Origin of the sequence: Pedobacter sp. SYSU D00535, from assembly GCF_017355855.1 — a bacterium.
GTDB lineage: Bacteria > Bacteroidota > Bacteroidia > Sphingobacteriales > Sphingobacteriaceae > Desertivirga.
In genome coordinates, this window is the sequence record NZ_JAFEWD010000002.1 from 515258 (window position 1) to 570733 (window position 55476).

Annotated in this window: 57 protein-coding genes (2 of these 57 only partly in view); 26 read left to right on the top strand and 31 right to left on the bottom strand. The window is 43.3% G+C overall.

Features of this window, described 5'->3' with window-relative positions; all coding sequences use genetic code 11:
- The 3 genes from J4N23_RS06785 to J4N23_RS06795 all read right to left on the bottom strand — a co-directional run.
- Positions 1 to 276, bottom strand: partial view of a DEAD/DEAH box helicase gene (locus J4N23_RS06785; protein WP_207426265.1) — the start only. Its footprint begins 966 nt before the window's first position; only the first 276 of its 1242 coding nucleotides appear in the window; the start codon lies at positions 274 to 276; its stop codon lies off the left edge, out of view.
- Positions 277 to 521: 245 nt separating this feature from the next.
- On the bottom strand, positions 522 to 677 hold the full coding sequence (locus J4N23_RS06790; RefSeq protein ID WP_207426266.1) for a hypothetical protein: 156 nt from the start codon (positions 675 to 677) through the stop codon (positions 522 to 524).
- Positions 678 to 923: 246 nt separating this feature from the next.
- The gene (locus J4N23_RS06795) at positions 924 to 1214 is read right to left on the bottom strand and encodes a hypothetical protein (protein WP_207426267.1); all 291 of its coding nucleotides are present in this window, start codon (positions 1212 to 1214) and stop codon (positions 924 to 926) included.
- Positions 1215 to 1969: 755 nt separating this feature from the next.
- Here J4N23_RS06795 and J4N23_RS06800 point away from each other — a divergent pair.
- Together J4N23_RS06800 and J4N23_RS06805 are read left to right on the top strand one after the other, a co-directional pair.
- Positions 1970 to 2188: a hypothetical protein gene (locus tag J4N23_RS06800; RefSeq protein WP_207426268.1), complete on the top strand. Its 219-nt coding sequence runs from the start codon at positions 1970 to 1972 to the stop codon at positions 2186 to 2188.
- 71 nt (positions 2189 to 2259) lie between these two features.
- On the top strand, positions 2260 to 2943 hold the full coding sequence (locus J4N23_RS06805; RefSeq protein ID WP_207426269.1) for a class I SAM-dependent methyltransferase: 684 nt from the start codon (positions 2260 to 2262) through the stop codon (positions 2941 to 2943).
- A 31-nt stretch (positions 2944 to 2974) separates the two neighbouring features.
- Here J4N23_RS06805 and J4N23_RS06810 read toward each other — a convergent pair whose 3' ends face one another.
- On the bottom strand, positions 2975 to 3499 hold the full coding sequence (locus J4N23_RS06810) for a hypothetical protein (protein ID WP_207426270.1): 525 nt from the start codon (positions 3497 to 3499) through the stop codon (positions 2975 to 2977).
- Between the two features lie 435 nt (positions 3500 to 3934).
- On the opposite strand from J4N23_RS06810, the gene J4N23_RS06815 reads away from it, so the two are divergent.
- Complete coding sequence (locus J4N23_RS06815; protein ID WP_207426271.1) at positions 3935 to 4321, top strand: response regulator; 387 nt, start codon at positions 3935 to 3937, stop codon at positions 4319 to 4321.
- A gap of 44 nt (positions 4322 to 4365) precedes the next feature.
- Positions 4366 to 4647, top strand: coding sequence for a DUF202 domain-containing protein (locus J4N23_RS21220; protein ID WP_207426272.1), 282 nt, complete (start codon positions 4366 to 4368; stop codon positions 4645 to 4647).
- On the opposite strand, the gene J4N23_RS06825 is transcribed toward J4N23_RS21220, so the two are convergent.
- The 4 genes from J4N23_RS06825 to J4N23_RS06840 all read right to left on the bottom strand — a co-directional run bounded on the left by J4N23_RS06825 (position 4644) and on the right by J4N23_RS06840 (position 7204).
- Positions 4644 to 5507, bottom strand: coding sequence for a fumarylacetoacetate hydrolase family protein (locus J4N23_RS06825; protein WP_207426273.1), 864 nt, complete (start codon positions 5505 to 5507; stop codon positions 4644 to 4646). The two genes, J4N23_RS21220 and J4N23_RS06825, sit on opposite strands and share 4 nt — an antisense overlap.
- Positions 5508 to 5578: 71 nt before the next feature.
- Positions 5579 to 6262 (bottom strand): bifunctional 2-polyprenyl-6-hydroxyphenol methylase/3-demethylubiquinol 3-O-methyltransferase UbiG, encoded by a 684-nt coding sequence (locus tag J4N23_RS06830; protein ID WP_207426274.1) that lies wholly within the window; start codon positions 6260 to 6262, stop codon positions 5579 to 5581.
- Between the two features lie 81 nt (positions 6263 to 6343).
- A complete protein-coding gene (locus J4N23_RS06835; protein WP_207426275.1) occupies positions 6344 to 6583 on the bottom strand; it encodes a DUF3072 domain-containing protein in 240 nt (79 codons plus the stop codon).
- A gap of 99 nt (positions 6584 to 6682) precedes the next feature.
- The gene (locus tag J4N23_RS06840) at positions 6683 to 7204 is read right to left on the bottom strand and encodes a DUF4142 domain-containing protein (protein ID WP_207426276.1); all 522 of its coding nucleotides are present in this window, start codon (positions 7202 to 7204) and stop codon (positions 6683 to 6685) included.
- A 192-nt stretch (positions 7205 to 7396) separates the two neighbouring features.
- On the opposite strand from J4N23_RS06840, the gene J4N23_RS06845 reads away from it, so the two are divergent.
- Positions 7397 to 9856: a PIG-L family deacetylase gene (locus J4N23_RS06845; RefSeq protein ID WP_207426277.1), complete on the top strand. Its 2460-nt coding sequence runs from the start codon at positions 7397 to 7399 to the stop codon at positions 9854 to 9856.
- Positions 9857 to 9964: 108 nt separating this feature from the next.
- Complete coding sequence (locus J4N23_RS06850; protein WP_207426278.1) at positions 9965 to 11671, top strand: sodium:solute symporter; 1707 nt, start codon at positions 9965 to 9967, stop codon at positions 11669 to 11671.
- A gap of 12 nt (positions 11672 to 11683) precedes the next feature.
- Here the strand turns inward: J4N23_RS06850 and J4N23_RS06855 are convergent, their stop codons facing one another.
- The gene (locus tag J4N23_RS06855) at positions 11684 to 12526 is read right to left on the bottom strand and encodes a DUF2911 domain-containing protein (protein WP_207426279.1); all 843 of its coding nucleotides are present in this window, start codon (positions 12524 to 12526) and stop codon (positions 11684 to 11686) included.
- Positions 12527 to 12907: 381 nt separating this feature from the next.
- Between J4N23_RS06855 and J4N23_RS06860 the strand changes: the two genes are divergently transcribed.
- The 3 genes from J4N23_RS06860 (at position 12908) to J4N23_RS06870 (ending at position 16276) form a co-directional block, all read left to right on the top strand.
- Positions 12908 to 14338 (top strand): SUMF1/EgtB/PvdO family nonheme iron enzyme, encoded by a 1431-nt coding sequence (locus J4N23_RS06860; protein ID WP_207426280.1) that lies wholly within the window; start codon positions 12908 to 12910, stop codon positions 14336 to 14338.
- A 19-nt stretch (positions 14339 to 14357) separates the two neighbouring features.
- Entirely contained in the window at positions 14358 to 15218 is an 861-nt protein-coding gene (gene gldN / locus J4N23_RS06865) for a gliding motility protein GldN (RefSeq protein WP_207426281.1), read from the top strand.
- A gap of 89 nt (positions 15219 to 15307) precedes the next feature.
- Positions 15308 to 16276 carry a YafY family protein gene (locus tag J4N23_RS06870; RefSeq protein WP_207426282.1) on the top strand — a complete coding sequence of 323 codons (969 nt, stop codon included), beginning with the start codon at positions 15308 to 15310 and terminating at the stop codon, positions 16274 to 16276.
- Here the strand turns inward: J4N23_RS06870 and J4N23_RS06875 are convergent.
- Positions 16273 to 16434 (bottom strand): hypothetical protein, encoded by a 162-nt coding sequence (locus tag J4N23_RS06875; RefSeq protein WP_207426283.1) that lies wholly within the window; start codon positions 16432 to 16434, stop codon positions 16273 to 16275. The genes J4N23_RS06870 and J4N23_RS06875 overlap by 4 nt on opposite strands.
- A 50-nt stretch (positions 16435 to 16484) precedes the next feature.
- A complete protein-coding gene (locus J4N23_RS06880; RefSeq protein WP_207426436.1) occupies positions 16485 to 17714 on the bottom strand; it encodes a DEAD/DEAH box helicase in 1230 nt (409 codons plus the stop codon).
- A gap of 139 nt (positions 17715 to 17853) precedes the next feature.
- Between J4N23_RS06880 and proB the strand changes: the two genes are divergently transcribed.
- From proB to J4N23_RS06915, 7 genes are all read left to right on the top strand, one after another.
- Positions 17854 to 18939 (top strand): glutamate 5-kinase, encoded by a 1086-nt coding sequence (gene proB, locus J4N23_RS06885; RefSeq protein ID WP_207426284.1) that lies wholly within the window; start codon positions 17854 to 17856, stop codon positions 18937 to 18939.
- A 2-nt stretch (positions 18940 to 18941) separates the two neighbouring features.
- Positions 18942 to 20189, top strand: a complete 1248-nt coding sequence (locus tag J4N23_RS06890) for a glutamate-5-semialdehyde dehydrogenase (RefSeq protein WP_207426285.1) — start codon at positions 18942 to 18944, stop codon at positions 20187 to 20189.
- A gap of 150 nt (positions 20190 to 20339) precedes the next feature.
- A complete protein-coding gene (locus J4N23_RS06895; protein ID WP_207426286.1) occupies positions 20340 to 21467 on the top strand; it encodes a polysaccharide lyase family 1 protein in 1128 nt (375 codons plus the stop codon).
- A gap of 255 nt (positions 21468 to 21722) precedes the next feature.
- Positions 21723 to 22562 (top strand): histone deacetylase, encoded by an 840-nt coding sequence (locus J4N23_RS06900; RefSeq protein WP_207426437.1) that lies wholly within the window; start codon positions 21723 to 21725, stop codon positions 22560 to 22562.
- Between the two features lie 95 nt (positions 22563 to 22657).
- Positions 22658 to 22840, top strand: a complete 183-nt coding sequence (locus J4N23_RS06905; RefSeq protein WP_207426287.1) for a hypothetical protein — start codon at positions 22658 to 22660, stop codon at positions 22838 to 22840.
- Positions 22841 to 22915: 75 nt separating this feature from the next.
- On the top strand, positions 22916 to 25150 hold the full coding sequence (locus J4N23_RS06910; protein WP_207426288.1) for a Tex family protein: 2235 nt from the start codon (positions 22916 to 22918) through the stop codon (positions 25148 to 25150).
- A gap of 56 nt (positions 25151 to 25206) precedes the next feature.
- A complete protein-coding gene (locus J4N23_RS06915) occupies positions 25207 to 25449 on the top strand; it encodes a hypothetical protein (RefSeq protein WP_207426289.1) in 243 nt (80 codons plus the stop codon).
- A gap of 72 nt (positions 25450 to 25521) precedes the next feature.
- Here J4N23_RS06915 and J4N23_RS06920 read toward each other — a convergent pair whose 3' ends face one another.
- Positions 25522 to 26505 (bottom strand): cytochrome C, encoded by a 984-nt coding sequence (locus tag J4N23_RS06920; RefSeq protein WP_207426290.1) that lies wholly within the window; start codon positions 26503 to 26505, stop codon positions 25522 to 25524.
- Between the two features lie 204 nt (positions 26506 to 26709).
- Here J4N23_RS06920 and J4N23_RS06925 point away from each other — a divergent pair, with 204 nt between their 5' ends.
- Positions 26710 to 28119 (top strand): arylsulfatase, encoded by a 1410-nt coding sequence (locus tag J4N23_RS06925; RefSeq protein WP_207426291.1) that lies wholly within the window; start codon positions 26710 to 26712, stop codon positions 28117 to 28119.
- Between the two features lie 41 nt (positions 28120 to 28160).
- Here the strand turns inward: J4N23_RS06925 and J4N23_RS06930 are convergent, their stop codons facing one another.
- The 3 genes from J4N23_RS06930 to J4N23_RS06940 all read right to left on the bottom strand — a co-directional run bounded on the left by J4N23_RS06930 (position 28161) and on the right by J4N23_RS06940 (position 31014).
- Positions 28161 to 28391: a hypothetical protein gene (locus J4N23_RS06930; protein ID WP_207426292.1), complete on the bottom strand. Its 231-nt coding sequence runs from the start codon at positions 28389 to 28391 to the stop codon at positions 28161 to 28163.
- An 82-nt stretch (positions 28392 to 28473) separates the two neighbouring features.
- On the bottom strand, positions 28474 to 29820 hold the full coding sequence (locus tag J4N23_RS06935) for a serine hydrolase (protein ID WP_207426293.1): 1347 nt from the start codon (positions 29818 to 29820) through the stop codon (positions 28474 to 28476).
- 42 nt (positions 29821 to 29862) lie between these two features.
- Positions 29863 to 31014: an MFS transporter gene (locus J4N23_RS06940; RefSeq protein WP_207426294.1), complete on the bottom strand. Its 1152-nt coding sequence runs from the start codon at positions 31012 to 31014 to the stop codon at positions 29863 to 29865.
- Between the two features lie 148 nt (positions 31015 to 31162).
- On the opposite strand from J4N23_RS06940, the gene J4N23_RS06945 reads away from it, so the two are divergent.
- Positions 31163 to 31960: a GAF domain-containing protein gene (locus tag J4N23_RS06945; protein ID WP_207426295.1), complete on the top strand. Its 798-nt coding sequence runs from the start codon at positions 31163 to 31165 to the stop codon at positions 31958 to 31960.
- A 45-nt stretch (positions 31961 to 32005) separates the two neighbouring features.
- On the opposite strand, the gene J4N23_RS06950 is transcribed toward J4N23_RS06945, so the two are convergent.
- Complete coding sequence (locus J4N23_RS06950) at positions 32006 to 33445, bottom strand: M48 family metalloprotease (protein WP_207426296.1); 1440 nt, start codon at positions 33443 to 33445, stop codon at positions 32006 to 32008.
- A 266-nt stretch (positions 33446 to 33711) separates the two neighbouring features.
- Between J4N23_RS06950 and J4N23_RS06955 the strand changes: the two genes are divergently transcribed.
- The gene (locus J4N23_RS06955; RefSeq protein ID WP_207426297.1) at positions 33712 to 34470 is read left to right on the top strand and encodes a hypothetical protein; all 759 of its coding nucleotides are present in this window, start codon (positions 33712 to 33714) and stop codon (positions 34468 to 34470) included.
- On the opposite strand, the gene J4N23_RS06960 is transcribed toward J4N23_RS06955, so the two are convergent.
- The 4 genes from J4N23_RS06960 to J4N23_RS06975 all read right to left on the bottom strand — a co-directional run bounded on the left by J4N23_RS06960 (position 34471) and on the right by J4N23_RS06975 (position 38068).
- Entirely contained in the window at positions 34471 to 34791 is a 321-nt protein-coding gene (locus tag J4N23_RS06960; RefSeq protein WP_207426298.1) for a 2Fe-2S iron-sulfur cluster-binding protein, read from the bottom strand.
- A gap of 2 nt (positions 34792 to 34793) precedes the next feature.
- Positions 34794 to 35810, bottom strand: coding sequence for an NAD(P)/FAD-dependent oxidoreductase (locus tag J4N23_RS06965; protein ID WP_370527239.1), 1017 nt, complete (start codon positions 35808 to 35810; stop codon positions 34794 to 34796).
- 59 nt (positions 35811 to 35869) lie between these two features.
- Positions 35870 to 36769: a LysR substrate-binding domain-containing protein gene (locus J4N23_RS06970; RefSeq protein WP_242689141.1), complete on the bottom strand. Its 900-nt coding sequence runs from the start codon at positions 36767 to 36769 to the stop codon at positions 35870 to 35872.
- Positions 36770 to 36937: 168 nt separating this feature from the next.
- Positions 36938 to 38068, bottom strand: a complete 1131-nt coding sequence (locus J4N23_RS06975; RefSeq protein ID WP_207426300.1) for an alpha/beta hydrolase — start codon at positions 38066 to 38068, stop codon at positions 36938 to 36940.
- A 123-nt stretch (positions 38069 to 38191) separates the two neighbouring features.
- Between J4N23_RS06975 and J4N23_RS06980 the strand changes: the two genes are divergently transcribed.
- The gene (locus tag J4N23_RS06980; RefSeq protein ID WP_207426301.1) at positions 38192 to 38392 is read left to right on the top strand and encodes a DUF551 domain-containing protein; all 201 of its coding nucleotides are present in this window, start codon (positions 38192 to 38194) and stop codon (positions 38390 to 38392) included.
- A 35-nt stretch (positions 38393 to 38427) separates the two neighbouring features.
- Here J4N23_RS06980 and J4N23_RS06985 read toward each other — a convergent pair whose 3' ends face one another.
- A complete protein-coding gene (locus J4N23_RS06985; protein ID WP_207426302.1) occupies positions 38428 to 39852 on the bottom strand; it encodes an MATE family efflux transporter in 1425 nt (474 codons plus the stop codon).
- Between the two features lie 513 nt (positions 39853 to 40365).
- Between J4N23_RS06985 and alaS the strand changes: the two genes are divergently transcribed.
- Both alaS and J4N23_RS06995 read left to right on the top strand, forming a co-directional pair.
- The gene (gene alaS, locus J4N23_RS06990; protein WP_207426303.1) at positions 40366 to 42996 is read left to right on the top strand and encodes an alanine--tRNA ligase; all 2631 of its coding nucleotides are present in this window, start codon (positions 40366 to 40368) and stop codon (positions 42994 to 42996) included.
- A 278-nt stretch (positions 42997 to 43274) separates the two neighbouring features.
- Complete coding sequence (locus J4N23_RS06995) at positions 43275 to 43799, top strand: sterol desaturase family protein (RefSeq protein ID WP_242689142.1); 525 nt, start codon at positions 43275 to 43277, stop codon at positions 43797 to 43799.
- On the opposite strand, the gene J4N23_RS07000 is transcribed toward J4N23_RS06995, so the two are convergent.
- Both J4N23_RS07000 and J4N23_RS07005 read right to left on the bottom strand, forming a co-directional pair.
- Positions 43780 to 45672 (bottom strand): OmpA family protein, encoded by a 1893-nt coding sequence (locus tag J4N23_RS07000; protein WP_207426305.1) that lies wholly within the window; start codon positions 45670 to 45672, stop codon positions 43780 to 43782. The two genes, J4N23_RS06995 and J4N23_RS07000, sit on opposite strands and share 20 nt — an antisense overlap.
- A 30-nt stretch (positions 45673 to 45702) precedes the next feature.
- Complete coding sequence (locus J4N23_RS07005) at positions 45703 to 46326, bottom strand: 7-carboxy-7-deazaguanine synthase QueE (protein ID WP_207426306.1); 624 nt, start codon at positions 46324 to 46326, stop codon at positions 45703 to 45705.
- A 118-nt stretch (positions 46327 to 46444) separates the two neighbouring features.
- Here J4N23_RS07005 and J4N23_RS07010 point away from each other — a divergent pair, with 118 nt between their 5' ends.
- A complete protein-coding gene (locus J4N23_RS07010; protein WP_207426307.1) occupies positions 46445 to 46798 on the top strand; it encodes a Rieske 2Fe-2S domain-containing protein in 354 nt (117 codons plus the stop codon).
- The gene (locus J4N23_RS07015; RefSeq protein ID WP_207426308.1) at positions 46795 to 47232 is read left to right on the top strand and encodes a hypothetical protein; all 438 of its coding nucleotides are present in this window, start codon (positions 46795 to 46797) and stop codon (positions 47230 to 47232) included. The genes J4N23_RS07010 and J4N23_RS07015 overlap by 4 nt, the downstream gene beginning before the upstream one ends.
- Positions 47233 to 47292: 60 nt before the next feature.
- On the opposite strand, the gene J4N23_RS07020 is transcribed toward J4N23_RS07015, so the two are convergent.
- Together J4N23_RS07020 and lepA are read right to left on the bottom strand one after the other, a co-directional pair.
- Complete coding sequence (locus tag J4N23_RS07020; protein WP_207426309.1) at positions 47293 to 48174, bottom strand: bifunctional 5,10-methylenetetrahydrofolate dehydrogenase/5,10-methenyltetrahydrofolate cyclohydrolase; 882 nt, start codon at positions 48172 to 48174, stop codon at positions 47293 to 47295.
- 43 nt (positions 48175 to 48217) lie between these two features.
- On the bottom strand, positions 48218 to 50005 hold the full coding sequence (lepA, locus tag J4N23_RS07025; RefSeq protein WP_207426310.1) for a translation elongation factor 4: 1788 nt from the start codon (positions 50003 to 50005) through the stop codon (positions 48218 to 48220).
- A 65-nt stretch (positions 50006 to 50070) separates the two neighbouring features.
- On the opposite strand from lepA, the gene J4N23_RS07030 reads away from it, so the two are divergent.
- Positions 50071 to 50946, top strand: coding sequence for a fructosamine kinase family protein (locus J4N23_RS07030; RefSeq protein WP_207426311.1), 876 nt, complete (start codon positions 50071 to 50073; stop codon positions 50944 to 50946).
- A gap of 95 nt (positions 50947 to 51041) precedes the next feature.
- Here J4N23_RS07030 and J4N23_RS07035 read toward each other — a convergent pair whose 3' ends face one another.
- The 6 genes from J4N23_RS07035 to J4N23_RS07060 form a co-directional block, all read right to left on the bottom strand.
- Complete coding sequence (locus J4N23_RS07035) at positions 51042 to 51290, bottom strand: hypothetical protein (protein ID WP_207426312.1); 249 nt, start codon at positions 51288 to 51290, stop codon at positions 51042 to 51044.
- A 3-nt stretch (positions 51291 to 51293) separates the two neighbouring features.
- Positions 51294 to 51989, bottom strand: a complete 696-nt coding sequence (locus tag J4N23_RS07040; protein ID WP_207426313.1) for a DUF3291 domain-containing protein — start codon at positions 51987 to 51989, stop codon at positions 51294 to 51296.
- A 92-nt stretch (positions 51990 to 52081) separates the two neighbouring features.
- The gene (locus tag J4N23_RS07045; RefSeq protein WP_207426314.1) at positions 52082 to 52291 is read right to left on the bottom strand and encodes a YtxH domain-containing protein; all 210 of its coding nucleotides are present in this window, start codon (positions 52289 to 52291) and stop codon (positions 52082 to 52084) included.
- A gap of 104 nt (positions 52292 to 52395) precedes the next feature.
- Positions 52396 to 52935, bottom strand: coding sequence for a ferritin (locus tag J4N23_RS07050; RefSeq protein ID WP_207426315.1), 540 nt, complete (start codon positions 52933 to 52935; stop codon positions 52396 to 52398).
- 105 nt (positions 52936 to 53040) lie between these two features.
- Positions 53041 to 53397: a hypothetical protein gene (locus tag J4N23_RS07055; protein WP_207426316.1), complete on the bottom strand. Its 357-nt coding sequence runs from the start codon at positions 53395 to 53397 to the stop codon at positions 53041 to 53043.
- An 86-nt stretch (positions 53398 to 53483) separates the two neighbouring features.
- Complete coding sequence (locus J4N23_RS07060) at positions 53484 to 54698, bottom strand: RtcB family protein (RefSeq protein ID WP_207426317.1); 1215 nt, start codon at positions 54696 to 54698, stop codon at positions 53484 to 53486.
- Between the two features lie 137 nt (positions 54699 to 54835).
- On the opposite strand from J4N23_RS07060, the gene J4N23_RS07065 reads away from it, so the two are divergent.
- On the top strand, positions 54836 to 55476 hold the 5' portion of the coding sequence (locus J4N23_RS07065; protein WP_207426318.1) for an AI-2E family transporter. Its footprint extends 514 nt past the window's final position; 641 of the gene's 1155 nt are visible here — the first part of the coding sequence; it begins with the start codon at positions 54836 to 54838; the stop codon falls past the right edge of the window.

The window sequence follows — 55476 nt, forward strand, 5'->3', positions numbered from 1 at the left end:
ACTAATTTGAATAGCCAGCTCTCTGGTTGGCGTTAATATCAGCGCTCTGATCTCCTTTCTTGCAGCTTGCTTTGTCCGGTCGGAGTCAAGCAGATGTAAAATGGGAAGTGCAAAGGCCGCCGTTTTACCAGTGCCCGTCTGAGCACAACCTAAGAGATCTTTTCTTTCAAGAATAACAGGTATGGATTGTTCCTGGATAGGAGTAGGTTGCGTGTACCCCTCCGCTTTAAGCGCCTTCAGAATAGAAGGGCTTAGATTTAACTTTTCAAATGACAAATTGTATTGTATTAAATTTAAAATTGTAACTACCAGATGATAAACAAGAGGGAGTTAATGCTGGTGCTCAATAAGAGCGGTACAATTGGATAGGAGATTATTTGCTCAACTAAACGAGAGTATTCACAAATATAACTTTAATATTTTACTTTTCCTACTAATACTTGTGCCTTCTTAGGGAGAGAGCACTTCATTAAGTTGATGACCGGTTTCGAAGCTCCAACTGATCTGCGGTAATAGGGATGCTATTCTTCCTCGTCGAGGTTCCCTATGAAGTCGTCATCGTCGAAGATTTCTTTTTCGAGCTGCTCTTCGTATTCTTCAAGCTCGGTTTTCTCCGGGTTGCTAATCAAGTCCTCCTCATCGGGATCAACGCTTGAAATATGCTGCTTTGTTAACATCTGTTTTTAGATAAAACAGAAGGAAAACATTTTTGGTTTGCTGATTTCTTTTTTGGCTGACGAGGCTGCTCCGAGAGCAATAGGTCTATTTCTGAATCACTTAAATAAAAAAGTTTGAAAAAGGCCTTGTGGCACATAGTTAACTTTCGGATATTTGTTTTACATCCTACATCTTAACTATGAAAAAATCCTCGAAACCTTTTCGGGGGTTTTCTTTTGTTCAAATGTTGTATTTCTGGAGTGTAATTAAAGCCGCTTAATGCTATTAATCCTTTTTGCTACCTCTTTTCCAAGTTCATCCAGCCATTGGGGATTGCCTTTACTGTGTAATCGGCACGACAATATTCCATTTTGCTCACGAGTGCAATGAACAATTACTTCTTTTTCTTTTATAAATACCTCATAGTCACTGTCCGTTATTTTTCGCACTGAAGCATTTAATGTAAATCCGCCTTTGCTGTGATGGGTAATTTCAAATGCGATAGGCTCTCCTGAGCCAGTCCGCCGTGAGGCTGTAGCCAGATCAATATTAGTCATGTTTTTAATAAGGGTGGTGTAGTATGAAATTAGCGATAAAAGCTAGATTAAGAAAAACTTTTTTAAGGATACAATTTTGTTGAGGTTGTCTCGAGGGTTAATCTGGGAAGAGGGAATTAGTTCTTTATAGACAAATACCTGTACGCATCTCCAGGCACTGAACTTCGGCAACGCGACAAAAAAAAGCCCGGCGTTTATGGGAAACATCCGGGCAACCTAAACCTTATCACAATTTTGTGAGCTGCAAATATAGATTGGAAAGCAGCGTAAATTATCAGACTATTGCAATAATGGTAATAAGGTGTAAAATACGTGAATGTAGAAATTTCGAGAACAAATTTTGGGTGAAACGTTTTTTACCTTAAACTATGAAAACCCGCTTATCTATTAAATAAGCTAGCCAATTCCCTGAATATGCCTAATAACCGAAAGCGTACCTTGTGTAATGCCTGGCTTACTGCTAAAGCTGTGGCAGTTGTTGGCCTTGTGCTTTTTCTGTCCCAATTGATTTATTTTTCACAGAGAGCTACTTCGCCTTTTGAGGAAATGATGTTTTATACAGTGTTATTTTCCCTTGTTGCCAACGGGGGTAGCATTTACACCATTTACAAGAAGTTTTGAGGGGTTCTAACCATTGTTTGTTTGGTATTTAGCTTTAGCTGACAATACCGTCGGCGAGTAATTTCATGTGGTTTTGATCCATTGGTTCTGTAGAAAAACATTGGGATCGAACGGCTGTTTAAATCGAAAACTCTATGGAACGATTTAGTATTACCGTGGGAGACCGCGTTTTCGATGTAGAAAGTAAGTTGCAAAAAGATTTTTATGCGGTCAGCTGCGGTTCAGAATCTGGCCTGCTGGGAAAAAACGAAAGAGGAGACTGGGAACTGATGCTTCCAAGTAGTGAAGCAGCGGACTTACCCGCAGAAGAGCTTGGAGCAGCAATTGAGGAATACATCGCGAGGAACAATTGAAGCTTCGTAATTTTGAGAAGTTTGTATATTAGCCAGACGCACAGAAAGTGAGTGCGGGAGAAAAGAACAACATGGAAGAAGTTAAAAATCAGTTTGACGCAATATCTAAAGAGTATGATAGACAACGCCCGTACTTGATTCCGTGCTTTCATGACTTTTATACAGCTTGTTACCCTCTTGTCAAAAGAATGTCGGCTGCGAAAAGTCTTCTCGACTTAGGAGCTGGCACCGGTCTGTTTTCATATTTCGTTTATTTAATTCGACCAGAGCTCGATTTTACCCTTGTTGATCTTTCTCCTGAAATGTTAAACGCTGCCAGGGAGCGCTTTAAAGGATTGAAAAACTTTAGTTTCCTTGAACTCAACTTTGCAACAGAACCTTTTCCCGGGAAATTTGATATTATCATCTCTGCGCTGTCCATTCACCATTTGGATGATGAAGAGAAAAGGCTGTTATATAAAAATGCCTTCGAGGCTTTGAATGACGGCGGGCTTTTCATCAACGCTGACCAAGTGTTAGGGCGTGGTCCCGGTTTTGATTCATTTTACAAAGAAAGCTGGATGGAGGCCGTGAAGGATTCCGGCCTTGAACCCGTGGCGATAAATAACGCTTTTCAGCGTATTCAGCTGGATAAGTTTGCGCCACTTGAAGCTCAGATCAGCATGCTGGAGGAGGCTGGATTTAGCGAGGCAGACTGCATCTATAAAAATCAGAATTTTGCTGTTTTTGCTGGTACTAAAGGCAATGTGTTTTAGCTACTTGTGTTTTGAATTAATGCCATCATCCTTAGTCGCTTAAACCTTTACTTAGTAGAAGGATTGCTTTTTCATGTAGGGGAGTAGTGCCCTTATTTTTAATCAGCGGATATTTTCCCGGTGTAAATTTAAATCCTTTAATCAAAATTATCTCGAACTCCGCTCTTGATCCTTTTGGGTCAGTGCTTAGCTGATTATATTGTTTGACGGAACTGCTACTTTTCGGGTCGTAAATCCAGTCTACGCCTGTATAGTAGGATTGGTGACCTCTCATCTTTTTAAACTCCTCTTTGTAATTAGTCATCAGGTACTCTAAAAACTGGACGCCTGCTTCTGAAGACCATCTGGAATCAAAATTTTTGGGGAAGTCAAAAGGCTCAGAAATAATCCGGACCATACGCTTGTAGGGGATGGATTGCTTCCAGGTCGTATCAACAGAATTGACGTGTGTGTAGTTGTAGTTGCTCTCCATCACGATATAATGCTTTTCTTTCTCCTGGGCAGAACTTGTGATAGATATAATTATCAAGATGGCGTTTATTAGATATGTTTTCATTGAAATAAGATATGCTAGTATTACAGCTTCCAACGCTAAAGATACTTTAGTTCTACGAAATTGATTTCAAATCGTTTACGAAACTTTTGGATAACAGGTTAATGCCTGTTACTATAAAAGTTCGTTAAAACTAGTGTATTTTTAAAAGCAGAGATTTCTATACAACTTAAACTTGAATTCTGCTCGATACCAAGGTAAATGCTTAGTCCAGGCAGGCTGTACCGAGAGCTAATTTAAGCCATTTTTAACATCCGGGAGTTGCCTAACGAACGTGCTGTAATTACATATTTTGGCAGGAACACTGGAAGGAAAGCCGTTGTAGTTGGCCGATCCCGACAGCATTTTGCAGAATGCCTCGCGGAAAAGTTAAAATTTGTTTTGACAGTTGACTAGAACGTATATATTTGTTTAACTGACATTTATAAACACTCGGCAATGTGTAAGGTATTAATAATTGATGATGACCCATTCTATCATCAAGTTACAAAGGCTTTTATCAAAAAATACGATTCTGTAGATGAACATACTTCGTATACCAATCCTGTAAACAGTTTGCTTGATCTTACGGAAGCTTATTTTGCATCCAAGCCCTTACCTGATATTATCCTGCTTGATCTGAATATGCCCGAGCTTTCCGGCTGGGAATTTTTAGACACTTTTAGCACGATTTCTGCATTAACAGACCAACGTACTAAGGTCTATATCGTCAGTTCCTCTGTGGGCCAGGATGATAAGGACCGCGCCTTAAACTATCCCTGCGTTAAAGGAATTTACTCTAAGCCCGTATCTAATGCTGTTTTCGATTCAATTCTTGTGGGATAAGATGCGGAAGCAAACATAACCAAAGGCTTTCCGGTTTGTCCAAAATGAATATTAATCCTTATACCAATCAGAAGATCTTGTCCATAACAGATGAGCTGGCTCTGGGTAGAAATCTTTTGGCCAATGAACGTACTTTGCTTTCATACGTCCGCACCTTTTTGTCGTTTCTTGTAGCAGGCGTTTCCTTAATTCAATTTTTTGATAACCGGTACATCGTTGTAATTGGCTACACACTGATTCCCTTGAGCTTCCTATTTCTGATTGTCGGTTTTATAAGATACCGAAAGGTTAAGCAAGCCCTTAATAGGCTCCAGCAGAATGTTTAGAGTGGCTGTTCACTACAGCTTACTACTTTTTGTCTGGATTCTCCGAGACCGTCAATGCCTAGTTCAACTATATCTCCCGGTTTCAAATAAAATGGTGGATTTTGTCCTTTACCTACCCCCGAGGGTGACCCTGTAGAAATTATGTCGCCGGGTAGTAGTGTCATAAATTGGCTGATGTAGGAGATGATATAGGGAATCTTGAAAATCATACTAGCGGTACTTGAACGTTGCATGAGAGTTCCATTTAGCTTTAGCCAGAGTTGTAACTTATCCAGGTCTGCTATCTCATCCGGAGTTACCAGATAGGGGCCTAGTGGTGCGAATGTGTCGCATCCTTTTCCTTTACCCCAAGTCCCGTTTCTCTCCAACTGAAATTCCCGTTCTGAAACGTCATTATGGATCATAAAGCCTGCTATTGATTCCAGGGCAGCAGACTCAGACACATAGCTGCATTTTTTTTCAATGACGATAGCCAGCTCTACTTCCCAGTCTGTTTTCTTCGATCCCCGGGGGATAACAATTTCATCGAAGGGGCCTGTGATTGCTGAAGTAGACTTTAAAAAAATAACAGGCTCTGCTGGTAAATCCTGAACCATCTCTATGGCGTGGTCCTTGTAATTCAGGCCCGTACACACAATTTTTGACGGTCGGGCTACAGGGCATCCCAGCCTGATGCATGTGGTAACTTCAGGCAGGGTGTCAAGGTGGTCGGAAACTATTTGCTTCAGTTTAGCGATCCCGGTTTTTTCAAAGAAATTCTCATCATAATCCCCAACAAACCCGGACAGGTCAACTATCTTTTCGCCTATTTTAACTCCTGGCCGTTCCTGGCCTTTTTCTCCAAATCGAACTAGTTTCATTAAAGATAATTTGTGCGTGTCTTTGGAAGAAGTGACAATTTCGGAAATTGTTTGTTCCCAGTGAGGTCTTATTATAGGGAAGTTAACCTTGCCAGGTACTGATCGGAATCATCCTGATAAAGTATCTCCGTTCTCCATCCTTCCTGTCGTGCCAAAGAAATTAGCGTTTCGGGATCCACATACACCCACTTAAACCATCTATCTCTCAGAGATTTGTATTGATATTGAAAAGATACCTCTCCGAAGTAATTCATGGGCATAGGAACACCTTCCTGGTAGAGATAAGAAATGTCCGAAGAGTCGAAAATAATAGATCCGCCTTTATTGAGAATTTTTTTAGCGTGCTGCAAAAAGTCCCTGACTCTGCCGATTGTTCCACAAAGGCCAATGCCATTCATCAGCAATAAGAGCGTATCAAATTTCTCATTTTGATATTCGAAAATATTTTGGTTTTTTACCTTCTCAACTCCTCGCAGTTGCATAATCGTGCAGGCTATTTTCGAAATCTCTAATGCAGTGGTATCAAGTCTGTTTTGAAGAAGCAGGGAATGGCTTCCTGCCCCCGCGCCAATGTCGAGTACTTTTCCCCGGCATTCTGCCATTGCTATGAGCTCCAACTCGGGCATGTCTTCTTCTGTTCTGAAAAAGACTTCAACCGGCATTTCCTCGGGCTCTCCATAAGATGTGTTAATCCACAAAACTTCCTGGAGCCGTTGATTGTAAAAGTCCACTAGCGCTTGACCGTATAAGTCCATCAGGCAAAACTATCAATATCTTCCAATCTTTAGCTCATGACGTACATTTGGCCCTAGCGGTAGTAGGCGCATTAGGGCCTATTAATCTTCCTTATTTAGTCCTCGGCCGGTTTTATGTTGAAGTTCGTCAATTTTCTTTGAAGCCTCTGCCTTCGTTAAGTCTTCAGGCAGTTCTTCTCCGGCTTCATCAGAAAGAGTCTTTAGATATGATTGTTGAGCTCCTGTCATTTCTTCGTCGCCCGTAGTCCAGTCGTCAGGGTTTTTAATTGTATTGGAGGCCTTGTTGTTCGTTTCCTGTTCGTTCATTTTTTCGTTTTCCATAGTTTTTGTAATGTTCTAATCGTAAAACAGCTACAGAAGGCTGCCAGTCATCTGGAAAGATGAGCTGGCAGCCTTCTGTAGGATTTCTGGCTGGACAACTTAGGGGTTCAGACTAGTGTTGATGGAGGTGGCAAGTTCGAGGTGAGCCCTTAATGCCGGAAGTTTATTCCTTGCATAGGTTCGTAAATCTCCATCATTCACCTGATCTTCAGCACTGTCAAAAAGTTGTACAGCATTTTGATGAGAGCTGACCATAAGCGACATGTACGCTTTATCAAAAGCGGAGCCTGAAAGGCTGCTCAGGCTATTCACCTGCTGCTGTTGAGTCGTTGTTAGTCCGGAAGCGAGGGTAAGGCCTTTGGCTGAAGCAATAACTTGCAATTCAGCATTTGCCTGAGTGTGATCAGATACCATCATCGCCGCAAAGTTTCGAACAGTTTGATTGGAACTGCGGGTATCTGCAAGCGCACTTGCACTGACCTCGAGTAGATTTGAAGCCGAAGCCTGAGTCGTAAACTCCTGGCGGTCCATAGTGTCATCATCGTCGTCGTCTTTGCATGATTGGACAACTAACGTGCTGCCTATAAGTAATAGCAGCAAAAAAAAGCCTTGTTTTTTCATAAGATAGATAAATTAATGTGTCAAAGTTTTAACAGTCTCTGTTTCTGGTGGTTTAACCTTTTTATACTTAACCTCGGGGAAATAAAATAAAAATAGAGCCCGTGTTTGTTAGGCCTGGGTTAAAAAATGTAAATGGATTATTACTGATGACGCAACCTTTTTCATTTTCGCTATTTTCGTTGGATTTTAAGTATGATTCGAGAAATTAGATTTTCAGCACTGTTGCTTCTACTGGGTTTTTCCCTGAGTGCGCAGACATCTCAACCGAACTCCTCTGAGATAAAACTTGAACTGGAAAAGCTGGCAGTAGCTGGAAATGTATTATACATTGCAGCCCATCCCGATGATGAGAATACTCGGCTATTAACCTACCTGGCGAAGGAACGCAAACTGCGTACGGGATACCTGTCCTTAACAAGAGGAGATGGTGGACAAAACCTGATAGGTAATGAGCAGGCAGAACTACTGGGAGTTATCAGGACCCAGGAGCTTTTAGCGGCACGCCGTGTTGATGGAGCTGAACAGTTTTTTACCAGGGCTAACGACTTTGGTTTCTCTAAAACATCCGACGAAACTTTTCGGATTTGGGATAAGCAAAAGATCCTTAGTGATGTAGTTTGGGTGATTCGCCAGTTCAAACCGGACGTAATTATTACGCGCTTTCCAGGGGATGCCCGAGCAGGCCATGGACATCATGCTGCTTCCTCTCTTCTTGCGCAGGAAGCCTTTAAGGCTGCAGCGGATCCGCTTTCTTTTCCTGAGCAACTTAAATACGTGAAGCCGTGGCAGGCGAAGAGAATCGTGTGGAATACTTTTAATTTTGGTGGAAACAATACAACTGCAGAAGACCAACTGAAGATAAACGTGGGCCTTTACAATCCTCTTATAGGAAAAAGCTACGGTGAAATAGCAGCAGAAAGTCGTACGAAGCATAAGAGTCAGGGTTTTGGAAGCGCACTTCAAAGAGGAGAAGCTTACGAGTATTTCTATCACCTCGCCGGCGAACCCACTAAAACTGATCTTTTTGACGGGGTTGACATCTCGTGGAAACGAGTCAGAGGGGCGGAAAGGATCTATGCCTTGATTCAAAAATTAAATAACGAATTTGATTATAAGGACCCGTCGAAGTCCGTCAGCGATCTGCTCAAGTTGAGACAGCTGATTTCCGCAAGCCCCGAAGCTCGGTTCAAGCAAAGGGCTGTGGATGAATTAATTTTAGCTTGTGCTGGAGTATGGCTTGAGGCAAGCGCAGTTGAGTCCTCCTACAGTGCTTCTGACTCTATTCCGGTTCGGTTACAGGTAATTGCGAGAGTACCGGACGACTTTCCTTATCGCGTTTCTTTCTCGGAGGAGCTAAGCAGATCAGGGGACATTCCTTTACGCCCTAACGAGTTGAAAACTGTATCCGTTAAGGTTTTTAAAAAAGATGTTCAATATTCGCATCCCTACTGGTTACGCCAGGACCACCCTATTGGGATATATCAGGTTGCGAATCAACAGGAAATTGGCTTGCCCGAGGCTCAACCGGCCTATCAAGCCGCCTTTGCACTGCGGGTCGGGAAGGAAACCTTGCACGTTTTGCGGCCCGTGATTTACAAGTACGTAGACCAGGTGCGTGGAGAGGTCTATAAGCCTTTGGTAATAGCACCTGATGTTACAGCCACGCTTCCTGAAAAAGCATACTTGTTTCAAAATGGGAAAGCGAAGGCGATAAAGGTCGAACTGAAGAGTTTTAGGGATACTGTATCAGGGATAGTGAAACCAGTACTTCCTCATGGTTGGAAAGCTATTCCAAGGCAGCATGAGTTCAAATTCGCAAGGAAGGGAGACACGCGATTCTATGAATTTCAAATAGTTCCTTCAAAAAATACTAACGGTAAAATTGAATTGAAGGTAATAACTTCTGAAGGGACGACCTTTGACAGAAGCCTCAAGGTTGTTCATTATGAGCACATTCCTGAGCAAGTGCTGTTTCCACCAGCGGAGGCCCGGGCAGAAAATATCGACGTAGCCTTGTCAGGGAAAAGGCTAGGATATCTGGCGGGTGCGGGGGATTTGGTAGGGGAGTCGCTTAAACAGATCGGCTACGAGGTAGTTACGCTTCAGGCGGAGCAAATTCCGAACATAGATCTTTCCACGTTCGATGCGATTGTAACCGGAGTCCGCTTTTATAATGTGAGTGAGCAGGCCAAAGTTGTGCAGGCAAAGCTCATGGATTATGTGAAGGATGGAGGGATTCTTCTTGTGCAGTATAACGTCAGCAACCCTTTAATGGTAAGTCAGTTAGGGCCGTATCCTTTTAGCTTAAGCAGAAGCCGGGTAACTGAAGAAGATGCTCCGGTAGTTCTGAACGACTCGAACACCAGGTTCTTCACCTATCCAAACCGCATAACCGAAGACGATTTCAAGGGATGGGTTCAGGAAAGAGGCTTGTACTTTGCCAGTGACATCGATCAACGATATTATACGCCTTTAGTGATGGCTGATTCAGGTGAACAAGCTAATAGGGGAGCTCTACTGATTGCGGACTATGGAAAGGGGCGCTTCATTTATAGTTCCCTGTCTTTTTTCAGACAGCTTCCAGCCGGCGTTCCTGGGGCATACCGAATATTTACTAACCTGATATCAAAAGAAAAAGGTGAAAGAAAATAAGCAGGAGTTGCCGCCGTTCGTCAAAAGTTGGAGTCAGTTCTACATGCTACTAGTTATCTGGCTGATTGTACTTATTGGTCTTTTTTACCTTTTTACACAGTATTTTAGATGAGTACAATAGACTGGTTTGTCCTGGTATTTACGTTGCTGGCTATAGTGCTCTATGGAGTGTATAAAAGCAGAGGAACAAAAAATATAGAAGGCTATTTGCTGGGTAACCAGTCTTTACCTTGGTATCATGTGTGCCTTTCAGTGATGGCCACGCAAGCAAGTGCTATCACCTTTCTTTCAGCGCCAGGTTTGGCCTATTCAAGCGGAATGGGCTTCGTGCAGTTTTACTTCGGCCTCCCACTTGCCATGATCATTCTTTGCGTTGCATTTGTCCCGGTTTTTCATCGCTTAAAGGTTTATACCGCTTATGAGTATCTGGAACAGAGGTTTGACCTACGGACGCGAGCTCTGACGGCCTTTCTTTTTCTGATTCAAAGAGGCTTGTCTACCGGAATAACGATTTATGCTCCCTCAATCATCTTATCTACCATCTTAAATATAGATACTACCTACACTACTTTATTTATAGGCGGCCTAGTAATATGTTATACCGTTTACGGAGGAACAAAGGCAGTTTCATACACCCAATTGTTGCAGATGTCCATTATTTTTTCCGGATTGTTCATTGCAGGGGTGATAGTTGTTCAGTTGTACCCTCCAACAGTTGGTTTTACACGAGCGATTGATATTGCGGGTAAAATGGGGCGGACCGAGGCTATTGACTTTTCTTTCGATTGGAATAATCAGTATACTTTATGGAGTGGCCTTATCGGAGGTTTTTTTCTACAACTCTCTTATTTTGGAACCGACCAAAGCCAGGTAGGGCGGTATTTGACCGGCGCTTCAGTAGGTCAAAGTCGGCTAGGACTGTTGATGAATGGACTCGTGAAAATTCCCATGCAATTTCTGATTCTTTTAATAGGAGTTTTGGTATTCACGTTCTATCAGTTTGAAAAACCTCCTATATTCTTTAACAAAGTCGAACTGGCTAAGCTTGAAAAGAGCAGGTTTGAACCTGAGTTAAGACAATTACAAGACGACTTCTCAAAAGTATTTGATTTTAAAGAGCAGCAAGTACAGCTGTTGAATCAAGCCCTGGATGGCAATGACGAAGTTATTATCAATCAACAACGTATTGCGTTGCAATCTGCTGATAAGGAGATAAAAAGAATCCGCGGGGAGATCACTGAATTGATGAAGAAAAATGATTCGGATGCAGAAGTAAATGATAACAATTACATTTTTCTGAATTTTGTTACCACCTATATGCCTAAAGGGCTGATAGGTCTACTAATTGCAATTATATTTCTTGCTTCCATGGGTTCTACGGCAAGTGCTTTAAACTCATTAGCTTCTACTTCGGTGGTGGATATTTATAAAAGGCTGATCAATACAGAGGGGAGCGAGGACAGGTACCTTCGCGTATCCAGACTATTTACGGTAGTATGGGGACTTGTTTGTATCGGGATGGCACTGTATGCTAGTAAACTAGGCAATTTGATAGAAGCGGTAAATATTCTTGGATCCTACATCTATGGAACTATTTTAGGCGTCTTTCTGGTAGCTTTCTTTCTAAAGAGAATAGGGGGGCGGGCAGTTTTCTTTGCTGCTATACTAGCAGAAATTATAGTATGCTTATGCGGATATTTTCAAGTTGTCGCCTATCTGTGGCTCAACGTAATAGGCTGTTTGCTGGTAGTGGTACTCGCCTGGCTTTTGCAGTTATTCAATAAAAAAGCCGCTGATATTTCTACCAGCGGCTGATCTTTAAGAAGACTATTTTTTAGCATCGGCTAATAATGCTGAATGCAAACGAACGTATTCTTCGTTGTTAATTTCTTTAGCTAGTTGTAAACCGGCTGTTGCTGTTGCTGCAGCTCCTTGCTTATCTCCGGCTTTTAGCTGGATTTTACCTTTCAGTAGCTTTATCCAGGGCGCTTTCGGCTCTGCGGCTTCTGCTGCGCTTGCCCACTCAAGTGCCTTTTTCAGGTCCTTGCCATTTTCAAAGTAATAGTTTGCTGCCTGAAAATAAGGTTTTTTCTCACCTTGCATGGCCGTTTCGATATTTGCCATCACACGACTGTCAATATCAGTAGTGATGCCAACGGACACTAAGGTATTGGCCCATTTCAATTCAAGTTGAGCGGCTGTAGGGTAAACTTGAGCAAATTGTATAGAGAAAGTCTCCGCCTTTTCCTTCAATGTTTCTGGCTTCACCTTAACCCGAAGTACATCTTCCGCCTGGTTATAGCTATAAGATCCCCACTGCTTGGCTGACTTATTGAAAATGATGGTCCATTCATTTTTACCAGGGATAGTGAAAAGTCCGTATTCACCTGCAGGCAATGTCTGACCTTGAACTTTAACTTCATCAGTGAAAGTAATCAGCGTAGCCGAATTCGCCCCTGTTCTCCAAACCTTGTCGAAAGGTACAAGGTCACCAAAGATCTGACGACCTTTTACATTCGGGCGGGAGTAGCTGATTGTAATTTTACCAAGTCCAAAATCTTGAGAGATGGTTTGTGAACTGCTTGGTTGAGGCATTTTTAGGCCTTGAGCATCAGCTGTCATTGCTGATAAACCTACAGCAAGAATAGCTAGTGTTACAAATCTTTTCATTGAAATTTTTTTTCTTCGAAATTAGTTTTAAAAGACATTGAGCCTATCATACGAACATCATCTTTTTGTGAAATTCTAAAACTTGCTTCTTCGTTTTCTCATATTTCTCGTCACGTATGCACACGTTTTCTCGTACTTCATACACATATGCCTTCAAAGAGCAGGGAATCTAGTTCCCTTACCTTGAAGGAAGTGTTAATGCCAAAGACCTTTGTTCCTGTTTATATATTTTTAACGATGATTAAAAATTAATATGAAAGTTTTAAAAAAAACTTAACTTCGCAAGAGATTAATATTCTTTACGGTTATTATTTTAAGTTTTTCCGAAAAGAAGGAGTTTGGATTTAACCTTATTAAAATTTGAGTAAAAGATCAGCCTTGATGAAAACCAACACGCTATTTAAATTGTCGTTCAGGACAATTGTACTACTTTCTGCGTTTCTTACCTCGTGCAAATCGACCGACTTCTATGAACCTCCCACCGTGAACGCCTCGAGGGGGAAAACCGTTTTTGCTCCTCCGGGAATGGTTTATATTCCGTCCGGTACCATCTTATATAAGAGTGAAACAGAAGGAACCAGAAAGGTAAGCTTGAGTCCTTTCTTTATGGATGCTACTGAGGTGACGAACTTTCAATACAGGGAATTTGTAAACTGGGTAGCGGACTCGATTGCAGTTACCGATATTCTTAAAGACGAGAAATATTTTGTGAAGCAGAAAGGCCGCACAAGGGGTAAGAAGGGTGCGCAGGATCTTGGAGCTGCTGCGGTAAAACAAATCGACTGGGAGAAAATAAGAGGCAGAGGAAAAACCGCCTTGTGGCAAAGTTCTAATTCTGATATACAGTCGAAATTAATTGCTGCAAAACTGATAGTGGAAGAGGGTGGCAAGTATATTTTGAATAAGGAGCTGGTGAAATACTCTTACTATTTCCGACCAGTTAGTGGTCCGAACACCGGAAAATATACGAAGGAAAGTGTAAGCATTATCCCCGAGACGGGTGTTTGGGTAAACGATTTTCCAAATTCCCAAATGGAGATAATGGCTGAAAATTATTACAATACCAAGTCGTTCAATCACCATCCAGTGGTCGGCGTAAATTGGAAACAAGCCCGGGCATATTGTAACTGGAGAGGAAAAGCCCAGGCCGATCTGATCAAAAAGAACAACTACTTAAGAGATTATAACCTTACTTATAATCTTCCTACTGAGGCTCAATGGCAATATGCTGCCTCTGGTATCAGCAGACCTGAAAAAACTGATTCTTTAAGAAACGCTTTAGTAACTTATACAGATAAAAAGAGCAAAAAAGAACAAATTCTTGTGAACTTCAAGCAGGAAGAAGGTGAGTATGCTATTGACGGTTCAACTTTTACATTGCCTGTTAAGACGTATGCACCAAATGCCTTTGGGCTTTACAACATGGGCGGTAACGTTTCCGAGTGGACTTTAGATGCATTCAGTCCTTCTGCTCTGGAATTTGTTCATGACCTGAACCCGGTGCTTCAATACGATGCAGATGATACTGCTCCAGTGGCAATGAAGAGGAAAGTAGTTCGTGGAGGTTCTTGGAAGGACAGCGGGAAGCTACTGGATTATGTAACCAGGAATTACGAGCAGCAGGATGCAACGCATTCCTACATCGGATTTCGCTGTGTGATGTCTGCGCTTGAAGTGGTAACAGATCAGGTGCGCACCCGGAAATCTCTGGATAGCGTGAAGGAAAGCAAGAAAAAATCCAAGAGCAAGGGAGGCAAGAAGGGCAAGGCTAAAGAACAAAAAGAAGATTTGAAGTCAGCAAGCATTAAATAGAACTAAGATTTTTTGAGATATGAAAAGAAGGTTACTCACAGTATTATTTGCAGTCTCGGCCTTGTCGGTGCTTGCCCAGGATGAACTTGATTCCTTGCCACCGGTAGTCGACGGCTTTTCAAGCTACAATGTTCTCGAGAAAGCAAGCCCGTTTGATTATCCACAAGTAAATCCTGTAAACGTTAAATTTTATAAACGGATTTGGAGAGATATTGATGTGCGTCAGGAGCAGAACCAGGTGCTCGCTTCTCCAGGTAATGAGCTTATAAACATGCTTCTGGAAGGTATTAAAAACAAAAAGATCCGTGTTTTTGATCCGTCTGACGACTCTTTTAAAAAGCCATTGACTATTGCTGAAGCTGAAAAAACTTTAAAAGGAGATAGCGTTTCGGTACCAGTTAAATTTGATGATCAGGGTAATGCTATAGAATGGGCCCAAATGGCGAGCGAGTTCAACCCCGAGAAGATCGTAAAATTCAGAATCAAAGAAGATGTTTTTTATGATAAGCAGCGCTCGAAAGTAGAGACGAGGATTATTGGTATTGCGCCCCTAATGAAATTGGAGATTCAGGGAGTGGCCGACTCTACTCTAACAACGCCGGCTTTCTGGCTATATTTCCCACATTGCAGAGCCGTTTTTGCTTCAAAAAATATTTCTGACCTGAACCCCGACTTTGAAGATATGAGCATGGACGATTACTTCGTTCAAAGAAAGTTTGTTGGAAAGATCATACGGGAATCTACTCCCTCAGGCCAAAGAATCGCTGACTATGCGAAGGAAGCCTCAGAACAAGAGAAGGAGGCACAAAGAATAGAACAAGGTATTCAGGACTACAAGAAGAAAGTCTGGAGTTACAGCACTAAGAAAGAGAAAGAGTAGTTCTTATCCTGAAGAAAATACAAGGGCCGATGCATAAGTCATCGGCCTTTTTGTTTCTTTAAACCAATTGTATCAGTTAACTTGCTGTTATGAATCGCATTGATCGTATCTCGGCTATTTTGATTCAGCTGCAAACCCGAAGAGTAGTAAAAGCTCAGGAAATTGCAGATAGGTTCGGTATCAGTTTACGCACCGTATACCGGGATGTGAAGGCCCTGGAGGAAGCAGGAGTGCCGGTAATCGGGGAGGCCGGGCTCGGTTATTCTCTCGTAGAAGGTTATCGACTACCACCTGTAATGTTCACCCGGGAAGAAGCTATAGCTTTTCTAACGGCCGAAAAGTTAGTTGAAAAACTTACCGATACGTCTACCAGTAGTAATTATAAATCGGCCATGTACAAAATAAAGGCCGTTCTCCGTACTTCCGAACGTGATTTTCTGGAAAATCTGGACGCGCATATTGAGGTGCTAAAGTCGAGGAGGCAGTCGGAAGGGATTGCAGATTTCGGCTTTATTCAGACAATTCTAAAGAGTATCGCGGAGAGAAAAGTACTTGCAATTAATTACTTTACCCACTACCGTCAAACTTTTACTCAACGGTGCATCGAACCCGTAGGGGTGTTCTATCTGGATAGTTTCTGGCATTTGTTCGCGTTCTGCAAAATGAGGAACGACTACCGAGACTTCCGACTCGACCGGATAAGTGATTTAAAGATCACCGATGAGGGTTTTCATAAAGAACATCCATCTCTGAGAAAATATTTAGAGCAGCTATATGAGGATAGGGAACTACAGGAAGTAGTGATACAGGTAGAAAAGCGGACACATCTATTCCTTGAGAGCCAAAAGTACTATCACGGGTTTGTTTCAGAGACTGAAAAAGATGATTTTGTGGAGATGAGCTTTCTCACGGCTCATCTCGAAGCCTTCGCTCGCTGGTTTTTAATGTACGGCGATAAGGCCACGATAGTGACTCCTACAGAATTGAAAGACAGGGTTGGCGCTATACTTGAAAGTGTAGCAAGCAACCTAAGTCTCGCAAGAATGCACACTCCTTAATCCGGAGGTGCGAAGGTTGGTAAATCTGTAGGCTCGTCATCTCCATCATTCAATGGCGAGTCGTCAATCAATGATCCTTGCTCGAGGCCCGATTCATTTTCATTATTCAATGGAGAATCATCTATCAATGATTCATCATCCGGATCTGTCATTTTCATAAGCAGGCTTTAGACAGGAGACAATTCTAAACCAATAGGGTTTTGAATTTCTAAGATCCTTGCCTGGCTTTTTGATTTTTCGACTTGAAAAATCGCTTGTGCTTTTGGTTACCGCTTTTTTTCTTTTTTTCGACCGGTTTAAATACTGGAGGTTCACCAAGGTGTTCCGGCAACGTTGCTTTAGGCACTTCGCGGTCTATCAGGCGTTCAATATTTTTCAACTTCCTTTGGTCTTTTTCATTAACCAGGGTGATCGCAGTTCCTGTTCGTTCAGCTCGGGCCGTGCGACCAATTCGATGGATATAATCCTCCGGATCCGAAGGACAGTCGTAGTTGATCACCAGCTCAATACCTTCAACATCAATCCCTCTTGAAATCACATCTGTTCCAATAAGTAGTGCTATCTGTCGGTTTCTAAACTGCAGAAGGATTTCTTCCCGCTCCGCCTGTTCTAGATCGGAATGAAAAGAGCGAACCTTGATAGCAGGCACTTTGAGTTTTTTGTAAAGTTCTTTCACCTTCTCCTTGGTGGATGCGAAGATAATTCCGCTATTGTATTTGCCCTCCGATAGGATATGCTGGATAAGCGGTATCTTTTGCTCATCATACACAAAGTAAACCTGCTGGTCGATACCTATTGCCGGTTGCGAGAGTGCGAGATTAATCTGCTCAGGATTATTTAAAACGGAACGAGCCAATGTCCGGATTTTCGGGGGCATGGTCGCGGAAAACAGCAGCGTCTGCCGTGTTTTAGGCAGGTAGCTCATAATACGCATCAAATCCTCCTGAAAACCCATGTCGAGCATTCGGTCTGCTTCATCAAGTACCAGGTATTTGAGGTGGTCAAGCTTGAGAAAACCGGAGCTGAGATGCGCAATAAGCCGACCGGGTGTAGCAATAAGAATGTTTACCTTATTTTGAATTGCGGATCGTTGCTGCTCGTATACTTTGCCGTCGCCTCCCCCAAAAATAGCAACCGAACTTATGTCGGCGTAATAGGCAAGGCCCTCTACCTGCTGGTCAATTTGCTGAGCCAACTCTCGAGTAGGAGCAAGGACCAATGCGCTGATCTCATTTTCATCTTCCCGGCTTATTAATTCCAGGAGAGGCAAAAGGTAGGAAGCCGTTTTTCCGGTACCAGTTTGAGCACAGGCAATTAGATCTTTACCTTCTAAAATAACCGGGATTGCTTGTTGCTGGATTGCTGTTGGCTCCTTATAACCCATGCTAAGGAGTCCTTCATGTAAACTTGTATTGAAATTAAAATCTTCGAACGTCACTGTTTCTATAATCGGTGTCACAAGATAGGAAAAATATCAGGGTAAAAATAGGGGTAGCATCGCTAAAGCGAAACAAATTTCCTATTCGGTATGGTCTTTCTTTTACCTTTCGGCCCTTTTTCTTAGTTTTAGCCCTCTTATGTCCTTATCCTATAAACGTATTGTAATTAAGATAGGCTCCAATGTTTTGACGAAGGAGAACGGCTTGCCTGACTATGACCGTATAGCCCATTTGGTGGATCAAATTGCGGAAATTAAAAAGCAAGGCAGAGAGGTGATTGTAGTTTCTTCAGGGGCTGTGGCTTCAGGAAGAAGTGTTTTAAGTGTATCGGATAAGTACGATGCCGTGGCTACCAGGCAGCTATTCGCCTCTATCGGGCAGGTAAAACTCATCAATACTTATTCTGCTCTTTTTGAGAAAAAGGGACTGGTGTGCGCCCAGGTTTTGGTGACCAAGGAAGATTTCAGGGATCGCCTGCATTACTCTAACATGCAAAACTGCTTCGGCATATTATTGCAGCATGAAGTAGTACCAGTAGTTAACGAGAACGATGTTATTTCTGTTACCGAACTCATGTTTACGGATAATGATGAGCTAGCAGGGCTTATCGCATCCATGCTAAATGCTGATGCTCTGATCATATTAAGTAATGTAGATGGTATATATAACGGCGATCCGAAGAATAAGGAGTCGAAGGTTATCGAAGAGATAGGGGAGTCGCTTTCGGGCTTTTCGTCGTTTATCACTACACAGAAATCTCAATTCGGCAGAGGCGGTATGATGACGAAATCCCACATGGCCCACAAAGTTGCGCAACTGGGAATTGCGGTTCATATTGCTAATGGTAAAACAGAAAATGTGCTGCCCAGGCTTCTGAATCACGAAGTAGTAAACACACGCTTTCTTCCAAGAAAGAATGCGTCCAGTAAAAAGCGCTGGATTGCCCATTCAGAAAACTATGCGAAGGGAGTGGTGCGGATTAATGCCGGCGCTAAAGAGGCTTTGACCTCCGCAAAAGCGAGCAGCTTGCTTCCCGTAGGGGTGGTTGAAGTAAAAGAAGAATTTCATAAAGGAGATATCATTAAGCTAATTGATGAGAATGAGAAGCTGGTGGGACTTGGAATTGCCGAGTATGGTTCGGATAAAGCAATTGAGCGGATCGGCCAGAAGAAGCAAAGACCATTGGTTCATTACGACTATTTATTTTTAAACCCCGAGATTTGATTATGGAACTTGATAAAATATTTGAGGATACGAGGAAAGCTAGCCGGGAGCTGGGACTACTTTCTGCAGAAAAGGTTAATGCAGTTTTGTCGGATGTAGCAGACTTAGCAGTTCAGGAGATTCCGTTTTTGATCGGCGAGAACGAAAAAGACCTCGCCCGAATGAGTCCTGAAGATCCGAAATATGACAGACTGAAGTTAACCCCAGCGCGGATCGAGGATATTGCCAAAGACATCCGAAACGTGGTTAAACTCAGTTCTCCTCTTGGAGAAGTATTGCTTGAAAAGGGGTTGGAAAATGGTCTGGAAATAAAGAAAATACGGGTGCCGATGGGCGTTATTGGTGTGATCTACGAAGCCCGCCCTAATGTTACCTTTGATGTATTCTCCCTTTGCCTTAAGACGGGTAATGCCTCTATTTTGAAGGGAGGCAGCGATGCCTCATTTTCAAATGAAGCTATCATCTCCATCATTCATAAAGTTCTTGAAAAACATGGCTTGGATAAGGGCGCAGCTACTTTGCTTCCCGCGGATCGTAAAGCAACAGAAGCATTATTGAACGCTGTAGATTATGTAGATGTGATTATCCCCAGAGGTAGCCAGCAATTGATAAATTTTGTTCGTGAGAATGCGAAGGTGCCCGTAATCGAGACGGGGGCTGGCATTGTACATACCTATTTCGACAAATCTGGAGATTTGGAAAAAGGAACGGCTATTATTAAGAATGCGAAGACGAGGCGGGTAAGTGTTTGTAACGCTTTAGATTGTCTGATAATTCATCAGGACCGGCTGGCAGATTTGGGCGAATTAACTGCTCCTTTGGCTGCCTCAGATGTGGAGATCTTTGCCGACGAGAGTTCGTACGAGGTGCTCGCAAAATCATATCCTACTCAACTTTTAAAACCGGCTTCAGCGGAGCATTTCGGCACAGAGTTTCTTTCCTATAAGATGTCGGTAAAGACTGCTGCCGGATTGGACGAAGCACTTGATCATATCGCAAATTACAGCTCGAAGCACAGCGAGGCAATAATCGCAGAAGATGCAGAAGTTATTGAAAGTTTCCTTAATGCCGTTGATGCTGCCGCTGTTTACGCCAACGCTTCTACCGCTTTTACAGACGGAGCACAGTTCGGCTTAGGTGCTGAAATTGGAATTAGTACGCAGAAGCTGCATGCGCGCGGTCCTATGGGGCTTGAAGAACTGACGAGCTATAAGTGGGTGGTGAAAGGAAACGGACAGACCAGATCTTAACAGGCCCGCAATCGTTTCCGGTATCGATTGCACACTTATTTTATTTTAAACCTTTCTTTTCTCTCTGAAAGCTTGGTATGTTTATCAAACGGTTGCAAAGTTTACCGTTTCATAACCAATTATTATAGACGTTTTTTACGCCAAGAAGAGATGAAGAGAAAGGTTTTTTATATTGCAGCAGCGCTGCTGGCTTCGAACTTATTTTTAAACTGTACAAAAAAAGAGGCTACTGCGCCGGAATCTACAACCACTAGCCCGGGGACAACCACACCCCCCACCACAACCAACCCTCCCACCACTACAAATCCACCCGCCACAAACCCCTTTCCGCTTGTCGGCTTTGCCACCCTTAACAGCGGAACTACAGGAGGCGAAGGAGGAACTACCGTGTCAGCTACCACCTTTGCTGAGCTGAAGAATTATCTCGAGAGTTCTACCAAATATATTGTGAAAGTTAACGGCCGCATTTATAATGGAACTAAAGGAGGGAGGATCAATATCAACAATAACAAGACTCTTCTGGGCGAGGGGGCGGATGCGTTTTTAGATGGAATTGGTTTAGCGATATCAAGCAAAAGCAATATCATTATTCGAAATGTTAAAATGAGCCTGGTGTCTATAACCGATCAAACAGATCCAGCAGTATATAGTCCTTTGGGCGACGAAGGCCGCCCTCAGATTCTTGTAAATAGTGGCGATTGTGTAAGTATAAGCGGTTCAAGTAAGAATATTTGGGTGGACCATTGTGAGATGTACTCCATTGATCCGGCCGTGCAAACTAACCAGGATTTATATGACGGATTAGTTGATATAAAAAACAGCAGTGAATACATTACTATTTCCTGGAACTATTTTCACGACCATCATAAAACACACCTGGTGGGCTCAAGCGACAGCGACATTTTCGACAGAAAGATTACTTTTCATCATAATTATTATAATAACATCGGTTCGCGCTTGCCTCTTTTTAGATCGGGGAATGCTCACGTGTTCAATAACTACTTCTTCAAGATAAAAAGCTCTGCGGTCGACTCGCGAGTTGGTGCCTGTGTTAAAGTAGAAGGAAACGTGTTTGAAACGGTAAAAAGTCCGATTATCAGCAGCGGGACTCCGACGGGCGGTTATCAGCTGTCGGAAAACGTTTTTAGTGGCATTACCGGGACCGTTGTTCCTACGACATCAACCTGTACCTTCACTCCGCCTTATAATTACGCGTTAACTTCAACAACAGCCCTGAAAGCCGAAGTGGTTGCAAAATCAGGTGTAGGGAAACTATAAAAAATTGATTTATTAAGGAAAGTAAGGCTGTCCGTTGTTCGGGTAGCCTTTTTTGTTCAATTAGCACTTTCTACCTTTAAAAAACATGGTGAAAGTTAGCGTAGTAGACGAGTGCATGTATCGCGAAATAACAAACCCAAAGAAATAGGTTGGTGAAGAATTAAAAAGTTAAGCGGGAGTACTAATTTTGTCTGCTTGAAAATAGCATTCGACAGTTCTTATTGCCACCCCTTGCCTGAAGGGCATCGGTTTCCAATGTTGAAGTACGAGCTCATTCCTGAACAGTTATTGTATGAAGGTCTCGTCACCGGGCTTGACCTTTTTTCTCCGGATCTGGTTCCCGAAGAGGTCATTCTACTGACGCATCAGAAAAATTATTGGGAGCGACTCCGCGACCTCAGATTGAGCCCCAAAGAGGAGAGACGTACCGGTTTTCCCTTGTCAAAATCTTTAATTGAGCGAGAGCGGCGTATTGTTGGCGGAACAATAACCTGCTGTGATTTCGCTAGAGAATTCGGTATAGCATTCAATGTTGCTGGTGGCACACATCATGCTGGCAGCAATTGGGGAGAGGGCTTTTGTCTGTTAAATGATCAGGCAGTAGCAGCCAACTACTTACTCGAAGTAGGTAAAGCCAACCGTATTTTAATAATAGATTTGGATGTGCACCAGGGTAACGGCACTGCTGAAATTTTTCAAAATGAAAAAAGGGTGTTTACTTTCTCGATGCATGCTGAAAAAAACTTCCCCTTCCATAAAGAAAAGTCTGACTGGGATATTGGCGTGGCGAACGGTATTTCAGATGAGGAGTATTTGAATCTCTTACAATCGGCTTTACCGGAACTTTTCGCAACAGTAAGGCCTGATTTTGTTTTTTACCTTTCTGGCGTTGACGTATTGGCAACGGATAAATTAGGTCACTTAAGTTTGAGCAGGGAAGGCTGCAAAAGGAGGGATCGCATGGTTTTTGAGTATTGCAGTAGAGAGGGTGTTCCAGTGCAGGTAAGCATGGGCGGAGGCTATTCTCCCAAGATACAGGATATCGTAGAAGCTCATTGTAATACTTTTCGGGTTGCTCGTGATATTTATTTCTGAAAGAAAGTCGGGGCACGTTTCGATGGAGTAAATCTGAGATACCGGAAACAAAAATCGCATGGGAAGTTTTTATAGAAGTAAATAATATGTTTAAGATGAATCAGGAATTAAATCAAAGAGAGCAAGACTTGGATCTACCGGGAGAAAACGAGCAGGATAATAATAACGCAAATCAGGATGAACGCGACGGAGTTGAAACGGTAGTCAGTGATAACGACAATATGGACCCAATTCCCAGCGAGGAGCAGCTTGAAGAAAAGAAGAAGCCTGACAACTAAATGTGGATAAGCTTTTTTTGAATATTGAATAGATAGCTTCAAATTCGTACTCTTGAAGAAACCGACAAGTAGTAGATGAATTTACATTTTAGAAAAATTGCGGGGGAGCTGTCTTTATCAGAGAAGCAAGTAAGCACTACCGTGGGATTATTAGATGAGGGTGCTACTGTGCCATTTATTTCTCGTTATCGCAAGGAATTGACGGGTAGTTTGGATGAAGTGCAGGTGGCGGCAATTCGTGACCGCATAGAGCAGCTTCGTGAATTGGATAAGAGAAGAGAAGCTATTCTTAAATCGCTGATTGAGCTTGGAAAGCTGAGCCCAGAACTTGAAAAGCTAGTAAGAGAGGCTGAAACAATGACCAGCCTGGAAGATATTTATCTTCCCTACAGACCGAAGAGAAAAACACGCGCTTCTGCTGCAAGGGAAAAGGGTCTTCAGCCCCTTGCCGATTTGCTTTTGGAACAGGGGAGCTTTGATCCTGTTTTGGAGGCAAAGCGATACCTGTCTGAAGAGAAGGGAGTTAAGTCTGAAGAAGATGCGCTTGCAGGGGCGAGGGATATCATTGCAGAGCACATCAATGAAAATGCCGAAGCCCGGGGCCAGATGCGGGAGCTGTTTATCGAAAAAGGCAGTTTCACCTCAAAGGTTATAGAAGGCAAAGAAGAGGAGGGAAGCAAGTATAAGGATTATTTTGACTGGACAGAGCCTGTGAAAACTGCACCTTCTCACCGGGTGCTCGCGATGCGGCGTGCTGAGAAGGAACTTATTCTTTCGCTGGATATCTCCCCTGCGGAGGAAGATGCTATTGGGCTTTTGAATCGGCTCTTCATAAAGAGCAGCAATCGCGCTTCTGAACAAGTTCTCTTAGCTATTAACGACAGTTATAAAAGACTTCTTAAGCCTTCGATTGAAACGGAGATCCGCTTATTCACCAAGCGAAAAGCCGATGAAGAGGCGATCAGAGTTTTCGCCGAAAACGCCCGACAGCTATTGCTGGCTGCTCCCCTTGGTCAAAAAAGGACGCTAGCTATTGACCCGGGATTTAGAACAGGCTGCAAAGTAGTCTACCTGGACGAACAGGGGCAGCTAATAGAAAATACAACAATTTTCCCTCATACGGGAGCAGGAGGAGCAGCCGAGGCTGCTAAAACAGTACGGCACTTGGTGGATAAACATCAGGTAGAGGCAATTGCGATCGGCAATGGTACTGCCGGACGGGAAACCGAAGCTTTCGTTAGAGGGCTTCAGCTCGGGAACGTCACGGTAGTGATGGTAAATGAAAGTGGGGCATCTATTTATTCTGCTTCAGATGCCGCCAGAGAAGAATTTCCTGATAGAGACCTTACAGTTCGTGGAGCAGTCTCTATCGGACGACGGTTGATGGATCCTTTGGCGGAACTGGTGAAAATTGATCCGAAGTCTATTGGTGTCGGACAGTACCAGCATGATGTGGATCAGAATAAACTTCAGAGCTCTCTGGATGACACCGTTATTAGCTGTGTTAATGCTGTTGGCGTCGAATTAAATACTGCATCTAAGCAAATTTTAGCTTACATCTCGGGTCTTGGTCCTCAGCTGGCGCAAAACATAGTGGAATTCAGAAATAAAAACGGCGCTTTCAAAAGAAGAGAAGACCTTAAAAAAGTCCCCCGTTTGGGAGAAAAAGCTTATGAGCAGGCGGCTGGGTTTTTAAGAATCCGGAACGCTCAATATCCTCTCGATTCAAGCGCAGTTCACCCGGAGCGGTATTCGCTGGTGGAGAAGATGGCATCTGACCTAAATTGTCAGGTCGGAGATTTGATGAAGGATGATTCGCTGCGAAAGAAAATAAGACTGGAAAATTACACGAGTGAATCGGTTGGATTGCCTACACTGACAGATATCATTCAGGAACTCGCTAAGCCGGGTCGTGATCCACGCGAAAAATTCGAGTCTTTCAGTTTTACAGATGGTGTTAATGATATTGCTGACTTGAGGGTAGGGATGAAGTTGCCGGGCATCGTAACGAATATTACTAATTTTGGCGCTTTTGTCGATATTGGAGTACATCAGGACGGGTTGGTTCATCTTAGCCAATTATCTAATCGCTTCGTGAAGGATCCGAACGAAGTAGTTAAAGTTCATCAAAAGGTAGAAGTTATTGTCACCGAAGTTGATGTTAACAGAAAACGCATTTCGTTGTCAATGAAAACAGAGGAGCAGGAGGCTAAGAAACCGAAGCAGAGACAAGGAGAACGTAAGGAGAAGAAACCTCAGGAGAGTGATATGGCGACGAAGTTGGCGGCTCTCAAAAGCAGGTTTTCTTAAGTTAAAAAAAATGTTGGTGGAGCAAAACCAACGGGGGCGCCCGTTGTATTATTAATATGCATCAACATTTATCTGAAAATAAAGAGAAGAAAACGTTCAACATCTACGTGAATTTGTTCTCCAACGGCGAATTCAGCGAAATGGTAGTTACGCAAGACGCAAATGAATATCAGGTAAGCTTAGAGGATACCTATATGGGTACTCTTTCTTACAATGATGATAAGAGTTGGCAGCTGGTCAACGGCTCGATTCCTTCTTACCTCATATCTGATATTACAAGAAACATCGGCGTAAGTTGATCATGTCAAACTTCTTTTGAAAGCAAAAGCCACTCATTTTTGAGTGGCTTTTGCTTTTAAGAACGAGAGGAATCAGTTTGAAGCTACCATGGGAGAGAACTTAGTTACCTGATTTTTAACCGGCTTCAGGGTCCTCAGGTACGTATATATCGCTTCCAAATCCGTTGCTTTCATACCGGCATACATTGTCCAGGGCATTATCGTTTGAAAATCTCCGGGATTCACTTCTCTTTCTGCATTAGCATTTTCGTGTGCCTTAAATCTGCTTACAAACTGTTCTTTAGTCCAGCTGCCAATCCCAGTTTCTTTATCCGGTGTGATGTTCGCCGACGTTACTTTTCCTCCCGGTAGACCAAAGTCCTGGCCGCCCGCAAAGTCCATCCCCTCCATAAATTCGCCTTTTTCCTGCTTGGTGTGGCAATCGCGGCAGGCAGCTGATCGAACAAGGTAAGCGCCATAGGCCAGCTGATTACTTTCGGAAGGAATGGGTGTCAAATTAGCCTCTTCAGGCATAGTATTCACCAGGAAGTTCAACGGAAAGTCAAGGCTTCGCTCTGGAGACGAAGTTGCTTGAGAAGGCAGTGTTCGGATATAAGCAATGATCGAGTAAATATCCTCTTTGTCCATCTTGCCATAAGATTTGTAGGGCATGATGGGAAAAATTGCTGAACCGTCTTTTTTAACTCCAGAAGTAATTGCTCTGAATATCTCACCATCGGTCCAGTTCTTCAAATTGTATGGAGTGATGTTTGGTACATACACCTCTCCCGGAAATCCAACGTTATGATCAAACTTTTCTCCGCCAGTTCCAATACCTTTTGGGTCTAGTGGCCCTGAGAACTTTGACCAATCTCTGGTCGAATGGCAGTCAATACAGACGGCAACGTGGTTTGCGAGATATTTCCCCCGCGCAATTCTTTCAGGGGTTAATTCAACTTTCAGTTTCGGAGCCTCTTCCAGGTCTGGAAGGGCGAATTTAACATAGCTTAGACCGGCGCCAGCAAAAATAAAAATTGCAATTAGCACGTAGATAGTGATTTTTCCAGCTTTTTTCATGTGATTGCGATAATTTAGTATGTCACAATATAGTAAAAATCAATCGATTAAAACTTTTACTAGTTGAGATTGAAAGACGATGCAACTCATCAATTTGCTACAAGCTGCTAAAAAAAACTAGTATTCAAGACAGAACTAGTCCTAGGTGTTTTTATATTTGAAAGAACTGGGCTAGCCCGGGTCCATATAACCTTAAAAATTACTATGAGATTCCATAAAATCGTTCTCCTGCTTTCCGGTGTACTGATGTTTAAACCTGCTGTGGCTCAGCAAAGAGACGCTGGAAAACCAAACATCATTTTCATTCTTGCAGACGACTTAGGGTACGGAAATTTATCAAGTTACAATCCTAAAACTCCTGTTTCCACACCCAATATTGATAAGCTAGCCCAAGAGGGTACAAAATTTACCAGATTTTACGCAGGAAGCACTGTTTGTGCTCCCTCAAGGGCATCGCTAATGACAGGAAAACACATGGGGAACGCTTACGTCCGGGGAAACGGAAACGTTTCTTTACGTGCAAAGGATACCACGCTCGCAGAATATTTGCAACGAAGCGGCTATGTTACGGGGATGTTCGGGAAGTGGGGACTAGGATTAGAAAATGAGCCGGGAGCTCCTCATTTAAAAGGGTTTGACTCATTTTACGGATACTTGCTCCAGCGCCATGCCCATTATTATTTTACTGATCACTTGTTTCAGGTGAAAGATAAAAAGTTGACGAAAGTAAAAGTTGATTCTTCTCAGTATACGCAAGATTTGATCATGGAAAATGCCTTAACGTTTATACAAGATCATAAAGACCGACCTTTTTTCCTGTACCTCTCAACTACTTTACCTCATGCTGAACTTCAGGTGCCAGATACCTTACTGAGGCGGTTTCAGCATGCGGACGGAACTAGTAAGTTTGCTCCTGAAAAACCCTATATCCGAAAAGGGGAATCCTATCACACCCAGCTGCAGCCACGTGCTGCCTTCGCAGCAATGATGTATCGGCTCGATCAGGATATAGCAAGATTAATGCAGCAGCTCAAACAACTCGGCATCGACGAGAATACTTACGTGTTTTTTACCAGCGACAACGGTCCTCACCAGGAAGGAGGTGGTGATCCTGAATTTTTTGATAGTAATGGTCCGCTGAAAGGGTTAAAACGAGACCTATACGAAGGGGGGATCCGGGTTCCTTTGCTAGTGAGAGCACCTGGAAAGGTTCCTGCAGGAAAAGAAAGAAATGACATATGGGCTTTTTGGGATGTGCTTCCAACGCTTGGCTCTTTAACTCAAACCGCAACCCCTTCGTCTATTGATGGCATCTCTTTTGCCAATGCCTTAAAAGGTCAGAAGCAGGCTAAACAGCACGATTACCTTTACTGGCAGTTTAATGAAGGAAACCATAAGGAAGCTATCATGCAGGGTGACTGGAAACTCATTCGCTTTAAGGAAAAAGGCAAAGCTGAAGTTCTGGAACTATACAATCTGAGAACAGATGTTGGTGAAGAAAAAAATGTAGCAACTGCTAATCCCGCTAAGGTAAAAGCGTTGAGAGCATTGATGGAAAAAGCAAAATCGCCTGCAGAACACCCGCTGTTTGACTGGTCTGCCGTAGAGAACTAATGCATCTCAAGTTGATGACAGGCCCAATATCGTGGAGGAGATCAAATTTTCAAATGTTCTTCAAGTCGGGCTCCGATAGCTTCCAGCAAGCCTTTGGAAAGTTCAAATTTGCTAATGTGATTATGCCAGGTATTGGTATCCTTTTTCTTATAAATGTTGTAAATCGTACTGTATAAGACCACCTTCACCTCCACCGTTTCGGGGGTAACGTGGGAGCTATCCAGAAATACGGAATAGATCCGGTCATCATACTCAACCTTAAAATCGATCATGGGGCAAAGATAATTATCGGCTTCATTGCAGCACCGATTGTTGAAAGATTGCGCCCCTGACTGTTATGGGTAAGTTCGTGCTTTACTCTACTTTTTTTGCAAGATGGGTTTGTCCGCCTTGCAATAGTATTAGCTGTATCACTTTCCCGTTTTCGTCTCTTTTGAATTCAACTTCCGCATCGATTACTTTCAGGAAAAAACGATCTTCTTTTTCAGCAAATAGTTCGGCTCTCGGCTGACCAGTTGGTTGCCCGAAAAGCCTTTCACCCTCGGCGGTTATCGTTATTTTAAACTGAGGGGTAAGTTCATACACCCCGGTATATCGGCCAAGTACTTCAGCGTTAAGCTTGATCTCTTTTTTGGGAGATGGCAGGGTGTAGCTTTTTTCATAAACAATGGCAAGTGCGTCTTTGGTAATTGCCATGAGGTTCGGATTTCCATAATTATTAACCATAGCAACAAACACGTCGTCTTGAGGAACCATCGCAAGGTTAGACGTGAATCCAAAAATCCCACCCGAGTGAGATACAACCTGTTCTCCGTGTATACTGTCGATTAAAAAACCATATCCATACTTGTTTCGAACAGGGTTGAGGGCTGTCTTGAGAGATTCTTTTGATATCACTCTCCCTGAGATCAATCCGCGGTACCAATTATAGAGGTCGCCCGTACTACTGTAGATCGCGCCAGCTGCGTAGGAAACACTGGAATCCACAAGGGAGGCTTCCACGTGTTCGGTTTCTGAAAGTACGAAATATCCTTTCGCTTTACGGGCATCTGATAGTCCACTGAAATTAAAACCGCTGGACTGCATGTTCAACGGGTTGAATACCATATCCCGGATTACTTGTTCATAAGGCTTTTTAGTAACACGCTGTATAATATAGCCTAAAAGCATATAACCGGAATTGCTGTAATTCCATTTTGTGCCAGGACTGAAGTCGAGTGGTTTATCTTTGAAAAGAGCAATCATCGCTGTTTCGGAAATTGGCAGCGTTGCACTCTTGGCCATAAAAGTTTGATCGTTTGTATAGTTAGGAATGCCTGAAGTGTGCGTCAGAAGATGTTCGATAGTAATGCTGTCACCCTTGGGATAGCCAGGAAAGTATTTTGTGATTTTGTCCTTGGTGCTTAGCTTTTTTTGTTCCTGCAGCTTAAGTATAGCTACGGCAGTGAACTGCTTCGTTATAGAACCGATTTGGTAAATAGTATTTGCGTCGTTCTTAACGCTATCCTGCACGGATTTCAGACCATAGCCCTCATGCAATAGAACTTTTCCATTCTGCGCTACTAGTACCGAGCCGTTGAATTTATGTAGTTTGGCATAGGTCTCAAACAGTTCTCTTAGCTTCTGTTCTTTATTTTGGGCGAATAAGAGGGCAGAAATTCCAATCAGGAATACTACCATTAGCAGGCGTTTAATATTCATACTGATTTAGAATACATTACCAGCCCACTTGTTACAGTTGTGTTAAAGTTCAGCCTGCTGCCGTTTTTTGTATCGGAATACAAGGCTTGAAAACGGGATAATTAGCAGACCGGCGATAAAAAATGAAATGAACGCGCTCCGAAGACCCAAGGCATGGGCAATATAACCGATCATCGGCGGGCCAATCAGCATTCCTGTGATGACATAAGTTGTGATAATAGAAATGGTCATTCCAGGTGAATATTTCTCAGTCGTACCCGCAAGCGTAAAAGTCATTGGGATCACAGATGCCGTTCCAAAGCCAACGAGTGAAAAGCCGATAAGAGCGGGCCAAAAGGTAGGAAAAGCGATAGCTAAAAAGATTCCGAGCGCTATTAGTACCGAACTAATAATGAACATCCTCGGCATTCCAATTCGATCAATAATCCTGTCGGACACAAAACGGGAAAGCGCCATGAAGGTCATGAAAATAAGATACCCAGCTGTGAATATTTCTTCATCCACAACCTCTTTAAAATAAATCCCACTCCAATCGAACATACCACCTTCGCAAAGAGCAGAAAGAAAAGCTAGCACTCCAAGGAAAAAAATGAATGGATCCGGCTTGCCTATAATCAATTTGTTTCCGGAAGGAGAGCGATCGTTCCTCATTAGAAAAGGATAGGCAAAGGCGGTGGCGACCAGCGTAATGGCGGTTACAATAAAAAAGTGTGTGGTGATGGAGGTTTGAAAGTTTAGCAGAATAGTGGAAAAACCAACACCAACAATCCCGCCCGTGCTCCAAAGGCCATGAAAAGCGCCGTTTATTTTTCTGTTATATATTTTTTGAAGGGTGATAGCCTGCGTATTCATAGCGATATTCAAAACTCTCATTGAAAAGGCAAAAAGAAAGATCGCCGCAACAAGCGTAAGGGTTGATGTAGAATAGCTAATGAACAGTAGCGAGATGGCATTTGCCACAAATGCTGCCACAAGTGGAATACGACTATCGAAACGGGAAACAAGGAAGCCCGAAATTGGCAGTCCAAGCAAAGAGGCGATAGGCATAGTGAAGAGCAAAGATCCAAGCTCGGCCTCATTAAAACCAAAAGCAGTTTTTATTGTCGGAATCCGCGACGCCCAAGTCGAGAAGCAAAAGCCGGTTAAAAAGAAAAATATACTTAATGCTATTCTTTGTTTTTGTTTTAAATCCATCAGATGCTGTCCTCGGTCTTTCTGTAAAATCGGCCGCAAAAGTACGGTTAAGAGCACCTAAAACAAAGGATGGTTCGATTAAGATGTTGGCATATTGTAAAAAGATTTGGGCTCTATACTTATTTTATCTATTTTTTTCCAAATAATTATGGAACGATCTCCTTCAATCAATTATAACGCTAATCAAGAGATGAAGCGCGTCCAAGCAGTTAGACGCTTCCGCAAGCATAATCTCTATAACCTGGAAAATCTGGAAGAGCTTGTTACCATAGCATCAAACATTTGTCAGGCTCCTATCGCTTACATATCCCTAATAGATGAAGCGGACCAGGTTTTCATTGCGAAAAAGGGATTGGATATCGAAGGTATGGACCGGACAGAATCATTCTGCGACGAGACAATTCAACAGCCCGATCTCTTAGTTATTGAGGATGCAAGCCGGGACCCCAAGTATTCCTCTAATCCCTTTGTCGCTGGAGAGCCGTTTATAAGATTTTACGCGGGAATGCCAGTAAAGACACTTGAAGGAGACAATATCGGGACAATCTGTGTAATTGATAAAGAACCTCATCAATTAACTGACTATCAAAAAGAGAGCCTCAAAATACTTGCTAATCAAGCTATTTATCTTATTCAGCTTAGGATGGCGGTTGATGTTGTGAATACACAAAAAGAGTTAATCAGGAATTCGGAGGCAATTTTTAAAGACAAGTTTTTTGCTCAGAATGAGCAGATTAAGTCAATTGCCGTTTTTCTGGCTCACCAGGTAAGTGGTCCAGTAGCGAGCATGAAGGGATTAATGACTTTGGCAGGTGCTGCTTCTGTCCACGAGACCAACGAATACATGAGGTTGATGGAGGTTGTTCTCGACCAGATGGATGAGGCCGTTCGCCTGGTTTCTTCCAGTGCATTCAACGCTTTAGAAGAAACACCTTATATAAATTAAGGGAAGGTGGTTCGCCTTCCCTTTGTTTTTATTCCTGTTAGATGCCTATGGTTCTACAACTTTAAACAGCATACCCTGTGTTACGCGGTCGGTTAACTTCATGCCGTTTAACACTGCGTGTTCCTCCAGACGGGTGGCAGCTACATTGTAGCTCCGAAGAGCCTGTTCAAGTGTACCCGTTTGCTTAACCGTTTTAACGCGTACCCGTTCCGCTTTTTTATTCAGTTTTGATGCGTCTGTTAGTTCGCGAAAGTTCTGCATGCTGGAGCTGAAGGTAGCAGTATAGTTGTTAAATGTGTTGGCATTCGTCACACCGATTAAGTGATAGACATTATTCTGGTGTTGGATGAAATAGGAGAGCGTCCTTAAGGTCCCTTGTTCTGTAGTCTGGTCGGCAACTGCTGTAATAGCTCTTAACCCGTTCACTGTTGTTTCTCGGGATTCAACAGTAGTGAGGTTATATCGTTTTAAAGCAGCGCTTGCCGCCTCCTGTAGCGAAGCTCCTGGCGCCAAAGTTAGCATCATCATAGCACCACCATTTTCCGGTGCCATTTGGAATGCGGTAGGAGAGTTCTGATACTTCCATCCCTGAGGAATAGGGAACTGTAATTTTAATACCGGATGATAAAAGAATCCTTTCTCCACGAACCCTTGCTTCGGATCTTCTCCGAATACAATTCCGTCGATCATGCGGAGGTACGAGTCTCTTCCTACTTGTAGATTTTTCGCATTCAGTTTCTGTTGCATCTCTGTTGCCAATTGATTTACTGTAACCAGACGGTCTGCCGGATTCGGGTGGGTAGATAAGAAATTCGGGAGATCGCCGCTTCCGCTATTCTCGCTCTGCCGCTGCAAGGTGTTAAAGAATTGAGCCATGTGGTGTGCGTCGTAGCCGATTTTTGTTGAATACTCGACACCAAGACGATCAGACTCCCGCTCATCGTCTCTTCCAAACTTAAGGAACAAAAGACCCAACCCCTGCGAAGCAGTTTCTGCAAATTGTCCAAATTCCGGAGATATTACCATCCCCGCTATCATTCCCAACTGACCGAGCATGGCGTTACGCTGTTGAATAACAGAATGGCGGGCGGTGACGTGGCCGATCTCATGTCCTAACACCCCTGCGAATTCGGCTTCGTTGTTAAAGTGGGCCATAATGCCTCTGGTAAAGTAGACATAGCCGCCTGGTACCGCGAATGCATTTACTATTTCTGAATCCACAATGCGAAAGGTATATTCGAGATTAGGACGGTGGGAGACAGCGCCCATTTTCTTCCCGATTCGATTAATGAATTCCTGTAATTTCTGATCTTCATATAAGCCATATTGCTGGATAATTGCCGGGTCAGATTCTTTACCCATAGCTATTTCTTGTTCCTCTGACATCAGAACGACTTGCCGTTTTCCGGTGACAGGATTTACGGCGCAGGTATTGAGCAGGAACAGACTCGCAATTAATCCGCTTGCGACAAATATTTTTTTCATAACACACTATTTAATAATTTTTGGATGCTGGTCAAGATCACCCACTTAGGGATCTTTCAAACATTAAGCCAGTATTTTCTTTAAAAGATTTTTCTTTAATCGAAGTAATTAAAAAAGATCGGTCTTAACAATATTTAAAGACGATCAAAGTTTTTATACTTGGATTTAGCTTGGTGGTGAAGTAGATTCTGGTGGATGGCTAAAAATAGTTTATGCAGTAGTAAAGCAAAAACGCTTGCTGATTGTATAATGGAATTAAGAAAAAAATGAATCTACGCTTACTAACTGCCGCTGTCTTTATTAGTTCTCTGTCTGCCTGTTCTTCGTTATACATGCCCAATGTACCTAATACTCCGATGTTAAGTGCTCCGGGAGAGCTGCATGCAAGTGCACATATCTCCCTAAGAGGTAATGCCAGTTTTAACACGGCCTATGCAGTTTCCAATCATTTGGGTGTAATTGCTAACGGTTCAATGATGAATAATCAACGGGATCGGAAAGATTTTAAACATAATCTTATCGAGGCTGGTGCTGGCTATTTCAGTACCTTTGGTCCTGCTAATAATCGGATTCTTGAAATCTATGGAGGCTTAGGAAGGGGTAGTAGCGAGCGTATTTACAAAGAACGCGATATGCAGGGCGCATTAACTTATGATCGGTTTGAAACATCTTTCAATAAGTTATTTTTCCAGGTAAATTATAGCTCAAAGCGAAAAAGAGACTTGCGCATTTTTGGAGGGAATTTCCCCTTAAACTACGGTACTGCCCTACGTGCTAGTCATGTTTCAATGCGGGAGTTTACAAGAAATGATGTTGCTCAGGACCTGGAAGAGAACATTTTTCTCGAACCTGTTTTCTTCACCCGAATGTCCGTAAGCAACTCTGTACAAATACAGTATACCAGCGGTAGTAACTTTGGTTTGTTCAATCGAAAATTTTTAACAGCAGGTAATTCGGTATTCACGATAGGGTTGGTGATTAACGTAGGAGGGAGAAACCTGAATAGCACAGGCTCCCCCCGGTAATTATTCAGCAGGACCGAGTAGCTTAATAGACAAACCAGAAATTGCTCGTCCTACTTTTATCTGACAGCTTAACCTACTGTCATAGTCAGATTCTGGAACTGCTTCAAGCGTCATAATTTCTTGGTCCAGTTGTTCCGGAAGCAAGTTATCGCCCTGTATTACTCTGCAGTGGCAATCGGCACAAAGCCCCATTCCACCACAGGTAGCACGCATCGGATACTGGAAGGTTTTTAGCGTCTCCATTAAATTGAGATCGATGTCTTCGGGAATCTCCAGCTGCTGGATTCGTCCTTTTTGGTCCTCTACGGTAACAATAATCATCACTAAAAAGTATTTACGCCATACACCGTCGTGTACTTAAAACTTAACTTCAGGTCCGGGTATACAAATTTGAAAGCACTCTGGGCCATTAAAGCCGCCTCGTGGAAGCCACAGAGAATAAGTTTTAATTTTCCCGGGTATGTATTTATATCCCCGATAGCAAAAACGCCTTCAATATTTGTAGAGTAGTCAATGGTATTTACCTCAATGGCTGACTTGTCGATGTTCAGCCCCCAGTCTGCTATAGGTCCCAGCTTAGGTGTAAGACCAAAAAGGGGGATAAGGTAATCTGCAGCAATAGTTTGCTGCTCCCGGTTCTTGTCCACAACTAACACATTCTTAAGCCTTCCATTACCACTGATGGCTGTTATATTCGACTGTAGCACCAAATTGATTCTGCCTTGTTGGGCTAGTTCAACAACTTTTTCGGCTGAATCAGGAGCACCTCTGAAGCTATCTCCCCGATGCACTAAGGTTACTTCTGAGGCAATGTCGGCCAGAAAGATAGTCCAATCGAGTGCAGAGTCGCCTCCACCGGCTAAAACGAGCTTTTTATCCCTATACAACTCCGGGTTTCTAACCATGTACGAAACCCCTTTTCCTTCAAACTGCTCCAGGTTTTCAATTGCAGGTTTGCGTGGTTCAAAGCATCCCAGGCCTCCGGCTATCACCACCACCTTGCTATGTACTTCAGTATCCTCGAAGGTTTTTACGATAAAGCTCCCGTCTTCCAGTTTTTCCAATTCATCAACCCGCTGACCAAGGGAGAAAGTAGGGTTAAATGGTTTGATCTGCTCCATCAAACCGTCCACCAGTTCCTGGGCATTTATCACGGGGAAACCCGGAATATCATAGATGGGTTTTTGGGGATAAATCTCTGAGAGCTGGCCACCTACTTGGGGCAAGACGTCTACGAGGTGACAACGCATTTTCAGTAATCCAGCTTCAAATACAGCGAATAAACCTACCGGACCAGCGCCTATAATGCAAATATCAGTTACAATCTTTTCCATACTCATTTTTTATCAAAGATGAGCTGAAAGACCGCCTGGGGCAAATGACTATAATTGATCCAATATTACTTTAGGTTATAGTTGGCCAGGCAGAAGCGTTTAAACGAGTCGATCAATTTGGAGTTGTGGCCGTGAAGTTGAATAAACTGAAACGTTCGGAAAATTTCCAGCCCTTTGATTTCAATTATAGCTAATTCGTTGTTCTTAACCTCCCTGGTAACAGTTTGGATTGAAAGAAACGCGGCGGACTCAGAGTAAAGTAAATATTGTTTAATGCTGACACTGCTTTCCAGTTGAGCCTCAATTATTAGATCTTTCGGATTGATTCTTGCTTTTTGCAAGGCCTTGAAAATAACGTCCAAAGTGCCTGAGCCGTGCTCACGAAGTATCAATGGAATAGTTAACAGTTGTTGAGGTGTAATTTCAGCCAGTTTTGCCAGTTGACTTTTTGCTTTTGCTACCAAAACAATCTCGTCTTTCATAAACTGGTCGTAGGCGATCTGAGGATAATGAACATTTCCTTCAACCAGGCCAATATCAATTTTCTCTTCGAGGAGTTGCTGCGTAGTGAAGTCGGTGTTTCCCTGGACAAATTTAAAATTGACGGTCGGGTTGCTTTTCTTGAACGAAGCCAGAATTTTAGGAAGCACATGGTTGGCAATAGTAGTACTCGCCCCGATGCGCAGCGAACCGCCGGGAATGTTATTAACTTGGAGGAGTTCCGCTTCCATCTCTGCGTAGATGTCGAAGATCTTTTCAGCATGACGCATAAGGACTTCTCCGGATCTGGTTAAGGAGATGCTGTTGCCATTCCGCCTGAACAGTGGTACCGCAAGCTGCTGCTCCAATTCATGAATATGTTTAGTGACGGCAGGTTGAGTGATAAAAAGCTCGGCTGCGGCTTTGGTGAAACTGAGCTTTTGCGCAACGGTATAAAAAACTTTTAAGCGGAAGTCGAATATCATGATGAAAAGATTGGTCTAAGATAGCTTTTGGACGGGAAAAAACGGGGTTTGAAATACCGGCGTTGTAAACTAAACCGGATAGGAGCGGATACCGGCCGGCGGCTAAGGCCTGAGGGCGTATGAGCGGATAGCCGGACAGGAGGTGTGCAATGGTAGACTGTTGGTTTTCTAATTCTTGTTAGCGGTAACAGTAGTAATAAATTGGTGCACCGTGAAGGTAGAGAGCTGTCCGCCTGGGCCGTTGAGGTTGTAGTCAAAGCCATGGGTAGCCCAGGGCAGGGTAAGGAGAAAATGCGGAACGCTGGCCGACTCTAACCTCCTGATAAGCCGTAGGTTGTGTTCATAAGCCACAAGAACATCGTTCTTACCGTGAATCATGAGGGTGGGAGGGCTGTTTTTATCAACGAATTCGACCGGGGAGCTTTCGAAGTATTTTTCGGGAATTTCCTGGTAAGTGCCCCCAAGGTACTGTTCCATCACTTTTTTTGAATCCATTACCCACTTGCTGGCTGGTTGCGAGTAGCCCCACACCATATCGGCGGGGCCGTAAAGGCTGATAACACCTTGAATAGCAGCGGTTCTCTCGGTATAAGCGGCCATGAGTGCGACTTGCGCTCCGGCTGAACGGCCTAGCAGGACGAAGTTCGCCGTGTCGATATTTAGTTGTTGGTGGGATCTGTTAAGAAAGGCGAGAGCCTGTTGTACGTCCTCCAGCGGGCTGGGACTGTGGTGGGCAGGCGCCAGCCGGTAATTTATAGCTGCAACGTGAAAGCCAGCTTTGGCAAGGTAATGATTCAGTTCGGGCAATTGGAAACTGTCGCCGCTGCTCCATGACCCACCGTGAATAACTACGATACAGGGTCTTTTTCCAACTTTTTGTGCCGGGTAAAAATTCAGTTGCAGTTGGGGGCTATTGCGGTAAATGAAAGTCTGATACTGGACTTTGTCGTCATAATTGCCCGAAAATAGCTTCGTGAAGCTGAGCGGCTGTGTTGGCGGAACTGCTGATTGTGGAAAAGATTTTCCGAACTTGCTGGCGAGGTTTTGTGACACAATATAGGCTCTGAAAATTGGACTTATACTGAGTGCCAGTGCAATTAATCCCACCGTGGTTCCTGCTAGCTGGTACTTTTGTTCGCCAAGGAAACCAGACATCAAAACTAAAGAGATCAGGAAGGAGAGCAGTAGCGGGAACTCTGTGACCGCAACAGAAAGTAGCCACAAATGATAGGTGGGTGCTTTTAAAACAGCGAGCAAGGAAACCAGAAGGAGAAGTATGGAAAGTATCAGTCGGATCATGAATTGTAGTGGCAGCAAGATAAAAAGAAATTAAGAGGCTTTCGGGAATTCTTCAAGTTGATCGAGTTTATTAGTTTCTTAAATAATGCTAATTTTATCGCTTCAGCTTTTTAAGGAAAAATAATGGAGTGGATTTCTGTTGAAGATAGGTTACCAACCTCGGAAATGGATTTACTGGTATGCACTAATACCTATTATATGGGAGTGGGATGGTACTATCCGCAAACACAAAAGTGGGATTTTGAGATTCAAAAACATACAGAGGCAGATTTGGGCGAAGTAACACATTGGATGCCGATGCCTAAGCCACCGGAGATATTTTAATGAAAAAGCCAGGACCGATGCCCTGGCTTTCGTCTTCAAACCTGCGTTCTTTTCCACTTACCTTTTCGGAACAACAAAATCCCAGTTAAGGTGATGGCTGTTTCGGCGATGGGAATGGATAAGAATACCCCCAGGGGACCTAGCTCGAACTGCTTTGCAAGCAAGTACGCCAATGGGATCTGGAAAAACCAGAACCCGCCCAGGTTGATCCAGGTAGGCGTCCAGGTATCGCCCGCACCGTTGAAGGAGTTGATAAGAACCATCCCGATACCGTAAACTATAAAACCCACGCTCATCACATGGAGCGCCAGTACTGCAATTTGCTGCACTTGGACATTGTTTGTAAAGAACGATGCAAACAGATCAGCATTAAAAAATAGCAGTAAGGAGACGGTCCCCATGAAAATCATGTTGTATTTGGCGGTTATAATGACTGACCGTTCGGCTCGGTCGAGCTGTTTTGCTCCCAGATTTTGGCCAACCAGCGTAGCTGCTGCATTGCTTAATCCCCAGGCGGGAAGCATAAAGAACATCATCAGTCGCAAGGCCGTCTGATAACCAGCGGAGCCATCGTCGCCTCCGGTGGTAGCTACAAGTTGCGCAAGAAAAATCCAGCTGCAGGATGCTACCACAAACTGGAAGACACCAGGGGTGGCAATCTTTACCAGCGCGGCGATTTGCTGAAAATCTGGTTGAAAATCTGAAAATTTAACTTTCAAAGCACTTTTTCCTGAGAAGAGGTGGTATAGCTGGTAGAATACCCCTAAGCCGCGACCTATTGTTGTAGCGATTGCTGCTCCGGTAAGACCAAATGCTGGAATCGGACCGATACCGTTAATAAGGACCGGGCATAGAATGATGTTGATAATATTGGCTATCCACAAACTCTTCATCGCGATGGCTGCGTCCCCAGCCCCTCTGAAAATACCATTGATTAGAAACAGCAGCACAATAAATATGCTACTGCCCATCATGATACGGACAAATGGAGTTCCTTCTGCTGCTACTTCAGCGGATGCACCCATAATTAATAAGATGTCAGTGGCAAAGCTTATTCCGGCGATGGTGAGCAATAGAGTAAACCCTACTGCAATAAGTACCGCCTGCATGCCTGCCTTTGAAGCTGCTGCGCGATCTTTTTCACCGATACGCCGTGCTACTACAGCTGTTGCGGCCATACTCATACCTACTGCAAGCGAATATAAGATGGTGAGAACCGACTCTGTAAGTCCTACGGTTTGTATGGCGGCGCTACTATTGGGAAGATGTCCTACAAAATAGAGGTCAACCAGTGCGAACACTGATTCGAGCACCATTTCAAGCATCATAGGTATTGCCAGTAATACCACAGATTTTCGGATACTACCTTGTGTATAGTCGGTTTCTTTGCCTTGCAAAGCGTATTGTACTGCTTTAAAAAAGTCAGAAAGTTTTCCTGTTAGCTGATTTGAGCTAGTCATAGAAGATTAATAAGTTAAGGATTAGAAAAAATACAGGCCTTGGGGCGCTGCAATTACAATTAAGGAAGGAGGGTGCCCTGTGATGATGCGGGCTGTTAAACTATCATCGTTCAGAAAGATTTCGCACAAATATAATTCTCTTTAGAGAAAATACCAGAACGATCAGCCGCTGTTTTTTTAATCATCGGTGTTTATATAAAATTACGTCCTTGATGAATGCCCTTTTGCGCGGGACGAATAAGGTACTAGAAGTGACAAAATAAATTATCAGAGGAATTTGCATAATTCGAAATTGTGCTCTACCTTTGTTTCGTCACTATTGTGATAAGGTTTAGGTTGCCCCGATGTTTCTCATAAACGCGGGGCTTTTTTATTTTTTATATTTTCACATCCCATCTTAAACTAGTTGTATTTGCGTGTGTAGAAAGCCCTTTTCTGACAACACCAAACTCGCATTTTGATAGCCCAGTTTTCGCATCTAATATTAACTTTGCAGACTCAAAATATTACAGGATGACTACTAAAGAGATAAGGAAAGCTTTTTTAGATTTTTTTGAAGGAAAACAGCATCAGATTGTTCCTTCTGCCCCTATTGTTGTGAAAAACGATCCAACGCTAATGTTCATCAACGCGGGGATGAATCCATTTAAAGAAATTTTCCTTGGGGAGGCTCCTGTAAAATATCCACGCGTAGCAGACACTCAGCGTTGTCTTCGGGTTTCTGGAAAGCATAACGATCTGGAGGAGGTAGGAATCGATACCTACCACCACACCATGTTTGAGATGTTGGGTAATTGGAGTTTTGGTGACTACTTTAAGGAAGAGGCGATTGAATGGAGCTGGGAGCTACTTACTTCGGTATATGGTATACCTAAAGACCGGTTATATGTAACCGTTTTTCAGGGAGATGAGAAAGAGGGTCTTCCAAAGGATCAGGAGGCTTACGACTTCTGGAAAAAATGGATTGCAGAAGATCGGATCCTTTTAGGCAATAAGAAGGATAATTTCTGGGAGATGGGCGATACAGGCCCTTGTGGTCCCTGCTCGGAAATTCACGTCGATTGCCGTTCTGACGAAGAGCGTGTAAAGGTTGACGGAAAAGCGTTAGTAAATAACGATCATCCTCAGGTAATCGAAATCTGGAACAACGTATTCATGCAGTTCAACCGGCTGAAGAATGGCTCTTTGCAGCCTTTACCGGCAATGCACGTGGACACTGGAATGGGACTGGAACGCTTGGTGCGTGTGTTGCAGCAAAAGTCATCTAACTATGACACTGATACATTCCAGCCTTTAATCCAATTTATATCTGGAAAAAGCGGCATTCCTTACAATCAGGGAGAAAGCAACGGAAAAACTGATATCGCAATGCGGGTAATGGCTGATCATATCCGGGCGATTGCTTTTGCTATAGCAGACGGACAACTTCCTTCAAATAACAAAGCTGGATATGTGATTCGACGGATTCTCAGAAGAGCAGTTCGATACTCTTATACCTTTTTGGGTTTCAAAGAACCCTTCTTCAATACATTGGTTCCGGTCCTTGCCGATCAGTTTGACGGAGTATTTCCGGAGTTGAAAGCACAGCAGGATTTCGTGCAGAAGGTAATTCTGGAAGAGGAAGTTTCCTTCCTTAGAACACTGGCTACTGGTATTCAGCGATTCGAAAAATATGCTGCAGAGAATAAAAGCGTTGCCGGCGATTTTGCTTTCGAGCTGTATGACACTTTCGGCTTCCCAATAGATCTTACCCAACTTATGGCGAGGGAGAAGGGACTTTCTGTAGATATGGACGGCTTCAACTCGGCTTTGGAAGAGCAGAAAACACGGTCGAGGGCGGCAACAGCAATTGATGCAAGCGACTGGGTTGTGGTACATGAGGGAGAGGAGAATGAGTTTGTAGGATATGATGTGTTAGAAGCTGAAGCTAAAATTTTGAAGTACCGTAAAGTGGCTGCAAAAGGGAAGGAGCAATATCAGATCGTGCTTGATCGAACACCTTTTTATGCAGAAAGCGGAGGCCAGGTCGGAGATTCAGGAGTTCTTGTTTCCGTTGGTTCTGACGCTCATGCTATAAAAATTACAGATACAAAAAAAGAAAACGCTTTGATCGTTCATTTTTCAGATGAACTACCTGCAGATCCAGCAGTAACATTTATTGCGAAGGTGGACGAACCAAAACGTTTGTCTACCGAAAATAATCACTCAGCTACCCACTTACTTCAGGCTGCGCTACGTGAAGTGCTGGGCACACACGTACAGCAGAAGGGGTCGCTAGTAAATGCAGACTACCTTCGGTTTGACTTTGCTCATTTTGCGAAGGTTACGGAAGAGGAGATTGAGCGTGTAGAGGCAATTGTAAATCAACGTATTCGTGAAAATATTGGCCGTGTTGAAGAACGTGCTATCCCTTATCAGGAAGCGATAGGCCGAGGCGTTACGGCTTTATTTGGTGAAAAGTATGGCGATTTCGTCAGAGTAATCACCTTCAACCCTGAATTCTCGATGGAACTCTGTGGTGGTACCCATGTAAAATCAACAGGTCAATTGGGCTACTTCAAAATAATCTCGGAGGGTGCAGTTGCTGCGGGAGTTCGGCGCATTGAAGCGATCACTGGAGAAGCTGCGGAGGCCTATCTGACTCAGCAGAGCAAACTAGTGAACGAGCTTAAGGCTCTCTTAAAAAATCCGAAAGATCTGACAAAATCGATCGAGGGCTTGCTGGAGGAAAATGCGAAGCTCAAAAAGGAATTAGAGCGTAACGTATTAGAAAAGGCTGGAAGCTTGAAAAGCGATCTTGCAGCCAAGGTCCAAAATGTAAATGGAGTAAACTTAATCGCCGAAAAAGTAGATCTTCCGAGTGCGGAGGCAGTTAAAAATCTTGCTTACAACCTCAAGGACATCGTTGATAACCTTTTCCTGGTATTGGCGACTGAAAATGAGGGTAAACCGGGACTGACCGTCATGATTTCTGAGAATTTGGTAGAGGAGCGAGGTTTGCACGCTGGAAACATCGTCAGAGAACTGGCGAAAGAAATCCAGGGCGGCGGCGGTGGACAGCCGTTTTATGCTACCGCGGGCGGTAAAAACCCTGCAGGATTGGCTGCTGCGCTTGAAAAGGCCCGAGCTCTGGTTGCGGGTTAACAAGAATATAAATAAGGAAGAGGGTTTGTTTTTAAATAGAAAACAAACCCTTTTTTTGTTAGTTATATCGGAAACTGGGGGTATCTATGCAGTTCGATAAAATTAACAATAAAGGGCAGGCTCGTTTATTCAAAAATGGTTTTCTAGAGAGTTTAACCAAAACTAGACCCTGGGTTATCTACAGTATATATATCCCTTTGTGCGCTTATTTGCTGTACTACAGTTATTCGCAGCTTGAGTTTTCGATCCCTTTCATAGCTGGCCTCTTTTTCTTGGCCATGTTAGTGTGGACGTTATTTGAATACTTCGCTCACCGGTACCTATTTCATTTCGAAGCAGAATCCGAGCTGGGGAAGAAGATTATTTATATTTTTCACGGCAATCATCACGAATATCCTCGGGATCGAGAGCGTCTGTTTATGCCTCCTGTTCCAAGTATTATCCTGGCAACAGTTGTTTTCTCGCTAATCTACCTTGGTTCGTATCTGCTGGCTGGTAGTGGTAGTTACGCCTTCGTGTTTTTTCCAGGTTTTTTAATAGGCTACCTGATTTATGTATCTATGCATTATGCTATTCATGCATTTGCACCTCCCAGAGCTTTGAAAGGTTTATGGCGAAACCATCACTTGCATCATTACAAGTATCCAGAAAAAGCTTTCGGCGTAAGTTCCGTCTTTTGGGATATCATTTTTCGAACGCTTCCCGAAAGTGAAAAGAAAGAGACACGCGAGAAGATAGAGACAACTAATACGGTTTATATCCCGAATAAATTCTCAACGACCACTAATAACTTAAAATCTTAAACTCGGTCCGTCTGTTTTTCTGGCGACCTTCCTCTGTAGTGTTGCTGAGAAGTGGCTTACTTTCTCCATATCCCTTGAAACTTAGTCGCTGCGGGGCAATCCGGTTGTTCACCAAATAGCCATATACGCGTCTGGCCCGATTCTCGGAGAGGACCTGATTGGTCTTTTCTTCGCCTACGTTGTCAGTGTGGCCGGCTATCTCAATGCTCACTTTCGGATTGGCATTCATGAAATGGATAAGCTGTTGTAGCTCTACCTCAGACTCAGGTAGAAGGTCTGCTTTGTTCGTTTCGAAAAATATGTTGCTGAGGGTAGCAAGTTTTCCTACTTCAATTTTTTGTAAGGGTACTTCAATCGTAAAGGGTTGGGCTGATGAACTGCTCCGGTTTAAAGGGAAGTTCTGCGAATACAGAAGATAGCCCTCCTTTTCAACGGTGAATGCGTATGATTTTCCGACTGGCAGGGTAGAGAGAAATTGTCCATCCTCATTACTTTGGTCATCAAAAGCTGTATGTCTGCTACTGAGTTCCGTTATTTTTACGTTTGCTATTAAGCATTCTTTGGTTTTCTCATCCAGCACTATTCCTTTTATATAGGTTACCGACTTCGGTCGTGAATAGACAGGCAGCTCGAACGAGTGAAGGTCCAGCCCTCCGAGGCCGCCTTCTCTGTTGGATGCATAATAAGCGGTTCTGCCGTCGCTACTGATCGTTAAGCTACTTTCCTCCGCGAAGGTATTTATAGGATAGCCCAGGTTTTCCGCCTTAGCCCAATTGCCGCTAGCGTCTTTCCTGCTGACAAACAAATCTTTATCACCCATTCCGGGCCAGCCATTGGACGAAAAATAAAGTGTTTCATTATCGGGATGAATGAATGGAAAGTTTTCATCATAAGCCGTGTTGATCGAGGGGCCCAGGTTCTCCGGAGCGGACCAGCCGCCATCTGACTGGAGTTCCGTTTTCCAGATGTCATAACCACCTAATCCTCCCGGACGATTACTAACAAAATATAGCGTCGATCCATTAGCGCTAATAGCCGGCTGAGATTCCCAACCTCGCCCGTTAATTGGAGAACCAAGGTTAAATGGAGCACTCCAGTCTTTTCCCTCTCTTCTGCTGATGTAAATATCACAAGAACCTTTGCCATCAGGACGATTGCAACCTGTAAAAAAGAGGTAGTTTCCGTCAGGGGAGATAGTCTGTGCGCCCTCATTGTAGCTAGGGGTGTTAATAGCAGGGCTTAGCCCGGAAGCTGTAGTCCACTGGCCATCCTTATTTTCGCTTTTAAAAAAGTCCTCGTTCTTGTCGCCCACCCGTCGGGTAAATATCAAGAGACCCTGATCCGCTGTTACCACCGGGAGATACTCCATTTCAGCTGTGTTTACCCCGCTCCCTAAGTTAATAGGATTGAAAGGTTGGGGACGCTTTATAGCATCCAGGGCAAATCGACAGTCCGCTATTAGTTTTTGAGCACCCAACTTGTTAGCCTCTGGAACATTCGGGTAACTGAGGTATTTAGTTAAGTGAGCAAGGGCTGACGTATATTCTCCAATAGCTAATTTGCTGGTGCCGATTCCGAGGTAGGTTCCTCGGTCGAATTCAGGATTAAGGCTCAAGACTTTTTCATAGAAGCCGATCGCTTCCTGATGCCTGCCAGACGAGCGATTCAAATCTCCTAGCCGGCGAATTGCAGCTATAAAGCTTGGATCTGCTTGAACTGCAGATTGAAGAAATTCAATTTCTTTCTCCTTAGAAGGAGCCTGTTTTGCCAGGTCGTAGAATTTCTGAGCCTGCTTATTCGAGGATGAAACCGTTGGTTGCGAATATGAAAACGCAGACCAACAGCACAAGAACAACAGAAGAACGTTTTTCATAGCCAATTAACGAAGTAAAGGCAACGGAAGTTACGGGATATTCAAATATTTATGAGTTTGCAGGGAGATCTCCCATTTTGGATTCGCCATCACATATTCAATAATTAAAGGAGTGATCTCCTTCGACTTAGACCATTCTGGCTGTAAATAGAGTTTACATTCCGGTCCCACCATTGCTGCATGTTTTTCTGCCCAGTCAAAATCACTTTTGTTAAACACGATGACCTTTAGCTCATGTGCTGCCAGGGCAATTGAGGCGCCAGGTGCCTTGAATTTCTTTGGGGAAAGACAGATCCAATCCCAGGAACCGGATAGGGGATAAGCGCCTGAGGTTTCAATAAACGTTTGAATTCCTCTATCATGCAATTTAGCAGTAAGATAATCTAGATTATAGATCAGTGGTTCCCCGCCGGTCACCACGACCGCCTTCCCGGGAAACTTAGTCGCATTTTCAACAATTACATCCGCAGAAGTTAAGGGGTGCAAGTCAGCATCCCAGCTTTCCTTAACATCACACCAATGGCAACCAACATCACATCCGCCAAGACGAATAAAATAGGCCGCTTTACCTGTGTTAAATCCTTCCCCTTGTATCGTGTAAAATTCTTCCATCAATGGAAGTAGTGTTCCGTCTTCTGGTATCTGATGAGCCATCTTTGTAATTAGCCTGCAAATTTAATTTATTTTTGGCCTGTTTCTTTTTGAAGGGCCAAACATTGCTCCGTTATGATAAAAACTTTTATTGCAGCACTGTACTTTTAATTCATTATGCATGCATACAATGACAAACTGGGTTAAAGTCGCAGAAGTTCCTGATGACCAAGAAGATTTCATAAGGGTTGTCAAGGTGGAAGGTAGACAGCTTCTCCTGGTGTGTCACGCCGGCTCTTTTACAGTTACGCAGAGCATTTGCCCGCACGCGGGAGCTCACCTGAGTGGGGGCTGGTGTAAAAACGGAAAACTTGTTTGTCCCTATCATCGTTATGAATATGATTTACAAACGGGACGCGGGGCTGCGGGACAGGGTGACTACATAGAGATATATACCACTGAGCAGAGGAGCGATGGTATTTATGTTCGGGTGCCCTCTCGTCAGACGTTTTTCCAGAAATTGTTTCGCCTATGAATAACATCCAGGAAATTGATTTAGTAATTAAAGAGTTCTACGATTGCGTTTGCTTTAACCCGGAGCACTATCCAAAGTACGACCGCTTACAGGAGCTGTTTTACGGCGATGGGAAGTTGATGAACTGTAACTATGAGAAACCTCTTGATTTTACCGTCGCCAGCTACACACAAGCGGTAATGCATCAAATTGAAGAAGGAAATTCTACGTTTTATGTTCAGCAGGAAATTTCTGACATCACGGAAGTATTCGGACGCACAGCTCAACGTATCAGCGTTTATGAGTACTCGTTTGAAGCTGAAGCTATTCAGCCCTGGAAACGCGGAGTAAATTATGTCCAGCTTATTTTTGCTGAAGGGAAGTGGAAAATAGTGTCAATGATTTGGAGCGACGAAAAAGAAGGGGTGACAATTCCGGAAACGTATCTATTATAATAAAAAGAGCGCTGCCAGTGATAACTTCACTTAGCAGCGCTCTTTCTATTATGGGTTTTGTTATTTATAAATCTCTTTTTTGGCTGAAGCGAGGGTGTTTCTTAGTAAGCCGATAATTGTCATCAGTCCCACACCTCCTGGTACTGGTGTAATCCACGAGGCCTTTGGCGCTACGTTTTCAAAGTCTACATCTCCAAAAAGCTTAAACCCTGATTTCGTTGTGGTTGATATTTCCCGGTTGATCCCCACGTCAATAACTACAGCACCTTCCTTTACCATATCTGCAGTCACAAAGTTCTTCTTACCAATAGCAGCTACTACAATATCGGCAGAGCGAACAATCTCTTCCAGATTTTTAGTGCGACTATGAGTTAGTGTGACAGTACAGTTACCTGGATTACTATTTCTGGCCATGAGTATGCTCATTGGGCTTCCCACAATGTTGCTTCGCCCAATCACTACACAATGTTTTCCTGCCGTATCGATCTTGTATTCTTCCAGCATCAGCAATATCCCGTAAGGGGTAGCAGGAATAAAACAAGGAAGGTTACGCATCATCCGCCCAAGGTTGATAGGGTGGAAGCCGTCAACGTCTTTCCGGTGATCAATTTTTTCGGTGACTTTCTCCGGGTCGATGTGCTTTGGAAGAGGTAACTGAACGATGAGTCCATCAACTTCCGGATCCTGGTTAATTTCCTCTACTTTGGCAAGTAATTCTTCTTCGCTTACTGTCTCATCATAGCGTACAAGAGAAGAGCGGAAGCCCACTTTCTCGCAATTTTTCATTTTGCTGGCAACATAGGTTTCGCTGCCTCCGTCGTTACCAACCAGGATAGCGACTAGATGTGGTTTTCTGCCTGAGTTTGCCAGCACTTCAGCTGCTTCGTTTGCTATTTCCTGCTTTAGCTTTTCTGATACGTATTTTCCGTCGAGTAATTGCATGTGAAATTATGATGAGGCAGGTACTAGACCTTAACCTTTTTGTTTAATCTAGTTTCAATACAGCCATAAACGCTGATTGTGGTATCTCTACGTTACCAACCTGGCGCATACGCTTTTTACCTTTCTTTTGCTTCTCCAAAAGTTTACGCTTCCGCGAGATATCACCACCGTAACATTTAGCGGTTACGTCTTTACGAAGCGCACTGATAGTTTCTCTGGCGATAACTTTAGCGCCAATAGAAGCCTGGATCTTGATCTCAAACTGCTGGCGCGGAAGAAGTTCTTTCAGCTTCTCACAGATTTTCTTACCAAAATCATAGGCATTGTTTCGGTGAATCAAAGACGAAAGCGCGTCTACAGGTTCGTCATTCAGACGTATGTCCAGCTTTACCAGATCTGACTTTCGGTAACCTACCTGATGGTAGTCAAACGATGCATATCCTTTTGAAATCGTTTTCAGCCGATCGTAGAAATCAAATACGATTTCGCCCATTGGCATTTCAAACACAAGCTCTACCCGGTCAGATGTAAGATATGACTGGTTCACAATTACTCCTCTTTTCTGGATACACAAGGACATCACGGGCCCCACAAACTCGGATTTTGTGATGATGTTGGCCTTGATGTATGGCTCCTCGATAGCGTCTATCTTACTTGGGTCGGGAAGGTCAGATGGGTTATTAACGAGCACTTCTTCTCCTTTTGTAGTATAGGCTACATAAGATACGTTAGGGACCGTGGTGATGACGGTCATATCGAATTCCCGTTCCAGGCGCTCCTGGATGATCTCCATGTGGAGCATTCCAAGGAATCCGCAGCGGAAGCCAAAGCCCAAGGCAGCCGACGATTCCGGTTCAAATACGATAGACGCGTCGTTCAGCTGCAACTTGTGCATGCTTTCGCGAAGCTCTTCATAATCCTCTGTATCCACAGGGTAGATCCCCGCAAATACCATTGGTTTTACTTCTTCAAACCCTTGAATCGCGTCTTTAGCAGGACGATCTACATGGGTGATGGTATCTCCGACTTTAACCTCACGGGCCTCTTTTATTCCCGAAATAATGTAGCCTACATCACCGGTTTTAATTACATCTTTAGGCTGCTGCTGGAGTTTTAGCGTCCCAACTTCGTCGGCTATATATTCTTTTCCTGTAGCAATGAATTTTACCCGGTCGCCTTTTCTGATCTCACCGTTTTCAACCTTAAAATACGCAATAATTCCGCGGAAGGAATTGAAAACAGAGTCGAAGATAAGGGCCTGAAGTTCTCCTTTAGGATCTCCAACTGGAGCAGGAACACGTTCAATAATAGCTTGTAAAATATCGTACACGCCCATCCCGGTTTTTCCGGAAGCAGGAATAATATCTTCGCGTTTGCAACCAATAAGTTCAATGATTTGATCTTTTACCTCTTCTGGCATTGCTCCCGGAAGGTCCATCTTATTTAGAATAGGAATGATTTCCAGATCGTGCTCTAACGCCAGGTACAGATTGGAAATAGTCTGTGCCTGAATTCCCTGTGCAGCGTCAACGATCAATAATGCTCCTTCACAAGCAGCGATAGACCGCGATACTTCGTACGAAAAGTCAACGTGCCCCGGGGTGTCGATAAGGTTTAAAATATAATCCTGACCATCCAGTTGATAGTTCATCTGGATAGCGTGGCTCTTTATGGTGATACCGCGCTCACGCTCCAGGTCCATGTCATCAAGCAGCTGGGCCTGAGCTTCACGCTGGGTAATTGTTTTGGTATATTCAAGCAGTCGATCAGCCAACGTACTCTTTCCGTGATCGATGTGTGCAATAATGCAAAAATTACGAATGTGCTTCATTTGAACCGCAAAGATAGTTTTTTGGCCGCATATTTAGCGACTTAGCTTAATTTTAGAACATGTTTGTGACCGAAGATTTAGTAAAGGGCCTTGGTGAGATTCTTAGTGCAAAATTTGGAAGGCAAAATCAGTTGCGCGTGCTAAGACCAGTATCCGGAGGGTCGATCAACCAAGCCTATCAAATTGAGTTTGCAAGAGAGCTTTTTTTTCTGAAGCTGAATAATGAGCGCCGATTTCCGAATATGTTTATAGCAGAGGCGGAAGGTTTGCGGCGGATAGGGGAGGCGGTTCCAGGAAGTGTTCCAAAAGTAGTAGCGGTTGGAGTGATCAAAGAGCATCAATATCTTATCCTCGATTGGGTGGAATCAGGTAACTGCACTAACAAGAGCCAACAGGCCCTTGGTCGCGATCTAGCCTTGCTTCATAAATCTACTGGTGAGATGTTCGGTCTTGATCATGATAATTATATGGGCTCTTTGCCTCAGTATAACACAAAGTGTTCATCTTGGTCGGATTTCTTCATCTCCCAGCGCCTTAAACCGCAACTTGACCAGTTCCGTGCTAAACGACTACTTGTCAACTACAAAAAAGAATTTGAAAGCCTTTTTGATCGCTTGAAGAATTTGGTCCCCATCGAGGTTCCAAGTCTGGTGCATGGAGACCTTTGGGGAGGAAATTTCATCTCTGGGCAAGATGATAAATCCTTTCTTGTTGATCCGGCTATTGCTTACGCGCATAGAGAAGTTGATATTGCGATGACCACACTATTCGGTGGGTTTACTAGTGGTTTTTATGATGCCTATCAGGAGGTGTATCCTTTGCATCCTGGCTGGAGGAGCAGATTAGATCTTTGGAATCTTTACCCTGTGTTGGTACACGTTAATCTTTTCGGTAGCACTTATTTGGCAAAGCTAGAGCAGTGTTTGAAACGATTCTTATGAACCAAATATAATTTGGTGTTGGGTTTTTGGTGTTTATATAGCTCTATCATCGAGGATATTAAACCCATTTTTTTAAACTACTATTTCACCTAATTTCAACCTTCGTACCTTTGATAAGCAGCATAGAAGTCCTCATTCATCAGTTTAAAGCGAGCTACCACTTTCGTGATGAATTCTTCGTCCAGGAGTTGAAAAATGCCATCTAGTCCACCAGTTACATCCATTTCCGAAATCTTGAATGACTGCTCCAAATTTCCCTGTTCAAATTTGATGATGAACTTCATGTTCATGGAAAAGATGGAAATTTTGCAGTCGGGTCTTGGAAGTTCAGCTATTACTCTCATATGTTATATTTTACCAGCCAGCGGATCAATTCCGTTGATCGTGCCAAAGGTAGCAAGAGGTTTAAATCTTGCAAAAAGCTCTTCACTGTACCAATTTTCTTCTCTTGTCTTTTTGATCACTTCTCTATGGTCATTGGAAGCGTAAGCATAGTTTTTTACTGCCTCAACATTTTCCCATACAGAGAAAGTTGCCTGCAGATGGAGCGGAGCTTCTCCGATACCAAAAGATAGGAGATAACCAGGAGTGGAGGTCATGTTGGCTGCCGCTTTATCCACGTTTTGCCAGAAGTTCTTCAGCCTCTTTAAACGAATACTTGCTCTTGTTAACACAGCTACTGGCCCCTGGTACTCTTTCACCTTTACGTTTCCGAATGGTTCTTTGCCATCCCATTTACCATGGCTAGATAAAGGTTCACAAAGAATGGTATATTGCTCTTTAGTGAAAGTCTGCCACCAGCTGCTTATGCTTGAATTAGCTATAAAACGTTCAAAGGAACCTTTTGACGCCCATACCGCAAGTAGTCCCCATTGCTGCCAGTCTGGATTTATATCAAAGGTTCCGTTCTTTCCGCAACCCATCAGTTTCCAAAATGTACAACCTTTGGTTAACGAGAGCGGGATCCGGTGAACTGCCATTGCTAGCAGGGCAAAGGGAATGAACGCCTTTCGGTATCGAACAATGGTAAGCGAAACTAACATTGTGCGATAGTATTAAAAAAAGAGGAGAGAAGACAATAAAAAAAGGAGATTGTGCCAGCCAATCTCCTTTTCTATTCAACACGATACTGTTGTTACATCATGTTATTCGCTTTGTTTTTCAAATTGGCGAAAGTATCAGACGCTTTATTAGCAACCGTATCACTCATGCCTTTAACTGAGCTCATAAGTTGGTCGCAAGTTCTCTTTCCGTTTTCTGTACCAAATAAATAGTACGCTGCAGCTCCGGTGGCCAGCCCTGCCAGCACCCAAGTGGATGTTTTTTTATTGTTTCTGATATTCATAAGATAATGTTTCTAGTTGTACTCCTATGTAGTATAAAAACCCTGCCAAAAGCACTTCATTAGGACTAGAAATAAAAAAACCGCTGAGGGCAGCGGTTTTTCTTTTATTCTTCTCCGGCTTCTTCGCCGTATGTGACTTTCGGAATGTTTTTGTCGATCTGCCAGCGGCCTGTACCTTCTTCCCCAATTACATCGAACAATTCCAGAATTCTCCGAGCTACGTATTCTTCCTCAATTTGCTCTTTCAAGAACCACTGAATAAACTGGAAGGTCATGTAATCTTTGGCTTTGAAGCAACGATCTGCAATGTTGTTGATCTTGGAGGAGACGTGAATTTCCTGCTGCAGTGCAAGTTCGAATACGCCTCTAAATGATTCAAATTCCTGAGGTATGTTCGTGATCTCCGGAGAAACAGCTCTTCCTCCCATATCGTTCACAAAACGGAAGATCTTCATCATATGCTCTCTCTCTTCGTAAGATTGTTTTTCCAAATAGGAGGCGCTATTATCGTAACCATTGCGATTACACCAAGAGGACATCGCCAGGTATACCGCAGATGAATAAGCTTCGATCTTTATTTGTTCATTTAAAAGAGCTTCGATTTCTTCGGTCAATGAAGTTCTTAGTCTTAGAAGGTCTTTCATAATATTTCCTGTTTTTTTCTTATGTCTAAAGTTATAGACTTTAACAGGAAACTACGCGAAAAGTATGCCGTTATTTGCTATACGGAATAAGAATAAGTCTAAATATTACGAAACTGGATTGCTAAGGCATTGGAAGATCATGCTATTCAGTTGGAGCATAAACTTCGCGCCTGAAAGCAATTCCCTAAGCTTTAAAACATCTGTCATGGTGAGAACAAAACAGCGCTCGGTATAATGGGGCATTAGGATAGCGATATCAGATCCCGGAGAAGTACTGCTTGCCATCGCTTCAATATCAATTTTGTTTACCTTTTTGATGAAGTCAAGGAAATCGGTGATTTTGAAAAACGACGAAACACCTGAAAATTCAAGACAAAACATGTTCTGTCTGTTGCACTGGTAAACAATTCCTTGTTCCGTTTTGAATACTTCAACTAGTTGGCAGTTCTTTTTCCCTTGCATCGTTATTTAAAAAGCAATGCAAATATAAGGGTTGTTTATAATTAGTCCAAATAACCTTTGCTCTAAATTAGAATTAATTTAAATAACTAGTCTTTGTAGGGATCATAGGTTTCATCGCCTGCCATTGCAACTCCAATAGGCCGGAGTCGGTGAAGTATGCGTATTGTGTCGCCCTGGTATTTTAGCACCTCTTCTAGCTTTTTATAGCAGGCAGGAGCTTCATCGGCGCCAGCACCTCGTAGCTCAATGTTGTGTTCACGCATCTGGCTCTTTACCTCGTCGAAATCAATTAAGCCCTTCGAGACTAAGGTTGGCCTTTTTTTTCCGTTTGGTCCGCTAATCCACTTTTTCTTACCGGCTGCCTGGGTTCTCGACATCACACGACCTGCGCCATGGACGGTAGAATATAGTCCTTTGCGTGATAATTCCGAGTCCACCCCTTCAATAATAACTGAAATGTCTGCCATCGTGGAGCCAATAAAACCGTGCTGGCCGGGGAATGCAGGGGTGCATCCCTTTCTTACAACATAGTACTGCTCACCAAAATGCTCCTCGTGCCACGCAAAGTTGTGGTGATTATGTACTTCGAAAGTCACCTCCGGGTTATCCAGTATTTCTAATACTTTATTTACTACCGTATCACGCCCGGCATAGGCATATTCTCCTGCAAGAGCCATCGCTTCCAGATAAGCTTCTCCAATCGCTGTGTCAATGTTAAAAAGGATAGGAGGGGCATCCATTGATCCTTCCTTGCCGTGGTCTGAAAACGACAAGCCCTGGGACATCGCAATAAATCCCGTAGCGGTTTTATGACCAAAGCCGCGGGATCCGAAGTGTACTCCTATCCAAAGAAAGCCCTCTTCGTCTGAAAAAAGATCTATAAAATGATTGCCTGAGCCAACAGTCCCAAGTTGTGAGGCAGCCAGGCTGAGTAATTTCCTCTGTGGCTTAAAATTCGCCTGCCTGATATGATCAAGTACGGGGTGGTCAACAGGTTCATTATTCGGACGTCCAATGCCAAAGGAAATCCGCTTAAAGATTTCGTCCATCACTGGCCCCGTCTGGATTTCATTCGCCTTGATGTTGGTCCGGACCGCCTTGTTACCGCAGGCAATATCAAATCCCACTCCAGACAACGAAATCTTGTTTTTGTAAGCTACTGCACCGCCTATAGGATGGCCATATCCATAATGAGCGTCTGCTGTAAGTACAGCAATGTCTTCTTCAGTAATGCACCGCTTAATTTGTTCAATCGATTTCTTATCAATGATCTCTTCCCCAAATACTGTCAAGTTCTCCATTCTAGTATGTATAACAGCAAAAGGAGCTGTTTGTCTGCGAAAAATTCTGCCTTTGCGAGAAATGTCAAACAAAAGAAAGGTTAAAATATTTTACTAGCAATAGCTTGAATAGTAACTTCGGCTTTTAATAATACCCCATGAAAGAATTGCCAATAACTGTTAAAAGATCAATTGAACTTGTTGGTCTTGTAATGCTTGCCTATGTCATTGCAATAGGGAAGGATATTATAATGCCTATAGTGATGGCCTTCTTCATCAGTATAGTCCTACTGCCTCTTTATCAGTTTTTTAAGCGTCGAAAATTGCCGGAGGCTCTGGCTATTTTTCTATCGATTTTAATTCTGATAGTCATCTTCGCCCTTATCGGATGGTTTTTTTCCTCACAAGTCACAAATCTGTTGGCCGACTTTCCAACCATTCGTCGAAATGTAACCATTCATCTAAACTCTCTTAGTGGCTGGATTGACAGTATAAGTCACTTTTCTACAGATGAACAGATTAAATTTATAGACGAACAGAGTAACAAGCTGCTCAATTATGCAACCGGTTTACTGACGAATGCCGCTAACTCTGTATCGGCTGTGTTATTATTTGTAGGATTGTTACCCATTTATGTTTATCTGTTGCTGTTTTATAAAAACTTGCTACTGAGATTCGTTTTTATGTGGTTTCCGGAAGAAAATCACGCGAAAGTGAAGGAGGCGATGCTCGAAACCAAGGTAATCATCAAAAGTTACCTCATTGGTCTACTAATCCAGGTAACGTATATGACTGTGCT

Excerpts from the sequence above, each read along its gene's own strand:
- J4N23_RS06790 (WP_207426266.1), bottom strand. The coding sequence starts at position 677 with ATGTTAACAAAGCAGCATATTTCAAGCGTTGATCCCGATGAGGAGGAC.
- J4N23_RS06795 (WP_207426267.1), bottom strand. The coding sequence starts at position 1,214 with ATGACTAATATTGATCTGGCTACAGCCTCACGGCGGACTGGCTCAGGA.
- J4N23_RS06800 (WP_207426268.1), top strand. The coding sequence starts at position 1,970 with ATGGAACGATTTAGTATTACCGTGGGAGACCGCGTTTTCGATGTAGAA.
- J4N23_RS06805 (WP_207426269.1), top strand. The coding sequence starts at position 2,260 with ATGGAAGAAGTTAAAAATCAGTTTGACGCAATATCTAAAGAGTATGAT.
- J4N23_RS06810 (WP_207426270.1), bottom strand. The coding sequence starts at position 3,499 with ATGAAAACATATCTAATAAACGCCATCTTGATAATTATATCTATCACA.
- J4N23_RS06815 (WP_207426271.1), top strand. The coding sequence starts at position 3,935 with ATGTGTAAGGTATTAATAATTGATGATGACCCATTCTATCATCAAGTT.
- J4N23_RS21220 (WP_207426272.1), top strand. The coding sequence starts at position 4,366 with ATGAATATTAATCCTTATACCAATCAGAAGATCTTGTCCATAACAGAT.
- J4N23_RS06825 (WP_207426273.1), bottom strand. The coding sequence starts at position 5,507 with ATGAAACTAGTTCGATTTGGAGAAAAAGGCCAGGAACGGCCAGGAGTT.
- J4N23_RS06830 (WP_207426274.1), bottom strand. The coding sequence starts at position 6,262 with ATGGACTTATACGGTCAAGCGCTAGTGGACTTTTACAATCAACGGCTC.
- J4N23_RS06835 (WP_207426275.1), bottom strand. The coding sequence starts at position 6,583 with ATGGAAAACGAAAAAATGAACGAACAGGAAACGAACAACAAGGCCTCC.
- J4N23_RS06840 (WP_207426276.1), bottom strand. The coding sequence starts at position 7,204 with ATGAAAAAACAAGGCTTTTTTTTGCTGCTATTACTTATAGGCAGCACG.
- J4N23_RS06845 (WP_207426277.1), top strand. The coding sequence starts at position 7,397 with ATGATTCGAGAAATTAGATTTTCAGCACTGTTGCTTCTACTGGGTTTT.
- J4N23_RS06850 (WP_207426278.1), top strand. The coding sequence starts at position 9,965 with ATGAGTACAATAGACTGGTTTGTCCTGGTATTTACGTTGCTGGCTATA.
- J4N23_RS06855 (WP_207426279.1), bottom strand. The coding sequence starts at position 12,526 with ATGAAAAGATTTGTAACACTAGCTATTCTTGCTGTAGGTTTATCAGCA.
- J4N23_RS06860 (WP_207426280.1), top strand. The coding sequence starts at position 12,908 with ATGAAAACCAACACGCTATTTAAATTGTCGTTCAGGACAATTGTACTA.
- gldN (WP_207426281.1), top strand. The coding sequence starts at position 14,358 with ATGAAAAGAAGGTTACTCACAGTATTATTTGCAGTCTCGGCCTTGTCG.
- J4N23_RS06870 (WP_207426282.1), top strand. The coding sequence starts at position 15,308 with ATGAATCGCATTGATCGTATCTCGGCTATTTTGATTCAGCTGCAAACC.
- J4N23_RS06875 (WP_207426283.1), bottom strand. The coding sequence starts at position 16,434 with ATGAAAATGACAGATCCGGATGATGAATCATTGATAGATGATTCTCCA.
- proB (WP_207426284.1), top strand. The coding sequence starts at position 17,854 with ATGTCCTTATCCTATAAACGTATTGTAATTAAGATAGGCTCCAATGTT.
- J4N23_RS06890 (WP_207426285.1), top strand. The coding sequence starts at position 18,942 with ATGGAACTTGATAAAATATTTGAGGATACGAGGAAAGCTAGCCGGGAG.
- J4N23_RS06895 (WP_207426286.1), top strand. The coding sequence starts at position 20,340 with ATGAAGAGAAAGGTTTTTTATATTGCAGCAGCGCTGCTGGCTTCGAAC.
- J4N23_RS06900 (WP_207426437.1), top strand. The coding sequence starts at position 21,723 with ATGTTGAAGTACGAGCTCATTCCTGAACAGTTATTGTATGAAGGTCTC.
- J4N23_RS06905 (WP_207426287.1), top strand. The coding sequence starts at position 22,658 with ATGAATCAGGAATTAAATCAAAGAGAGCAAGACTTGGATCTACCGGGA.
- J4N23_RS06910 (WP_207426288.1), top strand. The coding sequence starts at position 22,916 with ATGAATTTACATTTTAGAAAAATTGCGGGGGAGCTGTCTTTATCAGAG.
- J4N23_RS06915 (WP_207426289.1), top strand. The coding sequence starts at position 25,207 with ATGCATCAACATTTATCTGAAAATAAAGAGAAGAAAACGTTCAACATC.
- J4N23_RS06920 (WP_207426290.1), bottom strand. The coding sequence starts at position 26,505 with ATGAAAAAAGCTGGAAAAATCACTATCTACGTGCTAATTGCAATTTTT.
- J4N23_RS06925 (WP_207426291.1), top strand. The coding sequence starts at position 26,710 with ATGAGATTCCATAAAATCGTTCTCCTGCTTTCCGGTGTACTGATGTTT.
- J4N23_RS06930 (WP_207426292.1), bottom strand. The coding sequence starts at position 28,391 with ATGATCGATTTTAAGGTTGAGTATGATGACCGGATCTATTCCGTATTT.
- J4N23_RS06935 (WP_207426293.1), bottom strand. The coding sequence starts at position 29,820 with ATGAATATTAAACGCCTGCTAATGGTAGTATTCCTGATTGGAATTTCT.
- J4N23_RS06940 (WP_207426294.1), bottom strand. The coding sequence starts at position 31,014 with ATGGATTTAAAACAAAAACAAAGAATAGCATTAAGTATATTTTTCTTT.
- J4N23_RS06945 (WP_207426295.1), top strand. The coding sequence starts at position 31,163 with ATGGAACGATCTCCTTCAATCAATTATAACGCTAATCAAGAGATGAAG.
- J4N23_RS06950 (WP_207426296.1), bottom strand. The coding sequence starts at position 33,445 with ATGAAAAAAATATTTGTCGCAAGCGGATTAATTGCGAGTCTGTTCCTG.
- J4N23_RS06955 (WP_207426297.1), top strand. The coding sequence starts at position 33,712 with ATGAATCTACGCTTACTAACTGCCGCTGTCTTTATTAGTTCTCTGTCT.
- J4N23_RS06960 (WP_207426298.1), bottom strand. The coding sequence starts at position 34,791 with ATGATTATTGTTACCGTAGAGGACCAAAAAGGACGAATCCAGCAGCTG.
- J4N23_RS06965 (WP_370527239.1), bottom strand. The coding sequence starts at position 35,810 with ATGAGTATGGAAAAGATTGTAACTGATATTTGCATTATAGGCGCTGGT.
- J4N23_RS06970 (WP_242689141.1), bottom strand. The coding sequence starts at position 36,769 with ATGATATTCGACTTCCGCTTAAAAGTTTTTTATACCGTTGCGCAAAAG.
- J4N23_RS06975 (WP_207426300.1), bottom strand. The coding sequence starts at position 38,068 with ATGATCCGACTGATACTTTCCATACTTCTCCTTCTGGTTTCCTTGCTC.
- J4N23_RS06980 (WP_207426301.1), top strand. The coding sequence starts at position 38,192 with ATGGAGTGGATTTCTGTTGAAGATAGGTTACCAACCTCGGAAATGGAT.
- J4N23_RS06985 (WP_207426302.1), bottom strand. The coding sequence starts at position 39,852 with ATGACTAGCTCAAATCAGCTAACAGGAAAACTTTCTGACTTTTTTAAA.
- alaS (WP_207426303.1), top strand. The coding sequence starts at position 40,366 with ATGACTACTAAAGAGATAAGGAAAGCTTTTTTAGATTTTTTTGAAGGA.
- J4N23_RS06995 (WP_242689142.1), top strand. The coding sequence starts at position 43,275 with ATGTTAGTGTGGACGTTATTTGAATACTTCGCTCACCGGTACCTATTT.
- J4N23_RS07000 (WP_207426305.1), bottom strand. The coding sequence starts at position 45,672 with ATGAAAAACGTTCTTCTGTTGTTCTTGTGCTGTTGGTCTGCGTTTTCA.
- J4N23_RS07005 (WP_207426306.1), bottom strand. The coding sequence starts at position 46,326 with ATGGCTCATCAGATACCAGAAGACGGAACACTACTTCCATTGATGGAA.
- J4N23_RS07010 (WP_207426307.1), top strand. The coding sequence starts at position 46,445 with ATGCATACAATGACAAACTGGGTTAAAGTCGCAGAAGTTCCTGATGAC.
- J4N23_RS07015 (WP_207426308.1), top strand. The coding sequence starts at position 46,795 with ATGAATAACATCCAGGAAATTGATTTAGTAATTAAAGAGTTCTACGAT.
- J4N23_RS07020 (WP_207426309.1), bottom strand. The coding sequence starts at position 48,174 with ATGCAATTACTCGACGGAAAATACGTATCAGAAAAGCTAAAGCAGGAA.
- lepA (WP_207426310.1), bottom strand. The coding sequence starts at position 50,005 with ATGAAGCACATTCGTAATTTTTGCATTATTGCACACATCGATCACGGA.
- J4N23_RS07035 (WP_207426312.1), bottom strand. The coding sequence starts at position 51,290 with ATGAGAGTAATAGCTGAACTTCCAAGACCCGACTGCAAAATTTCCATC.
- J4N23_RS07040 (WP_207426313.1), bottom strand. The coding sequence starts at position 51,989 with ATGTTAGTTTCGCTTACCATTGTTCGATACCGAAAGGCGTTCATTCCC.
- J4N23_RS07045 (WP_207426314.1), bottom strand. The coding sequence starts at position 52,291 with ATGAATATCAGAAACAATAAAAAAACATCCACTTGGGTGCTGGCAGGG.
- J4N23_RS07050 (WP_207426315.1), bottom strand. The coding sequence starts at position 52,935 with ATGAAAGACCTTCTAAGACTAAGAACTTCATTGACCGAAGAAATCGAA.
- J4N23_RS07055 (WP_207426316.1), bottom strand. The coding sequence starts at position 53,397 with ATGCAAGGGAAAAAGAACTGCCAACTAGTTGAAGTATTCAAAACGGAA.
- J4N23_RS07060 (WP_207426317.1), bottom strand. The coding sequence starts at position 54,698 with ATGGAGAACTTGACAGTATTTGGGGAAGAGATCATTGATAAGAAATCG.